Origin of the sequence: Micromonospora sp. LOL_013 (genome assembly GCF_048060315.1) — a bacterium.
In the GTDB taxonomy this organism is placed as follows: Bacteria; Actinomycetota; Actinomycetes; order Mycobacteriales; family Micromonosporaceae; genus Micromonospora_E.
The window spans coordinates 57,672-112,782 of record NZ_JBHMIQ010000013.1 but is presented as its reverse complement, the minus strand read 5'-3'; the positions used below and the strand labels follow the sequence as shown (position 1 = coordinate 112,782).

Below are 55,111 nucleotides of genomic sequence, written 5' to 3'. Positions count from 1 at the left end.
CGACCTGCCGGCGCGGCTCGACCCGGACGACTGCGCCCAGGCGGTCGGGATCTTCGCCAACGCGCTCGCGGAGCGGGCGGGTGACGGCTCGATGCTGGTGGTGCTCACCCGGTCCGGTTCGAGCGCGGTCGGCGACCCGGACCGGCTCTGGTTCCACACCGCGTACCACGTGTGCGGGCAGGCCGGCGTGCGGCTGCTCGGCGTACACCTGGTGACGCCGACCGACCAGCGGCGCATCCTGCTCGACGACGCGCTGTAGTCCTGGCCCGACCCGCCTGCTGCAGCCGGTGTCTCTCAGTCCAGGAGTGTCAAAGATTGTCGCCATCGTCGCGGCGATGGTGGTACGGATCGTGGTGGAGATGGCGGCACCCAGCGAGACGTACCAGATCGACGTCCGCGACAAGGACATCAACCGCCGGGGCGACTACGTCGCCGGGCTGATCCTCTCGACCGGGATGGTACTGCCGCTCGGGCTGACCCTGGCCGAGCTCGACCTCTTCTGGATCGCCAACGCCATCTACGCGGTGTTCATGGTGTCGATGTCGGTCGGCGCGATCGTCAAGATCGTCGCGTATCGCCGGGGGTGGTGACAGGTGGGCAGACCGACCAGGGTGACCAATTCGATCCGGGCCGCCCTACGGTTCGCCAACGGTGAGATGACCCAGGCCGAGCTGGCCAAACGGCTCGGCGTGCCCCGACAGACCGTCATCGCCATCGAGCAGGGGAAGCACTCGCCGTCGTTACGATCTGAGCGCCGCAGGCCCTGCCCGGCCCGGCGGACCGGTCCCAGATACTCGGCGACCATCCAGCGGAACGACTCAGCGAAGCTGACTACCCGTGGGCCCTGACCAACTCAATGTGGTCCACTGTCACGCACTCCCGGTTAGCCGATGCTCTTGGCCACCTGTGCGATCAGGTCGGCTGACTCGGCTGGCGACAAAGCGGCCGCACAGTGGCGGCTGACCGCGCTCCTGCCCCGGGCCGTCGCAACCGTCGAGTCAATCCAGGTCGAACTCGCCGTCCTGGGCGCCGGCGACGAACGCGTCCCACTCGGCCTGGGTGAAGACCAGGATCGGACCGTCCGGCTCGGCCGAGTTGCGCATCCCGATCAGGTCGTCGACGAACGCGATCTCGACTGCGCCCTCGGACGCGTCGCCCTCGGCCCGCTGCCACACCGCCCGCGACAGGTCGAAATCGCCCTTGGGGTGCTGCGCCATCGTCGACTCCTTCGATACTGGAAACACATACTGGGGAACACACGCGGGACCTGTCGGGCGGTACACGCCCGGTTACCGGCACAGGTTAACGCCCGCCGCCCCGGGCGGGTGCGGCAGGATGGTCTGATGCCGAGCCTGACCCGCGTCGAGGCGGCCGAGCGCGCCGAGGCGATCACCGTCGAGTCGTACACGATCGACCTCGACCTGACCATCGGTGACACCGAGTTCGGTTCGACCAGCGTGATCGAGTTCCGGGCCGCGCCGGGAGCCGCGACGTTCGTCGAGGTCGCCCCGGCGAAACTGACCCGGGTACGGCTCAACGACGTCGACCTGGATCCGGCGGGCCTCGACGACAACCGGGTGCCGCTGACCGGGCTCGCCGGGCGTAACACGCTGACCGTCGAGGCGCGGATGGCGTACTCCAACTCTGGGCAGGGGCTGCACCGCTTCGTCGACCCGGCCGACGGTGAGACGTACCTGTATGCCATGTCGTTCCTGGACGACGCGCCGCGCATCTTCGCCTGCTTCGACCAGCCAGACCTGAAGGCACCCGTACGGCTACGGGTCACCGCGCCGCCGCAGTGGACGGTGGCCGGCAACGGCCAGCCGGTCGGCGCGCCGGTGGACGGGCGCTGGGAGTTCGCGCCAACGGTGCCGCTGGCGACGTACCTCGTGACCCTGATCGCCGGGCCGTACCACGCCCGCCACGCCGAGCACGACGGCGTCCCGCTGGCGCTGTACTGCCGGCGTTCGCTCGGCCCGCACCTGGACGTCGATGCCGAGGAGATCTTCACGATCACCCGGCAGTGCCTGGACCGGTTCCACGAGCTGTTCGACGTGCGGTATCCGTTCGGCGGCTACGGTCAGGCGTTCGTGCCCGAGTTCAACGCCGGCGCGATGGAGAACCCGGGCCTGGTGACCTTCCGCGACGACCACATCTTCCGATCGGCGGTCACCGACAGCGAACGCGAGCGGCGGGCCACCACCATCGCTCACGAGATGGCCCACATGTGGTTCGGCGACCTGGTCACCATGCGGTGGTGGGACGACCTGTGGCTGAACGAGTCGTTCGCCGAGTACCTCGGGGTGCGGGTGACCGCCGAGGCGACCCGGTTCACCGACGCCTGGACGACTTTCGGCATCCTCTACAAATCCTGGGGGTACGCCGCGGACCAGCGCCCGTCGACCCATCCGGTGGCGCCGGAGGAGGTCGCCGACGCCGAGCGGGCGTTGCTCAACTTCGACGGCATCTCGTACGCCAAGGGCGCGTCGGTGCTGCGCCAGTTGGTGGCCTGGCTGGGCGACGAGCCGTTGCTGGCCGGGCTGCGGGCGCATTTCGCCGCCCACCGGTTCGGCAACGCCACGCTGGCCGACCTGCTCGACGCGTTGACTGCGGCGAGCGGCCGGGACCTGTCCGGCTGGGCGGAACGGTGGCTGCGGCAGGCGCAGGTGAACACGATCCGGGCCGAGACGGTCGTCGACGAGGCCGGTCGATACCGGGAGGTCGCCCTGATCCAGACCGCACCGCAGCGCCATCCGGTGCTGCGTCCGCACCGGATCGGGCTGGGGTTGTTCGACGCCGAGGCGACCGGGGACCGGCGAGTGTCGGTGCGGCGGCGCTGGCTGGCGGTGGACCTGGCCCCGGACGTCGACGGCGGGCGGACCCTGGTGCCGGCGCTGGTCGGTGAGCCGGCGGCCGACCTGCTGCTGGTCAACGACGGTGACCTTACGTACGCCAAGGCACGGTTCGACCCGGCGTCGGCGGCCGCGCTGCCGGCGATGCTGCCCGGAATGACCGAACCGCTGGCCCGGGCGGTGTCGTGGACCGCGACCCTGGACGCGGTACGTGACGCGCAGCAGCCGGTCGCCGACCTGGCGGCGCTGATCGAGCTGGCCCTGCCGACCGAGACCGTGGTGGTGGTCATCGGGGACGTGCTGCGGCTGAGCCGGTCGGTGATCGACCGGTACGCGCATCCGGTGGACCGTCCGGTGCTGCGATCCCGGCTCGGTGCCGCCTGCGCCCGGCTGCTGGCCGTGGCCGGGCCCGGAACGTCGGTCCAGTTGGCCGCTGCCCGGGGGGCGATCACCGCCAGCGGGGACGTGGACTGGTTGCGCGGGTGGTTGACGGGGCGGGTGGTGCCGGCCGGGTTGGCGGTCGACGCCGACCTGCGCTGGCTGCTGCTCTACCGGCTGGCAGCGTGCGGCGGTGTCGGCGTGACCGAGATCGACGACGAGGCCGGCCGGGACCGCAGCGCGGCCGGTGAGCAGTGGGCCGCGAAGTGCCGTGCGGCGGTGCCGGACCCGGCCGCCAAGGAGCGTGCCTGGCAGACGATCGTGACCGATACCAGGCTGTCCAACCGTCTCGTCGAGGCGTACGCGGAAGGGTTCTGGCAGCCGGAACAGACCGAGCTGACGGCGCCGTACGTCGACCGGTACTTCGCCGATCTGCCGGCGGCGACCCGGCGCCGTACGGCGTGGCTCGCCGACCGGGTGGCGGAATCGGCCTTTCCACAGTTCGCGGTGAGCGAGCGGACCCGGGCGGCGGCGACCGCGATGCTGGCCCGCGACGATCTCACCGCCGGGCTGCGCCGGGTGGTAACCGACGCCACCGACGAACTGGACCGGGCGTTGGCCGCCCGACGTCGGTACGCAGCCGGTGCCGGTGCAGGACCCGCGTAGGCGGGGATCGCCGTAGGCGCAAAGCGGGAGCAGCCCCCCGAAAGTGTTGCCTACGCCACGCGACAGCCCGGGTGGGTGGATCATCGGCATACGATTCGTCGATGGACGATGGCATCCGTCGGGTCGGCATCATGGGCGGCACCTTCGATCCGATCCACCAGGGTCACCTGGTCGCGGCGAGCGAGGTGGCCGAGCGTTTCGCGCTCGACGAGGTGGTATTCGTGCCGACCGGGGATCCGTGGGAGAAGGCCGGGCTGACCGTCACTCCGGCCGAGGACCGGTATCTGATGACCGTGATCGCGACCGCGTCGAACCCGACGTTCCAGGTGAGCCGGGCGGACATCGACCGGCCCGGCCCGACGTACACCGTCGACACGTTGCGCGACCTGCACTCGGTGTACGGGCCGAAGGCGCAGCTGTTCTTCATCACCGGCGCGGACGCCCTGGAGAAGATCCTGTCCTGGAAGGACACAGATACGATGTTCGAGCTGGCCCACTTCATCGGGGTGACCCGGCCTGGGTTCGAGTTGTCCGCCGAACACCTGCCGGCCGACACGGTGTCCCTGGTCGAGGTGCCGGCGATGGCGATCTCGTCGACCGAGTGCCGGGCGCGGGTGGCTGCCGGCAAACCGCTGTGGTACCTCGTGCCGGACGGGGTGGTGCAGTACATCGCCAAACGTCGGCTGTATGAGACGGAATCTTCGGGGGGATGACTCCTCGGTGTCATAATTTGGGTGTTATATCCGCATTTCCTGGCTGGTCGAGTGTGAGAGGCTAGAGCAGCGAAGCTGTCTAGCTGAAGGAGTGTTGTCGAGGTGATCCGATGAGCGCCTCAGAGCGCGCGCGGGAGCTGGCCCTGACGGCCGCCCAGGCCGCCGCCGACAAGAAGGCGCAGGACATCGTCGTCATCGACGTGGCCGACCGGATGGCGATCACCGACGCCTTCGTGCTCGCCTCGGCGCCCAACGAGCGCCAGGTGCTGGCCGTCGTCGATGCCATCGAGGAGAGCCTGGTCCGGCTGCCGGACAAGGCCAAGCCGATCCGGCGTGAAGGCGACCGTGCCGGCCGGTGGGTGCTGCTCGACTTCAACGACATCGTGGTACACGTCCAGCACACCGAGGAACGCGAGTTCTACGCCCTCGACCGGCTCTGGAAGGACTGTCCGGTCATCCCGTTCGTCGACCGCGACCTGGTCGAGGCCGAAGCCGGGGCCACCGAGTGACCCGATTGATCGTCTGGCGGCACGGCAACACCGACTGGAACGCCGGCGACCGGGTGCAGGGCCAGACCGACACCGCGCTCAACGACCTCGGCCGGACCCAAGCCGCCGCCGCCGCGCCGCTGATCGCGGCGCTACGACCGAACGCGATCGTCGCCAGCGACCTGCAGCGGGCCGCCGACACCGCAGCGGCCCTGGCGGCACTCACCGGCCTTCCGATCCGATCCGATCCCCGGTTGCGGGAGCGGCAGTACGGGCTCTGGCAGGGGCTCACCATGCCGACCATCGCGGAACGGTTCCCCGCCGAGCACGCCCGCTGGCGAGCCGGCGATCCGTCGCCCGGCTGTGCCGTGGAGAGCCTCGACGACCTTGGTAAACGGGTCGGGGAGGCGTTGCAGGACGCGGCTGACGCGGCGCCGGGCGGGACCGTGGTGGTCGCCACCCACGGCGGTGCGGCCCGGCAGGGCTGTGGCCATCTGCTCGGCTGGGGGGTCGCGGTGCTGCGTACCGTCGCGCCGCTGCAGAACTGCCACTGGACCGAGCTGCGGTACGACGAGTCGCGTGGCTGGCAACTGCGGGCACACAACGTCGGGGTGAGCAGCACCCGGGACCTCCCCGCCCCGGTCTGACCCGGCAGCCGGTCCGACCCCACCGGTGGCCTGACCCGGCACGATTACCGACGATCAGCTAGCGTGCCGGCATGTCCGTCGCGGTCGTGACCGACTCCACCGCCTACCTGCCGGCCGATCTGGCGCAGCGGCACCACCTCACGGTGGTGCCGCTGACCGTGCTGGTCGACGGCGTCGAACGTCGGGAAGGCCTCGATCTGACCCCGACGGAGGTGGCCCACGCGTTGACCGTGCGGCGGTCGACGGTCAGCACCTCGCGACCCGCGCCCGAGCAGTTCGCCGAGACGTACCGGCGACTGCTGGGTGCCGGTAGCTCCGGGGTCGTGTCGGTGCACCTGTCGGCCGGGCTGTCTGGCACGGTCGCGGCCGCCGAACTGGCCGCCCGGCAGACCGGCCCGGACCGGGTCGCGGTGGTGGACAGCGGCTCGACCGGCATGGGGCTGGGCTTCCCGGCGCTCGCTGCGGCGACGGTGGCGGCCACCGGGGGTGACCTGGCCGAGGTCAGCGCCGCCGCGACCGCCGCAGCGGCGCGCACCCGAACCTTCTTCTACGTCGACACGTTGGAGCATCTGCGGCGCGGCGGTCGGATCACGGCAGCGTCCGCGCTGCTCGGTACGGCGCTGGCGGTCAAGCCGATCCTGCGGGTGCAGGACGGCCACATCGTGCTGCGCGACAAGGTACGCACCGCCGCCCGTGCCCTGGCCAAGCTGGTCGACCTCGCCTGTCTCGCGGCCGGCGACGCGTCGCGGGTCGATGTCGCCGTACACCATCTCGACGATCCAGACCGGGCCGCCGCCCTGTGTGCGGAACTGACCTCCCGGCTGGGTGACCGGCTGCAGGACGTGCACGTGGCGCAGATCGGGGCGGTGGTGACGGCACACGCCGGCCCCGGTCTGCTCTCGGTCGTGGTGCACCGGCGGGCGGGCTTCTGACCGCCGGCCCATAGCAAGATCCGGGTCCGGTACGGGGCATTGTCCACAACGCGCCGGTCATCCACAGACCGGCCCGCAGCTCGGTCCGCCGTCCTGGCCGGCGGCATAGCTTCTGCACGTGACCGACGACGACACCGTCCAGCGGCGGCTGGCCCTGCTGACCCACGCCGGTGGCGGCCTACGGGCGCCGGTAGACCACGACCGGCCGACCGGCCACGACCACGGGGAGCCGACCGGCCGCAGCGGTCCGGCCGACCGCGACCGCGGAGATCCGGTCGGATCGGGCGACCCACTCGACCTCGACGGCCCGGCCTTCTCCGGGGCGGCCGCCCGGCTGCCCGCCTTCGACCCTGGCCGGCGGGGAGTACGGGCACTCGCCGCCGTGGCTGTCGTGGTGGTCGCCGTCGCCGCGCTGCTCGCCTGGCGGGCTCGACCCCGGGTCGAGCCGGTGCCGTCCGCCGACGGCGTCCCGGCCCAGACCGCCCCGGTGCCGGCCGCGGCCGGTGGGCCGAGTCCTGAGGGCCGTCCCGCTGCGGCTGGACCCGGGACGACCGGTACCGGTGGACCGACACAGCTGATCGTCGCGGTGACCGGTCGGGTCCACCGGCCAGGTCTGGTGACCCTGCCGGCAGGTTCCCGGGTGGCCGATGCCCTGGAAGCGGCCGGTGGTGCACTGCCCGACACCGACGTCGCCTGGCTCAATCTGGCCCGCCCGGTTCAGGACGGCGAGCTCGTCGTGGTCGGGGTCACCCCGCCGCCGGGAGCCGTGACCGGGCCTGCCCCTGCCGCCGGCCAGCCGGGCGGGACCGGCAAGGTCGACCTGAACGCCGCCAGCCAGCAGCAGTTGGAGGCGCTGCCGGGGGTTGGCCCGGTGCTCGCCCAGCGAATCATCGATCATCGCGAGCGGGTAGGCGGGTTTGCGTCCGTCAACGACCTGCGCAAGGTCAGCGGTATCGGCGACGCGCGATTCGACCAACTGCGTGACCTGGTGACGGTGTGAAGGCATCCGGCGACAACCGGGTCGGGCCGCCGGATCTGCGGCTGGCCGGATTCGCGGTGGCCTGCTGGCTGGCCGCCTTCGCTGTGGTGTGCGGCACGGCTGTACTGGCGGTGGCACTGGTCATCGGTGGCGTGACGCTGGTCGGCCTGCTCGGCGTCTACCTGACCAGGGGTACGGGCACCGGCCGCAGCCGGGCGGCCCGGCGGCCCGGCAACGACTCCGACCTGCCCCGGCTGACCAGGTGGATGCACGCGTACGGCTGGCTGGCCATGGCGGTGGTGCTCGGGGTCGTCTGTGGTGCCGCCGCTGCCGGCGCACGGGTGGCGGCGCGTGACGCCGGGCCGCTCGCGGCACTGGTTGACGACCGTGCGGCGGTCACTGCGGAGCTGGTGATCCGCGATGATCCTCGACGGGTCAGGTCAGCGGTGGCGGGACCGCCGCTGTGGCTGGTGCCGGTCCGGCTGGCTGGCCTGTCCGGCTCGCCGGCCGTCCGGCCCGACCACGGCGTCGCGGGTCGGCTGGTCGGTCCGGTGCGGTTGCTCGTCCTCGGCACCAGCAATGCCTGGGACGGGCTGCTGCCCGGGCAGCGGGTGCGGGTCGCCGGCCGGTTGGCGCCACCACGCGGTGGTGATCTGACTGCAGCCGTGCTGTCCACCGGGGAGGATCCGACGCCGGTCGGGTCCTCGATCTGGACGCAGCGGGCGGCCGGTGTTTTGCGGTCGGGCCTGCAGCGCGCCTGCGAGCCGTTGCCAGACCAGCCCGGTGGCCTGTTGCCCGGTCTCGTCGTCGGCGACACCAGCCGGCTGGATCCTGCGGTGGAGGAGGACTTCCGGGCGACCGGGCTGACCCATCTCGTCGCGGTGAGTGGTTCCAACGTCGCGGTCGTCGTCGGTTTCGTCCTGCTCGGGATGCGCTGGTGTCGGGCTGGTCCCGGCCTGACTGCGGTCGCGTGCGCCGTGGCGCTGGTCGGCTTCGTGATCCTGGCCCGTCCCTCGCCCAGTGTGGTACGGGCCGGGGTGATGGGTGCAGTCGGGCTGCTCGCGCTGGCGACCGGACGTCGGCGGGCGGCGTTGCCCGCGCTCGGCGCGACCGTGGCCGTCCTGGTCGTGGTCGATCCGGAGCTGGCCTCGGACGCGGGGTTCGCCCTGTCTGTATTGGCGACCGGTGGTCTGCTGCTGTTCGCACCCGGCTGGCGGGACGCGATGGTGGTTCGTGGCGTTCCCGCTCCGCTGGCGGACGCGTTGGCGATCCCGGCGGCGGCGCAGCTGGCCTGCACCCCGGTCGTCGCCGGCCTGTCCGGGCTGATCAGCCTGGTCGCGGTCCCCGCCAACCTGCTCGTGGTGCCAGCGATCGCCCCGGCGACGGTGCTCGGGGTGGCGACAGCCGTCGTCTCACCGGTCTGGCCGGGCGGTGCCGAGCTGCTCGCCTGGCTCAGTCACTGGCCAGCCTGGTGGCTGGTGACGGTGGCCCGATACGGGGCGCGGGTTCCCGGGGGGTCGCTGCCGTGGCCGGACGGGGCGTTCGGTGCGCTGTCCCTCGCCGCGTTGACGGTCGTCGTGCTGGTCCTGGCCCGCCACGGGATGGCCCGTCGAGTGCTGGCGGTGGTGGCGGTCGGAGCCGTGGTCGGGGCGCTGCCGGTGCGGCTCGCCGCGTCGGGCTGGCCACCGGATGGCTGGGTGGTCGCGGTCTGTGCGGTGGGCCAGGGGGACGTGGTGGTGCTACCCGCCGGTTCCCGGTCCGCTGTGGTCGTCGACGCCGGCCCGGACCCGGCTGCGGCCGACCGGTGCCTGCGTCGTCTCGGCATCAGCCGAGTGCCGCTGTTGGTGATCAGTCATTTCCACGCCGACCATGTAGCTGGCGTCGACGGTGTCCTGCGGCACCGTCTGGTCTCGGCGGTGGCGACTACCGGGTGGCCGGAGCCGGCTGCCGGCCGGGACGCGGTGCAGTTGGCGGCGGCGGCCCGAGGCGTCGCGGTCGGACCGGTTTCGCCTGGCTGGAGCTACCGTCGCGGCCCGGTCGAGCTGACGGTGCTCGGCCCCACCGAGCCGTTCATCGGGACCAGGTCCGATCCGAACAACAACTCCCTGATGCTGCTGGCCGTCGTGGATGGTGTACGGATCCTGTTGACCGGTGACGCCGAGCACGAATCGCAGGAAGCGCTACTGGACCGGTTCGGGGCGGCCGGACTGCGGGCGGACGTGCTCAAAGTAGCCCACCACGGGTCGGCCTTCCAGGATGTCGGCTTCCTGGACGCAGTGGCACCCAGGGTTGCGGTGGTGCCGGTCGGTGCCGACAACCGGTACGGACATCCGGATCCGGGAGTGCTCGCCCGGTTGTCGGCGCGGGGAGCGCGGGTGCTGCGGACCGATGTCGACGGTGATCTCGCGGTGGTATGGCGTGACGGCGGGCTCGCGGTCTCCCACCGGAGAGCTGACGCCAACGCCCGTAGCGGCTGATCCGGGTGGGACGGAACACCACAGTCAACTGGGATGTTCCGGTGTCGTTCGTAACAGCTCGCCGACAAATGTCCCTATTATCGGAGGGTGATCGAACGACTACTCAGCGAAAAATTGGGGGTTGATCTCGGTGCTACGACCCGTGCGACTATGGCGGGCGTGAAAATTGCCGCCCCGCCCGCCGTGGTACTCGTGCTCGGTGACGAGGAACTTCTGGTCACTCGGGCTGTGACGGAAGCCGTCCAGGCTGCCCGGTCCACCGATCCCGACGCCGACGTCCGGGAGTACGAGGCGGGCGCGGTCAGCGCCGGCGAGGTCGCCGAGATGCTCAGCCCGTCCCTGTTCGGCGGTCGGCGACTGCTCGTCCTGCGCAGCGGCCAGGATGCCCGAAAGGACCTGACCGCCGCGTTGCTCGGATACGCGAGGCAACCCGATCCGGACGTGACGCTGCTGGTCACCCACGCGGGCGGTGCCAAGGGGAAGGCCTTCGCCGACGGGCTGCGGTCGGCCGGGGCGACCGTGGTGCCGGCGGCCAAGCTCAAGGGGCACCGGGAACGGGTCGCCTTCGTCCGCGACGAGTTCCGGCGCGCCGGCGGCAGGTGCACCGACGACGCCGCCGAGGCGTTACTCGCCGCGGTCGGCAACGACCTGCGGGAGCTGTCTGCGGCCTGCACCCAACTGCTGGCCGACACGGGCGGCCGGGTCGACGCGGCGACCGTGGCCCGGTACTACCGGGGTCGTGCCGAAGTGAGCGGATTCACCGTGGCCGACGCGGCGATCATCGGCGACGTGCCGGGAGCCCTGGAAGCACTGCGGTGGGCCCTGCACGTCGGAGTAGATCCGGTGCCGATCGCCGACGCGCTCGCCGACGGCATCCGTACCGTGGCCCGGGTCGCATCCGCCGGTCGGGGGAGCCCGTACCAGCTGGCGAGCAGTCTCGGCATGCCCGCGTGGAAGATCGAGCGTGCGCAACGGCAGAGCCGGGGCTGGAGTGCGGGAGGCCTGGTCGATGCCATGCACGCGGCGGCGCGGTGCAATGCCGATGTCAAGGGCGGGTCGGACGACCGGGACTACGCGCTGGAGCGGGCCGTTGTCGCGGTCGCGCAGGCCCGTCGCAGCGGTGGTGATCAGCGGTGAGCGGTCGCGACCATCGGGAGCCGCGTGACCATCAGAACCCGGCCGACGAGCAGGATGCCGTCGAGGACGAGTTGCCGCCGCTCTACGCCCGGGCGCTGCGGCTCCGGTACGTGCAGCCCAGCGGGTTGACCTGTCTGGCCTTCTTTGAGGGCAGCTTCGTACTGGGCGGGCTGCTCGCCCTGGCGGAACTGATCCCCTGGTGGGGCATGCTGGTCCTGCCGGTCGCGGTGGCCGTCATGGTGAAAATCAACGATCTGGTCGCCGGTGCGGTCGAGCGGTCGGCGGAGCTGGTCCCCGAGCGGGAACGGGAGATGTTCCGCCGCGAGGTGGTCCCGGCGGTCGGGCAGCCCGTACGGTCGTTTACCGGGATCCGGACCGGCCCGGCGTTTCCGGCCGGCAGCGCCGTCCCCGGCATCCAGACCGGCTCCGGTGTCCAGATTGGTCCCGGTATCCGGATCAGGCGGATCGGCGGTGCCCACGTCGAGGCGACCGCAGCGACGGCTACCGCGTCAGCGGCGACCTGTGCGGCCCTCGCGGCGCCGACGGTACTCCTGCAGACCGTCCCGCCCAGCCCTACGGCCGCGACCGCTGCTGCGCTTGCCGCGCCGACAGTGCTGCTGGACGTGGTCCACACCGGTCAGCTCAGCGAGCACCAACCACCGGTACCCGAGTGACGTAAACCAGTTGGGTCGGGACTGGCGCAGCTCCGCTGGGTCGGATGGGTCGGAGCCAGCTGGTGGCATCGGTCTCCCGAAACGGACCAGCCGACCTCGCGGGTCGGCTGATCCGCGAGGTCGGCTGGTCGGTGGGAACGGGATCGTCAGGAGCCGATCGACTGCAGGCGCTTGGCGATCGCGGACTTGCGGTTCGCCGCCTGGTTCTTGTGAATCACGCCTTTGCTGACGGCCTTGTCGAGCTTGCGGCTGGCCTCCCGCATCAGCGCGGCAGCCTGCTCGGTGTCGCCGTTCGCGTTGGCCTCGTTGAACTTGCGGACGGCGGTCTTCAGCGCCGACTTGACCGACTTGTTCCGCAGCCGACGCTTCTCGTTCTGCCGGTTGCGCTTGATTTGGGACTTGATGTTCGCCACGCGACAGCCTCGCCCTGCTCATCCGAAATCGAAACGACCAAAATGACAATCCGCCTGTGGCGTACGCGGCCGCCCGAGTCATCCCGGTGACCGGGTCCGGCGCAGTGGCCGGTCCGGACAGATATCGGGAGTCCGGCGGATAGCCGGGCCCGACAACCGGGATGCATGCTGGCGGCGCGTGTCGCCACGCGCGAAGGGCAAGGCTACCAGCTCACCGGTGCGCCGGCCAAAACGGGCCGGGCCAACCGCGCCGGGCGGCCAGCCAGGCCAGCGCCGTCTCCCCGCTGAACCGCTGGTGGGCGCGGACGTGCGGGGAGGCGCCGGTGGGCCCGGCGGACGCCTGGGTCAGCCAGTAGCCGGAGAGCGCCGCCAGCGCCGCGTCCAGCCCGCCGGGCGGCGCGTCGACCGCAGTCGGGTGCCGGGCGAACAGCGTGTCCGCGTCGAGACCACTGGCGAATGCGGTGACCAGCAGGCTCGTCGTGTCGAACCAGGCGGGACCGTGACACACCCAGGTCCAGTCGCAGATCCACGCCATCCCGGTCCGGTCGATCAGCAGGTTGTCGAGGCGCAGGTCGCCGTGGATGACCGCGTCGTCGGACACCAGGCGGGGAAGGTCCGCCTCCAGCGACGCCAGCTCTGGCAGGTGCCGCCGGAGCAGCCCATCGGTGTCGGTGTCGGTGTCGAACACCGGCATGGCTTCCCGGCCGGCGGCTATCTCCTGCCACCAGGCCAGGTCGGCGCTGGCCAGGTCGGCCAGCCGGGGCAGACCGATATTGACCAGTCCGGCCGGCGGCCGGCGCAGGGCGTGGGCCGCGCCAGCCCAACTGGTCAGGGCCGCGTCGAGCTCGGTCGGAGCCCAGGGAAGCGCCGGCATCCGGCCGTCGACCGAGTCGAGACAGAGTACGAAGTAGCCGGCGGTGGTGAGTGTCCACCGCGGCCTGGCCGCCGCTACCTGGGCCGGCAGTTCCCCCGTCAGCGCCGCCTCGCGGGCGTACCAGTCGCTGAGGTGTCGCTGCTCAACCAACGACGCGGCCTTGACGAACACCCGCTCGCCGGCGGAGGTGGTCAGGGTCGCGGCGAAGCCCCGGGTGAAGCCGCCGCCGGCGCTGGTCGCCCAGGTCACCGGGCTGCCGAGCCGACCGCAGATCGCCGCGCGCAGATCGGGTGGAAGGTCCGCCCAGGCGGGTCGAACCGATGTCGCGTCATACCGGATAGCGGGCAACCGCACTGTAGCCACCCCTCCATCCTGCCGCGTCGCCGCCACGAACCCCGGCAGCGGCACCCGGCCGGCATCCGGCGTTGGCAGCCGCGCTAGGTGGTGGCCCAGTGGTGGGCATGGGCACCCCGACGATCGGGGCGTGGGAACATAGGTTGCGGCCGGCGACGCCGGCTGAGACGACGGACTCCAGCCCAGCAGAACGGACCACCGTGCCTCCGACGCCCGATTCCGGCGTGAACGCCCCCGGTGCCACCGAACCCGGCAGCATCCGGAACTTCTGCATCATCGCGCACATCGACCACGGCAAGTCGACCCTCGCCGACCGGATGCTCCAGCTCACCGAGGTGGTCGACCCGCGCCAGATGCGGGCCCAGTACCTGGACCGGATGGACATCGAACGGGAACGCGGCATCACGATCAAGAGCCAGGCGGTACGGATGCCCTGGACGATCCGAGCCGGTGAACGCCAGGGCGAGTCGGCCGTGCTCAACATGATCGATACCCCGGGGCACGTCGACTTCACCTACGAGGTGTCCCGCTCACTCGCCGCGTGCGAGGGCGCGGTGCTGCTGGTCGACGCGGCGCAGGGGATCGAAGCCCAGACGCTGGCCAATCTCTACCTGGCGCTGGAGAACGACCTGCACATCATCCCGGTGCTCAACAAGATCGACCTGCCGGCGGCGCAGCCAGAGAAGTACGCCGAGGAGCTGGCGCATCTGATCGGCGGCGATCCGGCCGACTGCATCCGGGTCTCCGGCAAGACCGGCGAAGGTGTTTCGTACCTGCTCGATGAGATCGTCCGCCAGTTCACCCCGCCGGTCGGTGACGCGGCGGCACCGGCGCGGGCCATGATCTTCGACTCGGTGTACGACGTCTACCGGGGGGTGGTGACCTACGTCCGGGTGATTGACGGGCGGATCGAGGCCCGCGACCGGATCAAAATGATGTCCACCGGCGCGACCCACGAGCTGCTGGAGATCGGGGTGATCTCACCCGAGATGATCAAGGCGACCGGGCTCGGTGTCGGCGAGGTCGGTTACCTGATCACCGGGGTGAAGGACGTCCGGCAGTCCCGGGTGGGGGACACCGTCACCATCAACGGCCGGCCGGCGGCCGAGCCGCTCGGCGGCTACAAGGATCCCCGGCCGATGGTGTACTCCGGGCTGTATCCGATCGACGGTTCCGACTACCCGGCGCTGCGCGAGGCGCTGGACAAACTGAAGCTCAACGACGCGGCGTTGACCTACGAGCCGGAAACGTCCGGCGCGCTCGGCTTCGGGTTCCGCTGCGGCTTCCTCGGACTGCTGCACCTGGAGATCATCCGGGAGCGGCTGGAGCGGGAGTTCAACCTCGACCTGATCTCGACCGCCCCGAACGTGGTCTACCGGGTGGTGATGGAGGACGGCGAGACGGCCACCGTCACCAACCCGAGCGAATACCCGACCGGCAAGATCGCCGAGGTGCACGAGCCGGTGGTCCGGGCCACCGTACTGACCCCGAACGACTACGTCGGCGCGGTGATGGAGCTGTGTCAGGGGCGGCGCGGCTCGTTGCAGGGCATGGACTACCTCTCCGCCGACCGGGTCGAGCTGCGCTACACGCTGCCGCTCGCCGAGATCATCTTCGACTTCTTCGACCAGTTGAAGAGCCGCACCAAGGGCTACGCCTCGCTCGATTACGAGCCCTCCGGCGAGCAGCCGTCGGACCTGGTCAAGGTGGATATCCTGCTGCACGGTGAGCCGGTGGACGCGTTCAGCGCGATCGTGCACAAGGACAAGGCGTACAGCTACGGCACGACGATCGCCGCCAAGCTGCGCAACCTCATCCCGCGCCAGCAGTTCGAGGTGCCGATCCAGGCGGCGATCGGCAGTCGGGTGATCGCCCGGGAGACGATCCGGGCGATCCGCAAGGACGTGCTGGCCAAGTGCTATGGCGGCGATATCAGCCGCAAGCGCAAGCTGCTGGAGAAGCAGAAAGAGGGCAAGAAGCGGATGAAGATGGTCGGCCGGGTGGAGGTGCCGCAGGAAGCGTTCATCGCGGCCTTGTCCACCTCGGACGGCGGTGGCTCGGACGGGAAGTCCGGTGGCAAGCGGTGATCCCCCGTGGGTACGGACCGAGCGCGGCGTACTGCCCACGGTGCGGGGCCGGGCTTCCCGGTCCGCCGCCGGTGCGCTGCGGTGGCTGCCGCTACCAGCTGTTCCAGAATTCCCGGCCGACCGTGAACGTGGTGGTGACCAACCCGGCCCGGACCCGGTTCCTGGCCATCCGGCGGGCCAAGCCGCCCCGGGCCGGTCAGTGGGAAACTCCTGGCGGGTTCTGCGACGGGGCGGAACACCCCCGGTCGGCAGCGCTGCGCGAGTGCCGGGAGGAGTTGGGCGTCGAGGTCGAGCTCGGTGCGCTGGTCGGTCTCTACCTGGGTGAGTACGAGTTCCAGGACGAGACGTTGAGCGTGCTGGAGTGCTTCTTCCTGGCCACCCTTGCCGGCGACCGGGTCCGACTCGACTCGGCCGAGGCCACCGAGTGCGGTTGGTTCGCCCTCGCCGAGCCGCCGCCGTTGGCCTTCGCGACCATGGACGCGGCGGTACGGGACGTGGCGGCATCCTTCAGACGTTGACGCGGTTGATCGTCGGCGGAGGTGAATCGGTTTGGTTGTCGCGATGGCCGGGAACTTAGCGGTCACCAAGGACAACACGACATCTCCGACAAGGAGGATAAAAAATGACCGTAATGGGCATCATCACCGCTCTCATCGTCGGCCTCATCATCGGTGCGCTCGGCCGCCTGGTCGTGCCGGGCAAGCAGAACATCCCGATCTGGCTGACCATGCTGATCGGCGTCGGCGCCGCCCTGCTGGGCACCGTCATCGCCCGTGCCGGCGGCTTCGCCAGCACCGCCGGCTTCGACTGGCGGGAGTTCTTCGTGCAGGTGATTCTGGCTGCGGTCGGTGTGGCGCTGGTCGTCGGGGTCGGTGGCCGGCGCAGCATGAGCCGGTACTGACTGGCCGGGTCGACTGGCCGAGCGGTCGGGCCGACGGACTGGCCGCGCGATCGACAGCTGACGGCACCGGGTCCGTCGTCGGCGCCCGCCCCGCCTGTGCGGGGATGGGCGCCGACGACGGACCCGGTTTGCCGCAGATCAGCGCAGCCAGGGGATGCTGCGGTCGAGCAGCCCACGCTCCTTGAGTTCCTTACGGAGCGGGATCTCGTCGTCGATGTAGCCGTCCCAGTTGATGCCCCAGTAGTTGGCGGTGTGGGTGCCTTCGCCGAGCAGTTGTCGCTGCACCGGCGTCCGGTTCGCCCACCACTGGCCGTCCTTGTCGACATGCAACTCGTCCAGCGGGCGGATCCAGCGGTACGTGTACCCGATGAACAGCATCTTGCGGGTGATCGTGGACAGGTTGGTCGACCGGGAGTGCCACTGCCGGCGGTCGAAGATGAACGCGTCGCCCGGGTTCGCGGTGATCTCGACCGTGCCTTCGGGATCCGGGTTGTGCACGGTGAGGTCCGTCGGGCGGGGCAGCGAGTTGCGCAGGTGGCTGCCGGGGATCACCTTGGTGGCGCCGCGGCCGGTCTCCGACAGGTCGGACAGGACGTAGGCCACCTTCAGCGAGAACATCGGCCGGGGCAGGTTCGGGTCCATCGTCTCCGGGTCGGAGTTCTGCCGGTAGCCGTCCTGGTGCCACCCCCAGTACGGCTTCTCCGGCTCCAGCGCCGGTGGGGTGACGTCGAGGTGGTTGTGGTGGGTGTAGATGTTCCAGCCGGCCAGCCCCCACATGTAGGGGAACGCGATCGGATGGGTGAGCAGGTCGCCGAAGAGTTCGTCGCGGTCCAGGAAGCCCAGCAGGTGCAGGGTGCCGTCGGCGGTGGTCCTGCCGGCGGCCTTTTCCTCGGCGTACACCCGGTCGACCGTGGCCTCGAGTGCCGCCCGGTGGTCCTCGGTCAGCACGTTGCGCAGCAGGAGGAAGCCCTGCTCGTGGAACTCCTTGAGGTCGATGTCGCTGATCGCTTCGTAACCGGTCCGCCCGCCGTAATCGAACACAGCTTTCCCGTCCTGTCGGTGGTGCGCCCTTTTTCGGGCCTGGCGGATGCCGATCCTAGCCCGCCTCTCGGCCGGCCCGCCCGGACCGATTGTCAGCAATTCGCGGACCGCGTGGTCGGCCACAGCCGACTGCACGTGAGGTGTCGGGACATGCACTTTCGGTACAGGTTCACCGCGCAAAATGTCCGGATTGCACAATTTGCCGTATATTGCGCTAGCAGTCGGTCAAGATATGCAACCAGGGGACCGGTTGTCGACGTCAGGCGAAGACCTCCACCATCACCCGCCCGGTCTCGATGTCCCCGCCGGAAATCGACGACCAACTGCCGCCTATCGCAGTCCATTCCTGATCGCCGAACGTGACCCTTTTGACGCCATGATCAGTGGCATGGGATACGAGCCAGTGTGCATATCGCCACCCGACCTGCGTGTTCTCCACCGGGACGCTCAGCGATGGCGTGTTGGACGCCGGTAGCAGTGACTCCAGGCCGCCCCAGTCCAGCCGCAGTCCGTCGGTGAGCGCCGCCGTCGCCTCGGCGCCCCGCATCACCGGATCCCGGGTCACCGTGCAGGCAACCGCGCCGGTGGCCTCGCCGAGCAGCGCCACGGTGAGCACCTGCGACTCGTCAGTCCACTTCTCGTACGCCTCGGGGAAGGCCGACCGCTGGACGGCCTGCGCGGCGTCGGTGACCCGCATGTCCTGCCAACCCCGGACCCGTTCCAGGCCGGCGTAGAACGCGTTCGTCGCGAACCTGGTGTCGCGGATCTGCTCGACCGTGCCCCACCCCTGGCTGGGCCGCTGCTGGAACAACCCGACCGAATCCCGGTCGCCGCCGGTCAGGTTGCGCAGCTTGGACTCCTGGAACCCGGTCGCTAGCGCCACCACCACGGCACGGGGCGGCAGCCCCCGCTGCACCCCGATCGCCGCGATCGTCGCGGCATTCGCCATCTGCTCCGGATCGAGCGACACCCGACGCAGTTGGCTGTCGCCAGCCCCGGGCATGGAGTCGGGCAGCTTGACCGTGCAGCCCCGCCAGCCACCGGGCAACGCGAAATCGCCGATCCACCGGCCCAGGCCGACCCCGCCCAACAGGGCGATTGCCGCCAGCACGGCGACCAGCACCAGCACCGTCCGAGCCCGCACCGTCACCCCCACGCGTGTTGCTGGGACCTTTGGTACACCAGGGACGGTTGTGTCGTCCAGCGGGAGCGGGTCCCGCACTTGTCGTACGCCGGCCCTTACGCCGTACGCCTCGACCCCTTACGCCGGAGATACCCCGTTTCGGGGCGACTATCCATGGTCACCGCCCCGGCAGCCAGCTCGGGTCGCGTTTGTCGCGGAACGCCCGTACGCCCTCGCGGCCCTCTTCGGAGAGGAAGTATCCGGTGGAAAGCTCACGCAGTTCGGCCGTATCGGCCCGGATTTCCGCCGCCGGGGTGCGGCGGAGCAGCTGCTTGGTGCCGGCCAGGGCGTCCGGGGCGCCCCGGACCAGTGCAGCGCAGCTCGCCGTCACCGCGGGGTCCAACTCCCCGGCCGGTACGGCGGCGCTGACCAGACCGATCTGCGCCGCCCGGGCACCGTCGAACAGCTCACCGGTGAGGTACAGCTGCGCCGCTGCCCGCGGCTGCAGCCGGCGCAGCACAGTGGCGGAGATCACAGCCGGGACCACTCCGAGTCGTACCTCGGTGAAGGCGAAGGTGGCCGCCGCGTCGCAGATCGCGATGTCGGCCGCGGCGATCAGCCCCAGCCCGCCGGCCCGCGCCGGGCCGCCGACCCGGGCCACCACCGGCTTGGGGCACTCCCAGAGCGCCGCCAGTACGTCGCCGAGCATCCCGACCGGTACCCGCCGGGTCGCGTACGCCTCGGCGGTCTCCTTCAGATCGGCGCCGGAGCAGAAGACCGGACCGGTGTGGCTCAGCACCACCACCCGGACCTGCGGGTCGGCGACCGCCTCGGCCAGGCCGGCGAGTAGTTCGGTCATCAACGGGGTGGACAGCGCGTTGCGGTTGCCCGGGCTGTCCAGGGTCAGGGTGGCGATCCCGGCGGCGGTGGCCGTACGGATCAGTGGCTGCGCGGACCTGGTGGGTCGGGGCTCATCCATGCCGGCACACTAGTCCCATGCCGAAAGCACCACCCGCCGGTACGCCGGTGCCCGCCGACGGGGCGCTGCCGCCGTCCGCGCTCGCCCGCAGCGGCCGGCGCGGCTTCGGGGTCTATCTGCACGTGCCGTTCTGCGCCACCCGCTGCGGCTACTGCGACTTCAACACGTACACGCCCGCCGAACTCGGCGGCAGCGCGCCGATCGGCGAGTACCTGGACGCCGTGCTGGCCGAGCTGGAACTGGCCGCGAAGGTCCTGGCCGCCCGCCCGCCACAGCAGGTGGACACGGTCTTCGTCGGCGGCGGCACGCCGAGCCTGCTGCCGGCCGACGCGCTGGCCCGGCTGCTCGACGCGATCGACGCCACCTGGGGGCTGGCCGCCGACGCGGAGGTCACCACCGAGGCCAACCCGGAGTCGGTGACCCCGGCGTCGCTGCGGGCGCTGCGGGCCGCCGGCTACACCAGGGTGTCGCTCGGCATGCAGTCGACCGCGGCGGCGGTGCTCGCCGTGCTGGACCGCCGGCACGCGCCCGGGCGCGCGGTCACCGCCGCCCGGGAGGCCCGGGACGCCGGATTCGAGCATGTCAATCTCGACCTGATTTACGGTACGCCGGGGGAGAGCGCGGCGGACTTCGACGAGTCGCTGGCGGCGGCGGTGGCGGCCGGGGTGGACCACGTCAGCGCGTACGCGCTGATCGTCGAGGACGGCACCCGGTTGGCGGCCCGGATGCGGCGCGGCGAACTGCCGTATCCCGACGACGACGTCGCCGCCGACCGCTACCTCGCCGCCGAATCGGCCCTGTCCGGCGCCGGATTCGACTGGTACGAGGTGTCGAACTGGGCCCGCTCGGCCGCCGGCCGGTGCCGGCACAACCTGTTGTACTGGACCGGCGGCGACTGGTGGGGGCTCGGGCCGGGGGCGCACAGCCACGTCGGCGGGGTCCGCTGGTGGAACGTGCGGCATCCCCGGTCGTACGCCGAGCGGCTGGCCGCCGGCCGGTCGCCCGGCCACGGCCGGGAACTGCTCACCGGCACCGAGCAGCAGGTCGAAGAGGTGATGCTGGGGTTGCGTCTGGCCAGTGGGCTGCCGCTGACGCGACTGGCCCCGGCCGGCCGGGTCGCGGCCCGCCGGGCCGGCGACGACGGGTTGCTCGACCCCGGCGCACTCGCCGCCGGGCAGGCGGTGCTGACCCTGCGCGGTCGGCTGCTGGCCGACGCGGTCGTGCGGGACCTGCTGCCGTGAAACCGCTGCTGGGCGACTCTCCGTGGGATGGCCCGTTGTCACCACCGTGACGCCCCCGGAGCCGGTTACGGATCCGGGGGCGAGCGGCGTCACTTGATGAAATTGGCGGACATCGGGTACTTGTACAGCGTCCCCTCGTTGGCCTTCACGCCCGCGATGATCCCGAAGATGATCTGGATCGCGAACACCACCAGGCTGGGGATGAACAGCAGGCACCAGCTGATGAAGAGCAGCACGAAGGCGATCGCCGACCAGAGGATCTGGAAGTTGAGCGCGGCCAGCGCGTGCGCCCGTACGGCCGGTGACTGCTGACCCTTGACCAGGTAGGCGATCAGCGGGCCGACGAAGCCGAGCGGCCCGAAGCTGATGAACGCGCCCAGGGCGCCACCGAAGTGGGCGATCAGCGCCCAGGTCTTGTCGTCGTTGGTGGCGTAACCGGACGGGGGTTGACCTCCGTACGCCGGACCGCCAGGCGGAAAACCGCCGGGCGGGGGGTATCCGCCGGGGGGCGGGCTCGCGCCGCCGGGCTGCGGGGGGTATCCGGGAGAGGAGGCCTCGCCCGGCATCGAGTAGGACGCTGGAGGTGGCGGCGGGGAGTTGGGGTCCTGCGGCATGCCGCCGGGACCGTTCTCCCCTGGTGGGCGAGGTGGTTCAGTCATGCCCGACACGGTAGGGGGAGGGATCAAGCCGCGCCAGTTAGCCCCGCCGACGATTTTCCCGTCCGGGCAGGCCGTCTCCGCTGGTCGGTCGGCTTGTGTGGGGCCCGCCGGCCGGCTTCTCTGGCCCGCCGGCCGGCTTGCGGAGCCCCGCCGGCCGACCGATCCGACCCGGGTGAGTGCGCTTGGTGACATATCGCCCGGTACGCCCCCGCCCGGCGAACTGATCATCGCCGGCCCGGCCCGATCGACGTATGCTGGCACTCACAGCCGGCGAGTGCCAGCAGGGGCGTCGTTGGTCCGGCCACCCACCGGCCGCCGCGACGGCCGGGACCGTAGCCTCGGACCGGTCCGACCGGTGACCGGTCCGACCGGTGCCGGCGAAGGAGGTGCAGATGGGTCTCGACGACCGCAAACTCGACGTGCTCCGGGCGATCGTCGAGGACTACGTCGCCACCCAGGAGCCGGTCGGCAGCAAGGCGCTGGTCGAGCGGCACCAGCTTGGAGTGTCACCGGCGACCGTCCGCAACGACATGGCGGTGCTGGAGGAGGAGGGCTACATTCGGCAGCCGCACACCAGCGCCGGGCGGGTCCCGACCGACCGTGGCTACCGGTTGTTCGTCGACCGGCTGTCCCGGGTGAAACCGCTCAGCCCGGCCGAGCGCAGGGCGATCGAACGCTTCCTCGTCGGCGCCGTCGACCTCGACGACGTCGTGCACCGCACCGTCCGGCTGCTCGCCCAGCTCACCCGCCAGGTCGCGGTGGTGCAGTACCCGAGCCTGTCCCGGTCGTCGGTCCGGCACCTGGAGCTGGTGCCGATCTCGACCACTCGGCTGATGCTGGTCCTGATCGTCGACACCGGCCGGGTCGAGCAGCGACTGGTGGAGCTGCCGGCCCCGATCAGTGCCGACGACGTGACCGACCTGCGTCGGCTGGCCAACGAGAAGCTCGACGGCTGTCGGCTCTCCGACACTCCGCCGTTGGTCCAGGCGTTGGTCGACGAGGTGCCAGCGGACCTGCGACCGGCGATGACCACGCTTTCGACGGTCCTGCTGGAGACGCTGGTCGAGCGGCACGAGGAACGCCTCGCCCTGGCCGGGACCGCTAACCTGGCCAGAGGGGGACTACTCGACTTCCAGGGCTCCCTGCGTCCGATACTGGAGGCACTGGAGGAGGAGGTCGTCCTGCTCAAGCTGATCGGCGAGGTGGAGCCGAGCACCCTGCGGGTCCGCATCGGCGACGAGAACGAGGTTGACAACCTGCGGGCCGCATCCGTGGTCAGCACCGGTTACGGTCCGGGCACCGTTATGGTCGGTGGCCTCGGCGTGCTGGGGCCCACCCGGATGGACTACCCCGGCACCATCGCCACGGTTCGCGCCGTGGCACGCTACGTCGGCGATCTGCTGGCGCAGAACTGACCGGCGGGCAGGATCAAAACGACCCGGCGAACTGCACATGCGAGACTGACACATGAGGACACCAGACGCAGTGGCCAAGGACTACTACGGGATTCTCGGCGTGAGCCGGGACGCCTCCGCTGACGACATCAAGCGGGCCTACCGCAAGTTGGCCCGGCAGTACCATCCGGACGTCAATCCGGATCCGGTGGCGGCTGACAAGTTCAAGGACATCAACGCCGCGTACGAGGTGCTCTCCGACGACCAGAAGCGGCAGATCGTCGATCTCGGTGGCGACCCGTTGGCACCCGGCGGCGCGCCCGGCGGCGGCCCCGGCGGGGCCGGGCCCTTCGTCGGCTTCCAGGACATCATGGACGCCTTCTTCGGGGCGGCGGCCGGCTCCCGTGGGCCGAGGTCGCGGACCCGCCCAGGCGCCGACGCGATCCTGCGCCTGGAGCTCGATCTGACCGACACCGCGTTCGGCGTGGAAGCGCCGATCACCGTCGACACGGCGGTGATCTGCACCACATGCTCCGGCGCGGGCACCGCAGCCGGCACCCACCTGGCGACCTGCGAGGCGTGCGGCGGGCGCGGCGAGGTCCAGTCCGTGCAACGGACCTTCCTCGGCCAGGTGGTCTCGTCTCGGCCCTGCGTCGCCTGCCAGGGCTACGGCACCGTCATCCCGCACCCCTGCACCACCTGTTCCGGCGACGGCCGGGTGCGGACCCGACGTTCGCTGACCGTCAAGATCCCCGCCGGGGTGGAGGACGGGATGCGGATCCGGCTGGCCCAGCAGGGCGAGGTCGGGCCGGGCGGGGGCACGGCCGGTGACCTGTACGTCGAGATCCACGAGCAGCCGCACGACGTCTACTCCCGCAAGGGCGACGACCTGCACTGCCGGGTCACCGTGCCGATGACCGCCGCGGCGCTCGGCACCCGGCTGACCATCCGGACCCTGGACAGCGACGAGCCGGTGGACGTCAAGCCGGGCACCCAGCCGGGTGCCACGCTGCGGCTGCGCGGGCGCGGCGTGCCGCATCTGCGCGGCACCGGCCGCGGTGACCTCTACGTGCACCTCGACGTGCGTACCCCGACCAAGCTCGACGCCGAGCAGGAGCGGACGCTGCGGGAGTTCGCCAAGGCCCGGGGCGAGGAGGTCGCCGAGCTGACCAAGCAGGGCGGATTCTTCTCCCGCATGCGCGACGCGTTCAACGGCCACGGCTGACCCGCCGTCCGGCCAGCGAGCAGCAGCGGAGGACCGATCCGACGTGAGCGCCCCGCTGTTTCTCGTCGACCGCCTGCCGACCGGGCCGACCCACACCCTCGACGGGCCGGAGGGCCACCACGCCGCCACGGTGGTCCGCCTGCGTCTCGGCGAGCGGCTGCGGCTCGCCGACGGGCGCGGCGGCGTCGCCGACGCGGTGGTCGAGGCTGTCGGCCGGCACCAGCTCGACCTGCGGATCCTCGACACCGGGCAGGTCAGCGCCGCCGACCCCCGGCTGGTGGTGGCGCAGGGCATTGCCAAGGGCGACCGGGGTGAGCTGGCGGTGCAGGCGATGACCGAGGTCGGGGTCGACGAGATCGTCCCGTGGGCGGCCGCCCGATCGGTGACCCGCTGGCGCGACGACCGTGGTGCCCGCGCCCGGCGACGATGGGTCGACACCGCGCGGGAGGCCACCAAACAGGCCCGCCGGCCGTGGCTGCCGACGATCGGCGGCTCCGACCAGCAGCCGGCCGAGCCCACCGACGCGGTCGCCGCCCGGTGCACGGCGTCCGCCGCCGGCTTCGTCCTGCACGAGTCGGCGCAGCAGCGGCTGGCCGTCGCCGACCTGCCGACCACCGGGTCGGTGCTGCTGGTGGTGGGGCCGGAAGGCGGGATCGACGACGCCGAGCTGGCCACCTTCGTTGACGCCGGGGCCCGGCCGGTGCGGCTCGGCCCGGCGGTGCTGCGGACGTCGACCGCCGGTGTCGCGGCACTCGCCCTGCTCTCCGGTCGGCTGGGGCGCTGGTAGCGCGGCGGTGGACCGGCCGGACCCGATCACCGCTACCATCCGTCGGGTGAGCGACAACTGTGTCTTCTGCCGGATCGCCGCCGGGGAACTGCCGACCACCCTGCTGTACGACGGGGCCAACACGGTCGCGTTCCGGGACCTCCACCCGCAGGCACCGACCCACGTGCTGGTGATACCGAAGCAGCACCACCCCGACGTCGCCGCCCTGGCCGCCGCAGACCCCGCCGTCGCGGGCGAGCTGCTGGCCACGGCGGCCGCGGTGGCGCAGGCCGAAGGGCTCGCTGCGGACGGCTTCCGGTTGATCTTCAACACCGGCCGGTACGCCGGTCAGGAGGTGTTCCACGTGCACGCCCACGTGCTCGGTGGGGCACCGCTCGGTCCGCTGCTGTCCCGGTGACGACCGGCGGAAATGGAGCCGCTGCGCCGGGCGTTGAGCGGATACGATGGCAGCAAGTCCGCCCGCCGCGGCCGACCGGGTCGGGGCGCTGAAATGGAAGCAGGTGCGAAAGGCCGTCAGGCCGACCCATGACCGGCACTCCACCTCCCGGGCAGGCCCGGGTGCAGACCAGGATCACCGTCCCGGACCCGCAGATCATGGTCAACCTGCTCGGCGCAGGCGACGAGATCCTGCGGCTGGTCGAGCAGTCCCTCGCCAGCGACGTCCACGTACGCGGCAACGAGATCACCATCACCGGTGTGCCGTCGGACAACGCGGTGGCCGAGCGGTTGTTCAGTGAGCTGCTCGAGCTCATCGCCAAGGGCGAGACGCTGACCACCGACGCGGTCCGGCGTACCGTCGGCATGCTGGCGCAGGGCGGCAGCGAACGCCCCGCCGACGTGCTCACCCTCAACATCCTCTCCCGGCGCGGGCGGACCATCCGGCCCAAGACCCTGGGCCAGAAGCGGTACGTGGATGCGATCGACGCGCACACCATCGTCTTCGGCATCGGCCCCGCCGGCACCGGCAAGACCTACCTCGCGATGGCCAAGGCGGTGCAGGCACTGCAGGCCAAGCAGGTCAACCGGATCATCCTGACCCGGCCGGCGGTCGAGGCCGGTGAGCGGCTCGGCTTCCTGCCCGGCACGCTCTACGAGAAGATCGACCCCTACCTGCGTCCGCTCTACGACGCGCTGCACGACATGCTCGACCCCGACTCCATCCCGAAGCTGATGGCGGCCGGGACCATCGAGGTCGCGCCGCTGGCCTACATGCGGGGTCGGACCCTCAACGACGCCTTCATCATCCTCGACGAGGCGCAGAACACCACGGCCGAGCAGATGAAGATGTTTTTGACCCGGCTCGGCTTCGGTTCCCGGATCGTGGTCACCGGCGACATCACCCAGGTCGACCTGCCCGGTGGCACCTCCAGCGGGCTGCGTACCGTGCGGGACATCCTCACCGGCCTGGACGATGTGCACTTCGCGCAGCTGTCCAGCACCGACGTGGTGCGCCACCGGCTGGTCAGCGACATCGTCGACGCGTACGCCCGGTGGGACGCCGACCGCGAGGCACAGCAGAATCAGGGCGTCCACGCGGTCCAGGGCCGGACCGCCCACGGCGGCCGGGCGAACCGGCGTCGATAGAGCTTCGGGAGAGATACGTGTCCATCGAGATCGCCAACGAGTCCGGAATCGACGTCGACACCGACGCGGTGCTCGCCGTCGCCCGTCACGCGCTGGACGAGATGGGCGTCAACCCGCTCGCGGAGCTGTCGGTGCTGCTGGTCGACCAGGACTACATGGCCGAGCTCAACCACCGCTGGATGGGCGGCGACGGGCCGACCGACGTACTCGCCTTCCCGATGGACGAGGGCAGCGTCGACCACGGTCCGGGCGAGTCGAGCCCGGACGAGCCGGGGCTGCTCGGCGACATCGTGCTCTGCCCGGAGGTGGCCGCCAAGCAGGCGGCCACCGCCGGGCACGCCGCCGCCGACGAGCTCCACCTGCTCACCGTGCACGGGGTGCTGCACCTGCTCGGCTACGACCACGCCGAGCCGGACGAGGAACGTGAGATGTTCGAGTTGCAGGCTCGCCTGCTCTACAGCTGGAAGGAAGCCCGGGCCACGTGAACTCTGGCCATACCACCGGCACCCCGCTGGCCGCCGCTGCGGCAGCCACCGGGCTGCCGGACCTGCAACTGTTGGTCATCGCCGCCGGTCTGGTGGTGCTGGCCGGAATCATCGCGATGACCGAGGCGGCGTTGGTCGTCGTCTCCCCGGCCCGGGCCGCCGAGTTGGCCCGCGACGGTAGTCGGTCCGCCCGGGCACTGCAGATCGTCGCCGCGGACGCGGTCCGGCACGTCAATCTGCTGCTGCTGCTCCGCCTGCTCTGCGAGCTGACCGCCACCACCCTGGTCGCGCTGGTCGCCGTGGACACTTTCGGTGCCGGCTGGACGGCGGCGCTGGTCACCGCCGGGGCGATGACCGTGGTCAGCTTCGTGGTGGTCGGGGTCGGCCCGCGTACGATCGGCCGCCAGCACGCCTTCGTCGTGGCGCGGGCGACCGCGCCGCTGGTGCGCGGTCTGGGCCGCGCCCTGAACCCGCTGGCCTCCCTGCTGATCCTGATCGGTAACGCGGTGACCCCGGGCAAGGGCTTCCGGGAGGGCCCCTTCGCCACCCAGATCGAGCTGCGGGAGCTGGTCGACCTGGCCGAGCAGCGCGGCGTCGTGGAGCACGGCGAGCGCCAGATGATCCACTCGGTGTTCGCGCTCGGCGACACCATCGCCCGCGAGGTGATGGTGCCGCGGACCGAGATGGTGTGGATCGAACGGCACAAGACGTTGCGTCAGGCGCTGGCGCTGTTCCTGCGGTCCGGCTTCTCCCGGATTCCGGTGATCGGCGGGAACGTCGACGACGTGGTGGGCATCATCTACCTCAAGGACGTGGTGCGTCGGGCCCACTCGGTCGGGCCGGGCAGCGACGAGGTCCCAGTGATCGAACTGATGCGTCCGGCGACGTTCGTGCCGGAGTCCAAGCCGGTGGACGACCTGCTCTCCGAGATGCAGGCCGCCCGCACCCACCTGGTGATCGTGGTCGACGAGTACGGTGGCACCGGGGGACTGGTCACCATCGAGGACATCCTGGAGGAGATCGTCGGTGAGATCACCGACGAGTACGATGTCGAGCGGCCACCGGTCGAACGACTCGACGACGATCGGGTCCGGGTGACCGCCCGGTTGCCGGTCGAGGACCTCGGCGAGCTGTTCGACGTGGAGATCTCCGACGACGAGGTCGAGACGGTCGGCGGGTTGATGGCCCACGTGCTCGGCCGGGTGCCGATCCCGGGTGCGGAGGTCACCGTCGCCGGCCTCTGGCTGGTCGCCGAGGGCACCACTGGGCGGCGCAACCGGGTGGACACCGTCCTGGTACGCCGGACCGTCGACCAGTCGACCGGCGACCGGCCGGCCGGGCCGTCGGCCGAGCGCACCGCCGGTGGCAGAGACCACCGTCATGCCAGAGCAGAGGAAAGGCAGCACGCAGATGCCTGAGTCGCCGTCGGCCGCGCCGGCCGGGTCGGAGCCGGAGCAGCAGATCAGCGCCGAGGACAGCAAGCTGGTCGTGCTGGCCCGCAGTGCCCGGGCCCGGATCGGCGCGGCCGAGGGCGCCGCCGTACGGGACCAGGATGGTCGCACCTACGCCGGGGCGAACGTCGCGTTGCCGTCGTTGACGCTGACCGCGTTGCAGCTGGCGGTCGCGTCGGCCGTCGCGTCCGGCGCCACCCGGCTGGAGGCCGCCGCCGTGGTTACCGAAGCATCCACCTTGGATGGTGCCGGCCACGCGGTGGTGCGGGACCTGGCCACCGACGCGCCGGTCCACGTCGCGGCCCCGGACGGCAAACTGCTCGGCACGGTACGCCAGTGAGCCGGCACGGGTCAGCTCCGCCGGAGACCTTCCGGGCGGGCTTCGCCTGTTTCGTCGGCCGCCCGAACGCCGGAAAGTCGACCCTGACCAACGCGATCGTCGGGCAGAAGATCGCGATCACCTCCAGCAAGCCGCAGACCACCCGGCACGTGATCCGGGGCGTACTGCACCAGCCGCAGTCGCAACTTGTCCTGGTCGACACCCCGGGGCTGCACCGGCCGCGGACGCTGCTCGGCGAACGCCTCAACGACCTGGTCCGCCAGACCTGGAGCGAGGTCGACGTGATCGGGCTGTGCATCCCGGCCAACGAGCCGGTCGGCCGGGGCGACCGGTTCATCACCGCAGAGATCGCCGAGCTCAAAGCAACGGTGCTGGCGGTGGTCACCAAGACCGACCTGGTCGACCGGCGCCGGCTCGCCGAACAGTTGCTCGCGGTCAGCGAGCTGGGCGACTTCGCCGACGTGGTGCCGGTCAGCGCCGCCACCGGCCACCAGGTGCAGACCCTGGTCGAGGTGATGACCGGCCACCTGCCCGAATCTCCCCGGCTCTACCCGGACGACATGCTCACCGACGAGCCCGAGCAGGTGCTGATCGGCGAGCTGATCCGGGAAGCCGCGCTGGATGGCGTACGGGACGAGCTGCCACACTCGATCGCGGTGATCGTCGAGGAGATCCTCCCGGAGGATTCGCTGATTCGGATATATGCCGACATCTACGTCGAGCGGCCGAGTCAGAAGGCGATTGTCATCGGCGCCGGCGGCAGCCGGCTGCGTGACGTCGGCACCCGCTCCCGCCGGGAGATCGAGGAGCTGCTCGGCAGCCGGGTCTACCTCGATCTGCACGTGCGGGTCGCCAAGGACTGGCAGCGTGACCCCCGGCAGCTGCGCAAACTGGGCTTCTGACCTGGCATCTGCGCGACGCTACTCTGGTCCGGGCCGGTTGCGGTCGATGACGATGCTCCCGCTGCCGGTCCGCGCGTCGATAAGATGCTCGCCGTCCGGATCGTCCGGCACTCGTACGTCGGCCGATCCGGATCCGGTCTCGGTCCGGATCCGGAAGCTACCCGCGGGCACGGTGACGTGCACCGACCCACTGGACGCCTCGGCACGCACCGGACCCGGGTCACCGAGGGTGAGTGCCACCTTTCCGGAGCCGGTGGTCGCGACCACCCCGTCGCCGCTGAGATCGCGGCCATCGATCGAGCCGGAACCGGTGTGCAGCTCCGCCGGACCGGACAGCCGGTACGCGGTGATGCCGCCGGAACCGGTCCGCGCGTCCACCCGACCAGTAGCTCGGTCGATGGTGATACTCCCCGATCCGACCCGCACCGACACGTCCGACACGTCAAACAGCATCAGCTGGCCGGAGCCGTTCTCACCCTCGACCGAGACGCCCGGAGGCGCGACGATCTCGTACGACACGTCGCACCGCCAGCCGCACGACGTGTCCAGCTCGAGCACCGTCCCGTCGATCCGGTAGGTCCGACCCGGCTCGGAACGCTGGTAGCGGACGACCCGCTGAATCTCGACCGTGTCACCGGGCCGGGTCCGCACCAGCACGTCGCCGTCGCCGGATTCCACGATCCGCACCGCGGTGATCGGAACCGTCTCGGTGTCGTGGAAGTCCAGCTGGTGCCAGTCAAGCGGTGTGCACGCGGCCGAGGCGACGGCCAGCAGCGCGACGGTCGACGCGGCGGCGAACGCGGTGCTCGTGGTACGGGTGGGAGTCATACCGGTGACGCTACGAGCGCCAACGGCAGAACACATCCGGCACGGCCACGGATCTGTCCCGGATCGCGACCCTGAGTCCATATCAGGGCCGGCCGCCGGCACACCCGGTCGGCACGGGACAATGACCGGGTGCCCGGATACCGCCGCCAGCTCTACCGCGACGACGCGGTGGTGCTGCGCGTACAGAAGCTGGGCGAATCCGACCGGATCATCACCCTGCTGACCCGCCGGCACGGCCGGCTGCGGGCGGTGGCCCGGGGGGTACGCCGGACCACCTCCCGGTTCGGCGCCCGGCTGGAGCCGTTCGGCCACGTCGACCTGCAGATCGCCGGGAACCCCGACGGGCCCGGTAGCTCACTGCACACGGTCAGCCAGGTCGAAGGGCTGCACCTGTACGGCAAACGGTTCCTGGCCGACTATCCGCGCTACACGGCGGCCAGCGCGATCGTCGAAACCGCCGAGCGCCTCACCCCGGTGGAACGGGAGCCGTCGCTGCGGCTGTTCCAGCTCACCCTCGGCGCGCTGCGGGCCCTCGCCGACGGCGAACACGCCGGCACCCTGGTGCTCGACGCGTACCTGCTGCGCGGGATGGCCCTCGCCGGCTGGGCGCCAGCGCTGCGCGACTGCGCGGTGTGCGGCACCCAGGGCCGGCACCGGGCGTTCTCCGTACCGGCCGGGGGGTGTGTCTGCCCGGACTGCCGACCACCCGGCGCGGCCCATCCGGCGCCGGCCACCATCGACCTGATGGCCGCCCTGGCCACCGGCGACTGGCAGGTGGCGGACACCTCGGAGCCGGCCACCCGCCGGGAGTGCAGCGGGCTGGTGGCGGCGCACCTGCAGTGGCATCTGGAACGCGGGTTACGCTCGCTGCCGTTGGTCGACCGTTCCCCAGGAGATTGATCATGACCAAGGGCAGGGGCCTGCGCCCGCCGGTGGCACCCACTGCGCACCCGTCCGGTGCCCGGCCACCGGCGTTGCCGAAGCAGGCGCTGCCCGACCACGTGGCGATCGTGATGGACGGCAACGGCCGGTGGGCCAAGGACCGTGGGCTGCCCCGCACCAAGGGGCACGAGCAGGGAGAGTTCTCGCTGTTCGACACCGTCGAAGGCGCGATCGAGCTGGGCATTCCGTACCTGTCGGCGTACGCGTTCTCGACGGAGAACTGGCGCCGCTCGCCGGACGAGGTCCGCTTCCTGATGGGCTTCAACCGCGACGTCATCCGCCGCCGCCGCGACCAGCTGGTCGACCTCGGGGTACGGGTGGTGTGGTCGGGCCGGGCCGGCCGGCTGTGGAAGAGCGTGATCTCCGAGCTGCAGACCGCCGAGCAGATGTCCCGCCACAACAGCACGCTCACCCTGCAGTTCTGCGTCAACTACGGCGGCCAGGCGGAGATCGCCGACGCGGCGGCGGCGATCGCCCGGGACGTCGCGGCCGGCAAGGTCGATCCGGCCCGGGTCAACGAGAAGATGCTGGCCCGCTACCTCTACCACCCGGAAGTGCCCGAGGTGGACCTGTTCCTGCGGCCGTCCGGCGAGCAGCGGACGTCGAACTTCATGCTCTGGCAGTCGGCCTACGCCGAGCTGGTCTTTCTGGACACCCTCTGGCCCGACTTCGACCGGCGGCACCTGTGGTACGCCTGCGAGCTGTACGCCCAGCGGGACCGCCGCTTCGGTGGTGCCCTGCCCAACCCGGTCGCCCCGCAGGGCTGAGCCACCGAGCCGTCCCGGCGCCGCCGCCGGACTGTCTGGAAAACCGGGTGCGCCGCGGGACCGCACCGGTTAGCGTGATTGTCATGCGCTTCTGACGCCCTTTCGCAGTGCCGCGACCGCTCGGCGGTCGCCGTCGATCCGTGCCGTGCGGGGTTTCCGCCGCCGGTCGGCACTGCGGGCGTCACTGAGTCCCGGCTGCCCGGTCCCGCTGTTGTGGACTGTCGTCGGTGTCTGCGGCGCCCGCCTCCCGCATCTCACCCGTCACCGCCGCGGGTTCGCGTGGCGGTTCGTAGCCAGGAGGTCTTCTCACATGGCGCAACGACCAGAACAAGACACGACGACGCCCCGGTTCACCGTGCCCGACGACGCCCCGGGTGAACTCGCGCTGCCCGAGGTCACTCTGTCCGAGATCGATCTGCCCGAGGTCGCGCTGCCTGAGGACGCGCTGCCCGCCGAGGGTCGGCGCGCTGCCCGCGCTGCCCGCGCCGTCGCGCCGGGCTCCGGCCCGCAGGCCAGGAGCGTCCGCCCGGACCGGCTCGCCGGTCGCGGTCAGCGCGCCGCCAAGGGCCGCAACTACCAGTTCCGGCGCAGCTGACCGACGCCGAGGTGAACAGTGACTCACCACCTTCCGATCCCTTGATCTTGCTGCTAGCTTCTTGCCATAGCTTTGCAAGAGCAAGGGATCGGCATGTGGGGGTGAGGCGATGGCGGCGGCCACCCTGTCGGCAGCCCGCAGCGACCTGCTCGGCGTCGCCGCACAGCGCCGCCGGACCGGGATCTGGCTGGTTGTCCTGACCGTCGGGCTGGTGGCCACCGCCGTGGTGGCGGTCGGCTCCGGCGGGATCGGGATCGCCCCGACGACCGTCGCCGCCATCATCGGCCACCAACTCGTCGGACTGCCCGGTGAGGCGACCTGGAGCCTGCCGGAGCAGGCCATCGTCTGGCAGGTCCGGCTGCCCCGGGTGCTGCTGGGCATGCTCGTCGGCGCCGGGCTGGCCGTGTGCGGAGTCGCGCTGCAGGCGATGGTCCGCAATGTGCTCGCCGACCCGTACCTGCTGGGCATCAACTCCGGAGCGTCCAGCGGCGCGGCGGCGGCGATCCTGTTCGGGGCCGGCGCCGGCTTCGGCCAGTACGCCCTGTCCACCAGCGCATTCCTCGGCGCCCTCGCCGCGTCGCTGCTGGTCTTCCTGATCGCTCGCAGCGGCGGCCGGGTCACCTCGATCCGATTGCTGCTGTCCGGCGTCGCCGTCGGCTACGCGCTGTACGCCACCACCAGTTTCCTGATCTTCGCCTCCGGGTCGGCCGAGGGCGCCCGGTCGGTGATGTTCTGGCTGCTCGGGTCGCTGGGGCTGGCCCGGTGGGACGCGCTGCTGGCGGTAGCCGCCGTCGTGCTGGTCGGGATGACCGGGTACCTGACCATCGTCGGCCGGCGACTGGACGTACTCGCCATCGGCGACGAGACCGCGCAGACCCTCGGCGTGTCGCCGGACCGGTTCCGACTGCGCCTGCTGGTACTGGTCTCATTGAGCGTCGGCGTGCTGGTCTCCGCCGCCGGCAGCATCGGCTTCGTCGGCCTAGTCGTGCCCCACCTGGCCCGGCGGCTGGTCGGCGCACCACACGTACGGGTGGTGCCGGTGGCCGCGCTGCTCGGCGCGATCCTGCTGGTCTGGGCCGACGTGCTCGCCCGGGTCCTGCTGGCTCCCCAGGAGATCCCGATCGGGATCATCACCGCGCTGCTGGGCGCACCTTTCCTGCTGGTTCTGATCCGCCGCCTGCACGCCACCTCTGCCTGACCAGCTGCGACCTTCGAGGAGCAATGATGGCGACCGCCCGTACCGCCGTCGCGGCGATCTCCGCCGCCGCGCTGCTCGCCGCCGGTTGCGGCGAAGCCGGTGCCGGCCCTACCCCGGCCGCGGCCGACGGCTACCCGGTGACCATCACCAACTGCCGCGTCAACGTCACCTTCAACGCCGCGCCGGAACGGGTCGTGCTGCTCAAGAGCGCTGCCGTGCCGTACCTGCACGCGCTCGGCGTGCTGGACCGGGTCACCGCCCGGGCCGGGCAGTACCCGGCGGAGTACTACGACGAGGCGACCCTCGCCGAGCTGGACCGGATTCCGCTGCTGACCGACAAGACCGACACCAGCGGCCACCTGCAGATCTCCAAGGAAGTGGTGATCAGCCAACAGCCGGACCTGGTGCTCGGCGAGGTGGACAACCTGTCCCGGGACACGCTGTCGGCGGTGGACATCCCGCTGCTGGAGGAGCCGGCGATGTGCCCGGGAAGCACGACGGTGCCGACCTTCGACGACATCTACGCCCAGATGCGGACCTACGGCGAGGTGTTCGACCGGGCCGACGAGGCGGCAGCGGCGGTCGCCGCGCTGGAAGAGCGGATGGCACAGGTGCAGGCCCAGGCCGGGGCGGGCACCGGCCGTACGGCTGCGGTGCTGTACCCGACCGTCGGCGGCGGTGTCACCTACGCGTACGGCACCGCCAGCATGGCGCACCCTCAGCTGGAGGCGGCCGGCTTGCGCAACGTCTTCGACGACGTACCCGAACGGGTCTTCGAAGTCACCGTGGAGGAACTGCTCGGCCGCGACCCCGACGTGCTGATCCTGCTGTACAGCGACGGCGACCCGGCCGCCGTCGAACAGGGCCTGACCGGGCTGCCCGGGGCGGAGAACCTGGCCGCCGTGCGCAACGGCGACGTGCTGACCCAGCTGTTCAACTTCACCGAGCCGCCGACCCCACTGTCCATCGATGGACTCGAACGGATCGTGCAGCACTTCCAGGCCGAGTCGTGATCACCGCGACCGAGGTCTCCTGGCGCTACGGCGCCAACCCGGTGATCGACGGGGTCAGTGTGACCGCCCGGCCGGGCCGGGTCCTCGGGCTGATCGGCCCGAACGGCAGCGGCAAGACCACCCTGCTCCGGCTGCTCCACGGTGCCCTGCGCAGCGGCGGCGCCGGGCGCAGTAGCGGTCCTGGTCGGAGCGGTGAGGCCGGGCGGGTCGTGGTGGACGGCGACGAGCTGACCGGCCTGCCGTCGCGGGAGGTCGCCCGCCGGCTGGCCGTGGTGGTGCAGGAGACCGGCGGCACCGACACCGCGTTGACCGTGGCCGAGCTGGTGCTGCTGGGCCGGGGCCCGCACCTGTCGACGTTCCAGCGGACCAGCCGGGCCGACCATGAGATCGTGGCCCGCTGCCTGGCCCGGGTCGGTGCCGCCCACCTGGGTGCCCGCGCGTTCGCCGGGCTGTCCGGCGGCGAACGCCAACGGGTGCTGATCGCCCGCGCTCTCGCCCAGCAGGCCACCCATCTGCTGCTCGACGAGCCGACCAACCATCTGGACATCCGCTACCAGCACGAGGTCCTGCAACTGGTGCGGGATCTCGGCACCTGCTCCATCGTCGTACTGCACGACCTGAACCTGGCCGCCCGATACTGCGACGACCTGGTGCTGCTCGGCGAGGGTCGGGTGGCGGCCGCCGGCAGCACGGACGAGGTGCTCGACCCGGCGGTGCTCGAACCGGTCTACGGGATCGGCATCCGGCGGCTGGACCTCGACGGAGCCATCCACCTGCTGTTCCGCCCGCACGAGGTGACCGAGGAGAGGACTGCGGCATGACGGCCGTACAGGATCGGATCAACGCGTACTGGACCGGCCGGGCCCCCGGCTACGACGCGTACGTGCAGCGCCCTGAGCGGTTCGCCGCCGACCAGCAGGCCTGGTCGCAGGTCTGGGCGGCGGCGCTGCCGCCGGCCCCGCTGGACGTGCTCGACGTCGGCACCGGCACCGGGCAGGCGGCCATCGTGCTGGCCGGCCTCGGCCACCGAGTGACCGGCATCGACCTGTCCGAGGGGATGCTGGAGCGGGCCCAGCACCACGCCGCCGCGATGCCCGACGGCCCAGTCATCGCGTACGGCGACGCCGTGTCCCCGGGCTTCCCGGCGGCCAGCTTCGACGCGGTGACCAGCCGCTACCTGATGTGGACGCTGCGGGAGCCGCAGGTCGCCGTGGCCAACTGGGTACGCCTGCTGCGCCCCGGCGGCACCGTCGCCGTGGTCGACAGCACCTGGTTCCCCGACGGGCTGGACAACGCCTCGGAGAACTTCGCCGACCACTACGACGACGCGGTCCGGTCGGCGCTGCCGCTGGCCACCGCGAAGTCGATCGACCAGACCGTGGCGGTGCTGGAAGGAGCCGGTCTGCGTGATGTCACGGCCGTACCGCTGACCTCGATCTACGAACTCGATCAACGGTTCGGCGTGGCACCCGATCATGAGCTCAAGCTGCAGTACATCGTCACCGGCCGTCGCTGACGGTCGCGAGCCGAGTGGGGTGACGGGGTCAGCGGAGTCCGTCCCCTCATCCGGCCTGTTCCAAAGGGAAGCAACTCGACGGTTGATCCTTATCCGACCTCTGCACTAACACGCTCGCGGACGTTGCGCGTGATGCGAACGCGGCCATTAGTACGATCGACCCCGTCGGCTACCCCGGGAAGCCTGGCCTCCGCTCCGGATAGCGGCAGCGCCGTCGCAGAACAAATTCAGTCAACTGCCGACCTGTGCCGATGTTTTCGTGTGCTCGGGGACCGTGTCCGAAATGTCGGGCGGTCTGACCTGGGCAAACGGGGGGCCTGGAGGGCAACCTTCGGTTGATCATGATCTTGGTAGTGGCTCAGATGATCTCTATGAGGCTGGTTTTCGCAGCTCGGGGCAGTTTGGGATCTTTCCGCCAACTTCCCCTGGATCCTGGGCGTGTCGGAGGTTGCCGCAATCGACATTTCACCCCAACTCCGGCACCTAATCTTGCGTACATCGATGCGTTGTCTGTCCTCAACGGATGCTGCTGGCTCGGCGTGGCTGTCTCACTTGACTCCGCCTACCTAACGACAGGTCGATGTGGAAATTGTCGCGTACCCGGTCGTCTCCGGCAAGGGGGAGTAGTTGTCCGTTGTGCGCATGCAGCGGTTCGCCAAGCGGAGTTCGCCGTGGCCAACTCCACTACCTCGGTGGAGGTCTGGTAAGTGTCGCGGGAGGGCGGTGAGATCAGGCTTTGTCTGGTCCGGGCAGGAGGTATCTGGCCTTGCGCAGGTGGGCGGCTTTGATCATCTCGGTGACTTCGATCGATTCGCCGGCCCGGGTAGTGGGTTCGCTTCGACGGCGATCGGCTGGTTGGCGGTGACGAACACGCCCGACCCCGGACTCGCCACGGACGAATCCTTGCTTTCTGAGGATGGCGAGTGCGCGTTAAGTGGTGAGGTTGGAGACGCCGTCCCGCTGGCAGAGTTGGGCGGTGGAGGGCACCTTGTCGCCGGGTGTGAACTCGCCGGTGAGGATCTGTCGGCGGAGATCGGCTGCGATCTGGCGTTGGCGGTCGCGTACGTCGTTGGCGGCGGCGTGGTCGGGTTCGTTGGTCATGCGGGTGAGACCTGCATTTGGTAGGTGTGGCCGGTGGAGCGGCTGGTCACGGTGCGCATGACGGCGTACTCGACGGGTTGGCCGGTGGCGGCGCGGCTGATGCGGGTGAGGACGAGGAGTGGTTCGTCGGCGGGGATGTCGAGGAGTTCCTGTTCGTGGTCGGTCGGCCGTCGTGCGGTGACGTGTTCGCTGACCTGGTGGGGCGCGAGTCCGAGGTTGGTAAGGACCCGTACTGCGCCGCCTTTGATCTTGCGGTTGTCGGCGAGTGGGGTGCCGGCGGCGACGGACTCCGGGTAGTAGGAGTCGGCGAGTTCGACGGGTCGGTCGTCTTCGAGGATGAGTCGGCGGCGGACGACGGCTCGTCCGGTGTCGGCGAGACCGAACGCGCGTCCGACCTGTGCGTCAGCGTCAACGGTCTCGACGCCGAGAAGCTGTTGGGTGCCGACGCGTCCCCGGGCGGCGGCCTCGGCAGACCACGCGTCGTGCTGCTGTGCAACGAGGTACGGGTCTGAGCTGCTGGTCCAGCCTGGGTCGGTCATGGGGCCGGTGCTGGTGCGTGGGCTGCTTCCCACAGGTGTTCGACGTGGTTTGCGTACTGGTCGAAGAGGCCACCGGGGCTGCGTCGGCGGATGTGCAGGGTGGGGGAGGCGTGTCCGAGTTGGTCGGCGAGGTGGGTGCTGACCAGTGCTTCGTCGTCGAAGATCCAGACGGACAGGCTGATGTGGCGGTCGGTGTGGCGTACCTGTGGGGTGGGTTCGATCTTGGCGAGTTCGGCGGTGGTGATGTCGATGCGGGTGGAGATCGACAGGGCGGCATCTTCGATGCGTTCGCGGTCGCGGGTGACGGGTGAGTCCTTGTGGCCGAGAAGGAAGCGCAGGTCGAGGCCGGATACGGCCTTGCTCCGCAGGGTGGGTGTGATGCCGGGGACTTCGGTCCAGAGGAAGTACGAGGTGTAGCCGGCGCACCAGATGCGGGACGTGGCGCGGTGGAGCAGGTCGTTCCAGAGTTCCCGGGGGACGGCTGAGCGTGTCGGCCATGCGGCGCGGATCTCCCGGTCGTATCCGCGTTTGACCAAGCCGGACCAGATCACGTCTTCATCTTCTCTCAGCACCTGGGCTACCTGCGAGCGGTGGCGGGGGTGAGGAACGCGACCGCCGAGCCACCGGGCGACGGTCTTCGGGTCGACGCCCACCTTGCCGGCCAGGGTCGCGGGTGTCATGCCGGTTCGGCTCATCGCCACGTGCAGCGCTGTGTTCATGGTTGATCACTCCCGGGACGTTTGTGAACGTCCCTAGGCTACCTGACGCAGGGGTCCCGGCATCCCCTCCACACAGGAAGAGTCCACAAAAGATCCTTCAAACGCCCCCGACCCGCGATGGAGAGAGCCGTGAACAGGAACCAGGTTCCCGACAACAGGTATCAACGGACCCGACAACCCACGGTCGACGCGGGTCCGACGCCGAACCGGCCGCCGTTGCCGCGCCGAACGCCGGGGCACACGGACATCGGGCGCGACCCACGGTTCCGGCTGCTGGCCGCGCGTGCAGTGGCACCCGCGCCGAATGCCGAGCGTCCGGCTGTCGACGCCGAACGGGCGGTGCTGGACGAGGTGGCGGCGGCGATGCGGAACCGGCCGGGAGTCGACGTGTTGGACCGTGCGCGGGCGACGGTCACCGAGCACATGCCGAGTCGGTTGGCCGAATGCCGGGTGTGTGACGTGGCGGCGTTCTGCCCGCCGTTCATCAGCGCGTTGGCCGTGCTGGACCGCTGGGATCAGGTCAAGGCGCGTCGGGTGCGGGCGGTGTTGCAGTACGCCGGGCTCTGGCCGGACGGGTACGTCCACGACGGGCGGGACGACTGATGGCCGACGGTGAACTCCTGCGGGTCGGTGACACCCTGCATCTCGGTAAGGCCGACTGGGTGTTCGGCGACCGGTCGATGACGGTCCGGGTCTCCGACATCCGGTACGGCCTCGACGACGCCGATTCCCCGGTGGTCGGCATCCTCGCCACGATCACCTCGGCCGGGCGGGACGGGCGGATGGCCGCGATCGGCGTCTACAAGAGTGCCCTGACCCGCTCCGGCGTGGTGCAACGCCGGCAGCCACTCAACGGCGTCGACCATCCCCACTCGTAGAGAAGTCAAAGAGGATCATGGATATATGCGCGTTGACGAGCGCCGCGTTGCTCGGTTTCCTCGCCGGGCTGTTCTCGTTCCGAGTCAAGAGCCGCTGGTGCCCCCGGTGCGGCGAGATGACCACCACACCACCGCCCGCGAGGTGACGCTGACACACCTTATTTTCGCGTTTCAAGGTGCGTCAGCGTCACCTCGCGGCTCCGGCAGCGGGAGGCCGTTGAGCATGAGACTGCCTCCGGCGCTGGCCACAGGATGTGACCAGCGCCGGAGGCTGGACAGGTGAGGCTAAACAGGTGAGGCTAAACAGGTGAGGCGTACGGTCAGTGTTTATCGGCGCAGCACGGGGTCGGGTCGGGCAACTCGAACGGCCCGATCCGCCCCGGCCCGACCGCAGTGGTGATCAACGTCAGTACCCCGTTGATCCACTGCGGCCGGACGAAGTCCCGGGTCACCAGCGGAGTGTCCTCATCCGGCTGCGCGCCGCCGAGCATGATGACCTGCTCGATCGCGCTGAGTTCGAGCAGCTCCGCGACGGTGAGTGTGCCGACCAGGCGGTCGACCCCGGGGTAGCGCACCGCCCGCCCGGACCGGCCGGCCCGGTGCTCGGCGGCGGCGAGCTCCGCCGCCGGGACCAGATCGGCCGGGGTGGCGGGCAGGTCGCGCAGCCCGTCGGGGGCGGCCAGACTGATCGCCACGTGCGGCCTCGGCGTCCGCACCAGATGGGTGCAGGCGACGAGGTCGGGCAGGTCGGCCACGCCGACGACGTCGTGCAGCCAGTGTTCGGCAGCGGCGTCGTCGGCATGCCCGAGGCTCACCCCAGTAATGATCATGGCGGTGGCGGTCAGGATGGCAGGACCCAGATCGGGTTGCCGTAGAACCACAGGTCCAGCCACGGGTCGGCGTCGCCGAGCACGTCCATCGCCGGGCCGTGCGGGTCGACCGCCGCACCCATCAGACCGGGCGCGCTGCGGTTACCGTCGGTGCCGCGCACCCGGACGTACATCGGCCGGTCCACCCGGCCCAGCGGGTAGCTGAACGACACCCGCTTGCGGCCCGGCTGCACCTCGAACGAGGCGGCCACCCGGGTGGTCGGGGCGGTGAAGGTGTCCTGGTCGGTGACCGGTCCGGTGACGTCGCCGACGATCAGGTCCACCCGGGCCAGCTTCGGCACGAACTGCGCCCAGTTCGGCACGGTGGCCAGATCGATGTCCAGGGTCACCACGACCGACGTACCACTCTTGATCTTCAGCGTGCCGCCGAGCGTGGCACCGGCACCCGGCCGCTGGTCGTTGAGCCGGCGGACCCGCATGTCCAGGCCCCGGATCAGACCGCCGTGGTCCACCCAGACCCGGCCGGCCCGGATGGCGTCCATCACCGCGCGGTAGCCGAACGCCTGCGCGCCGACGTGGGTACGGCTGTACTGTCCCGGCCAGAAGTCACCGGCGGTGGTGATCAGCGGCCCGTACACCGGGTCGTTGTACTTGCCGTTGGCGTTGAAGTCGCTGTCCGGACCGCGCATCGACGTACCCAGGTAGTTGATGTGCGAGTCGGAGTTGGCGCTGATCCACCACGGCTTGCCCTCGGCGAGCAGGCTGTCCCACAGCCCGCCCACGGTGGAGGTCATCCAGTCGAACCCGCCCCAGGTGCGGTAGCTCTCCAACGGGTAGCCGGGGAACGACGCCGCCGACGGGCTGCCCTCGTAGTAGCCGCGACCGCGACCCGGGCCGTTCGGCGCCGGCAGGCTGGACGCCTGGTGACCCGGGGCGCCCTCCATGCCGACCGCCACGGTCGGGTCGGCGTCGCGCCAGGCCCGCACCTCGTGCGGCGAGTCGACGCCCCGCCGGGACGGGTGGTTGGCCAGGAACAGCGCACCACCGATCCGGCGTCGGCGGACCTCGTCACCGAGGAACTTGATGCCGGCGATGGCGAGCGCCTCGTTCTCCGGGCTCGGGCTGCTGGTGCCGTTGACCGAACCGTCGTAGTCGGTCTCGAACTGCTTGAGTACGGCGACCTCGTTCGGCCCCGGCTGGACGAAGACCGTGCCGTGCTCGGCGGACGGGATGTTCCACTCCAGGCCCTGGTAGATCAGCAGGTCCTTGATTTCCTTGCGGGTTTCGACGATGTCCGGGTTGACCTTCTCCACCCCGATGCGGGAGTGGGTAGCGTTGCCGTGGTCGGTGATGACGATCCAGTCCAGACCGTACGCGCGGGCGTGCTTGGCCTGGTCGACCACCCGGTACATGGCGTCCGAGCTGTACTGGGTGTGGATGTGGTGGTCGCCGGCCAGCCAGACGAACTCACCGTCGTTGGCCTGGCCGCCGCCGGTGCCGCCGCCGGCGTGGTCGTTGGCCGGTGCGGCGTGCGCGGCGTGTCCGCCGGCCAGCACCGACGACGCGGCTGCGCCGGCTCCGAGCAGCCCGGCGTTCCGCAGGAAGGTACGCCGGGACGCCTCGGTCGGCGACAGTTCGGCGTCCGGCACCGACAGGTCGAGCGGTGCCGGTACGTCGGCACCGCTCGCTGCGTGGTCGTGGTGGTGATGATGGTGGTGGTGTCCCATCCCTGTTCCGCCTCCCAGATCAACTTTGTCGCGGTCAATCTCGTGGAGGTGGGGAAACAGCAGGCGACGTACTGCCGTCGTTGCGGCGCACGTGCCGTGAAGGTGTTGCCATATGTGCATCTGTGACACCTGGCGTGACCTGCTGATCTTTCTGCCGGGGAGTGGCCGGGCCGGGCTCAGCCGATCACCGGGCGGAAGACCCCGGCGGCGAAACTGACCGCCAGCGACCCTCCGGCGGCGACTGCGGCACCGACAACCAGAGCGGCGTCGGCCGCCCCGAACCGTTGCCGCCGGGCACTGGTCCGGGGGATGCCGGCGTCGAATCCCCGGGCGTCCATCGCGGTGGCCAGCCGGGTGCCCCGGCGGATCGCCAGCACCAGCAGCCCGAAGGCGGTCGTCGCGAACAACCGGAGCCGACGCACCGGGTTGCGACCCGCGTCGATGCCCCGGGCCCGGCGGGCCATCGCCAGCAACTGCCACTCGGCGGCCAGCATCGGCACCAGCCGGAACGCGGCGAGCGCCCCGATCGCGAACCGGGGCGGGGCCTTGACGTTCTGCACCAGGGCGTCGGCCAGGTCGGTCGGGTCGGTGGTGGCGAAGACCAGCACACCGGGCAGCGCCACGGCCAGCAGGCGCAACGCCAGCCCGAGTGCGGTGACCAGCACGCCGCTGGTCACCAGCACCGGCCCGGCGGCGAGCAGCACCGGGCCGGTCCGTTCGGCGGCGAACAACGTCAGGGTGACCAGCACACCGGCGGCGCTCAGCAGCAGCGGCGCCATCCGGCGCAGCAGGGCCCGGTAGCCGAGCCCGAACAGCGGGACCACGGCGAGCTCGACGGCGATCGCGACGGCCGGCGCCACCGGGTCCAGAGTGGCCAGCAGCAGCACCGAGAAGACCAGCGCGGCGGCGAGCTTCGCTACCGGGTTGCGGCGGGCCAGCGGCGCCGTCCTGGTGCCGTCCGGTTCGCCGATCACCGGGTCAGCCGCCGGCCCGCTCACAGAATCAACCGCCGGCCGGCTCATAGGGTCAACCGCCGGTCGGCGAGGGCGGCGACGAGGTCGACGTCGTGGGTCACCGTCACGATCCCGTGCCCGGCGTCGCGCAGCTCACCGAGCAGCGTGACCAGTTCGAGCCAGGTACGCCGGTCCTGGCCGAACGTCGGCTCGTCGAGCACCAGCAGGCGGGGCGCGGTGGCCAGGGCGGTCGCCACACTCAGCCGCCGCGCCTCACCACCGGAGAGGGTGTACGGGTTGGCAGCCGCCAACCGGTCCAGCCGCAGCCGCTGCAGCAACTCGTCGACCACCCTGGCGACGGTCGACTCCGCCAGCCCGCAGCGGCGCGGGCCGAGAGCCAGCTCGTCGGCCACCGTGGTGGCGACGAACTGGTGCTCCGGGTTCTGGAACACGTTGCCGATCCGGCGGACCAGCTCCGGTGCCCGCCACCGGTGCGGGGCCGGGCCGACCCGGCCGTCGCCGGTCAACGCGGCGGTGGCCTGGACCGTTCCGTCGGTGGCTGCGACCAGCCCGCCGAGCAGCAGGGCCAGCGTGGTCTTGCCGGCACCGTTGGGCCCCAGCACGGCCAGCGCCTCGCCGGCGCGTAGCGGCACCTCGTCGGCGAGCGGGGCGAGCCGGGGCACCAGCCCGACCCGGTCGGCGATCAGCAGCGGCTCACCGGCCCGGGCAGGGAAACCACCGCGCTGCGGCAGCGGCTGATCGGGCACCCAGACACCGTCGGCGGCCAGTTGCCCGCCGTACCGGTCGAAGACCTCGTCCGGCTCGCCGTCAGCCCGCACCCCGCCCCCGGCGGACAGCACCACCACCCGGTCGACCAGCGGCAGCGCCTGCGCCACCCGGTGCTCGACGATCACCAGTGTGGTGTCCCGGTCCCCGTCGAGCGCCCCGGCGACGGCGTTGCGGACCAGGTCGGCGCCGGCCGGGTCCAGGTTGGCGGTCGGTTCGTCCAGCAGCAGCAGACCCGGCCGCAGGGCGAGCGCCCCGGCCAGGGCCAGTCGCTGCTGCTCGCCGCCGGACAACGCGACCGTCGGCCGGTCCCGGCCGTACCGGAAGCCGACCCGGGCCAGCGCGGCGTCCACCCGCGGCCAGATCTGCTCGGCCGGCACCCCCCGGTTCTCCAGACCGAACGCCACGTCGTCGCCGCTGCGCGCCATCACCAGCTGGGTCTGCGGATCCTGGAAGACAATGCCGACCCGCTCGCGGGCCTTGCGCGGGTCGAGCCCGTCGACGGTGACGGTGCCGGCCTGCTCGCCCGAGTCAGCCGGCAGCACCCCGGCGATCGCCGCCAGCAGCGTGCTCTTGCCGGCCCCCGACGGCCCGAGCAGCAGGACCCGTTCACCGGCGTCAACGCTCAGGTCGACGTCACGGACCGCCCAGGCCCGGCGGCCGGCGTGTCGCCAGCCGAACCCGCGCAGCTCCAGCCGGCTCACGACCCGCACGGTCGCGGCCGGGTCACACCGTGGTGCGGTCGCGGCCGGAGGGGAACCGGTCGAGCACCCCGGTGCGGGCCAGGGCCCGGGTCAGCGCCACGCTGCCGGCACCGGCCAGCACGATCGCGCTGACCACGGTGACGATGAAGATCGGAATCCGGAAACTGACCAGGTCGTACGGCGCGTAGTAGCGGATCTGGTCGAAGATCGCCGCGCCGAGCCCGGCGGCCGCACCGGCGGCCAGCGCCACCGGCAGCCGGAACGAGCGGTACGCCACCGCCAGGAACACCAGCTCGGCACCGACCCCCTGGGCCAGCCCCTGCACGATCACCACGGCGCCCCACTGGCTGCCCAACGCCGCCGAGACGACCGCGGCGACCAGCTCGCAGAACAGCGCGGCCCCCGGCTTGCGGATCACCAGTGCGCCGAGCACGGCCGGCACCAGCCATACCCCGTACAGCACCGCCTGAGCGGGCGGGAAGAAGGTGAACGCGGCCTCGGTAGCGGCCCAGATCAACCCCCACAGCCAGAAGACCACCCCGAACGCGACGGCGATCACCGAGGCGACCACGATGTCGACGGTCCGCCAGCTGCGGTCGGCGGGCAAAGATTGCTGCGTCATACGTCGCTCCAACTCCCTGCGCTGGCATTACCCAGATCAGGTTCGAGGGTCTGCGGGACTCCCCGCACTCTCAGCGCTGTGTGCGCTCCCCTGTGGGACATCAGGTTGTGCCACCGACGCTAGCACCGGCGGCACCGCACCGACAGTGGGCGCGTCCCGGTGTGGTGGCGGGCACCCCTGCGCGGGTTATCGTGAACTGCCCGCCTTCACACCAGCGAGGGGACCAGCCCGCCGTGACCGCTGCCGATCGCACCGCGACGCGTCGGACGCGCCCAGGCGACGACATCGACTGGGCCGCACCGGCCGACGACGACCTGCCCGGGTCCGGCGGCGGCGCCGGACCGCCCGGCGGCCCGCGTCCGCCCCGACGCCGGCTGTTCGGTGACCGGGTCGGCTCAGTGGAGGTGCTCGCCTTCCTGCTGATCGGGCTGGTGATCTTCCGCGAGCCGTTGGCCAACCTGATCTCCGACCCCCGGCTGCAGACCTGGACCACGGTCTTCGTGTCGGTGATGGTTCAGGCGATGCCGTTCCTGGTCTTCGGGGTGGGGCTCTCTGCGGTGATCGCAGTCTTCGTACCCAGGTCGTTCTGGGCGAAGGCGTTGCCGAAACACCCGGCGCTGGCGGTGCCGGTGGCCAGCGCCGCCGGGGTGGTGCTGCCCGGCTGCGAGTGCGGTTCGGTGCCGATCGCCGGGTCGCTGATCCGTCGGGGCGTCGCGCCGGCTGCCGCGCTGGCCTTCCTGCTCGCCGCTCCGGCGATCAACCCGATCGTGCTGGTGGCCACGGCGGTTGCCTTCCCGAACAACCCCGAGATGGTCGTCGGTCGAGGTGTCGCCAGCCTGCTCGTCGCGGTCGTGATGGGCTGGCTGTGGCTGCGGCTGGGTCGCACCGATTGGATTCGCCTGCCGCGCCGGCCCGACCTGGACGACCTGTCCCGGGCGCGGGCGTTCTGGGCGGCGGTCCGGCACGACATCATGCACGCCGGCGGTTTCCTGGTCATCGGCGCGATGGCCGCCGCCAGCATCAACGTGCTGGTGCCGGAGCGCTGGCTGCAGACCCTCGCAGACAACCCGGTGCTGTCCATTCTGGCGCTCGCCGTACTCGCCGTGCTGTTGTCGATCTGCTCGGAGGCGGACGCCTTCGTCGCGGCCTCGCTGTCGCAGTTCTCGCTCACCTCACGGCTGGTCTTCCTGGTCGTCGGCCCGATGGTCGACCTGAAACTTGTCTCGATGCAGGCCGGCACGTTCGGGCGCAGATTCGCGTACCGGTTCGCTCCGGCGACATTCCTGATCGCCATCGTGGTGGCGGTCGCGGTGGGGACGGTGCTGTTGTGAACAAACAGGCTCAAGGCGTGGTGCTGCTGCTCCTCGGCGGCGCGGTGGTACGGGCCAGCGTCACCGACATGTACCTGCGGTACGTCAAGGAGGCGCTGCAACCGTTCCTGATCGCCGCCGGCCTGCTGCTGATCGTCGCAGCGGTCATGACGCTCTGGCACGACCTGCGGCGTCGGTCGACACCGGCCCCTGCCGTCGGCGTACATGCCGGGCACGGCCACGCCGTCGACGACGGGCACGGTTGCTCCGCCGACGACGGCCACGGCCACGCCCATCACGAGCCGAGGGTGGGCTGGCTGCTGATCCTGCCGGTGCTCGGGCTGCTACTGGTCGCCCCGCCGGCGCTGGGTTCGTACGCCGTCGCGCAGGCCGGCACCGCGTTGAGCAGCGAGCAGGCATCGTCGGATTATCCGCCGCTGCCGGACGGCGATCCGGCCGAGATCAGCGTGCTCGACTACGCCTCCCGGGCGATCTTCGACGAGGGCCGGTCGCTGGACGGGCGCGACGTACGGCTCACCGGCTTCGTCACCGACGGCCCGGACGGTGAGCCGATGCTGGCCCGGATCGTGCTCTCCTGCTGTGCCGCCGACGGCCGGCCGATCAAGGTCGGGATGGACGGCAGCGCCCCGACCGGGCTGCCGGCGGACACCTGGATCGCGGTGGTCGGCCGGTACAGCGACCGGATCGGCACCGACCCGGTGAACGGGGCCAGCATCCCCTATCTGGCGGTCGAGTCGTGGCAGCAGATCGACGCCCCCCGGCAGCAGTACGAGTAGAGGTTTCCCGCCGTGGCGTCCGGGGCACGTTGCTGACCGCCAGTTGAGCGTGGGCGGTCCGGCAGGAGGACGAGCGGACGTGGACCGGGAGACTGAGAAGGAACGCTGGCAGCGCAACTTTTCCGATCTGCTACAGGAGCTGAGGGTCGCCCAGACCGGGGTGCAGATCCTCTTCGCGTTCCTGCTGACCCTGCCGTTCAGCAGCGGGTTCCCCGACACGAACGGGTTTCAACGGGACGTGTACGTGGTGGCGCTGCTGGCGGCGGCGGCCGCCGCAGCGTTGATCATTTCGCCGGTGGCGTTCCACCGGGCGCTCTTCCGGCGTGGCCGTAAGCCGGAGCAGGTCCGGTTCGCCCACCGGATGGCCAGCGGGGGTCTCAGCCTGATGCTGGTCGCCATGGTCAGCTCGGTGCTGCTGGTCACCGACTTCATCCTGTCCCGACCGGTCGCGTTCGTGCTCAGCGGTCTCACCGGGGTATGGTTCCTGATCTTCTGGGTCGCCCTGCCCTTCGTACACCGTGGTTGGCTGGACGGCGACGAGGATGAGGACGAGGACGGTGGTGCCGACGGTGGTGCGGGTGGCGACCGTGGTGCGGGTGGCGGCCGGTCAGCGCCGGCCACGTAGGCCCAACGCCCGCAGCTCCAGTTCCGCCAACGCCTCGGTGGCCGCCGATGGTGCCGAGCGGGCGGGTGGCCAGCGCCAGGGCCAGCTCGCCGACCCGGTCCTGCAGCCAGCTGGCGGCGCGGATCCACAGGTAGACCCGAAACGACGACGATCAGGTCGGTGGCGAGTTGCCGGGCGGCGCGCGGAAACGGTCGGCGTAGATCTGCATGCGCACAGCGTGCCGTACGAGGACCGGAATCGCGCGGGCGCGGTCACGTCGTAGGGGTACGCCGGGCGGCGCATTTCGGGCAGGTCCCGAAGATCTCCATGGTGTGGCTGACCCCGACGTAGCCGTGCTGGGCCGCGATCCGTTCCGCCCAGTTTTCCACCGCCGGCCCGGCCACCTCGACCGCGCTTCCGCACGAGCGACAGACCAGATGGTGGTGGTGGCCCTGGCTGCACCGCCGGTACAGGTGCTCGCCGCCGGGCGGGCGCATCACGTCGACCTCGCCGGAGTCGGCCAGCCCTTGCAACGTCCGGTAGACCGTGGTCAGACCGACCCGGTCGCCCCGCTGGCGCAGCATGGCGTGCAGCTCCTGGGCGCTGTGGAAGCCGGCGAGCTCGTCGAGGATGGCGCTGACCGCGCTGCGTTGCCGGGTGTTGCGCACCGTCGAGGGCTCCGCGGTGCCGGGTGTGGTGTCTCCAGTCCTCATTCAGGGCCTCCGGGACGTGTTCTGCCCGGGCCAGTGCCGGCGGCTGCTCACCGGACCTCCCGGGCATGACTGACAGCGTCCGCTACGATGTGCGCGACGTGTTCGTCGACCAGCGCGTAAGCGATCTCCCGGCCACGCCGGGAGCCGTGCACCACGCCCGCGCCCCGCAGCACCCGCAGATGCTGGGACACCAGCGGCTGCGGCGCGCCGAGCTTCTGCACGAGTTCGTGGACACATCGCTCACCCTGGGCGAGCTCGGTCACGATGGCCACCCGCAGCGGGGCAGAGAGTGCGCGCAGCAACTCGCTGGCGCTCTCGTACCCGTCGTAGCCGTTGGCCATCGTCACCCCGCAACGGTAACCAATACCGGAGCCGGATCGGCAGGCAGGCGGCTCAGCGGTGCTCGTCGCCGGGTCTGTACCAGGTCAGACGGGACGATCCGGGACCATCTCGGCGGGACAGTCCAGGACCACCTCGGGCGGTTCGACCTCGCGGGGCTGCCGGCGGTGGACGGCCAGCGTGCCGGCCCGGCGGCGCAGCCGCCGCCACGTCCCGGCGCCGACGGCGGTGGCCGCGAAGGCAGCGATCGCCAGGATCACGATGGTCGCGCCCATCGCGGTGTCGGCGGTGCCGGCCAGCCACACCCCGCAGCCGGCGGAGGCCGTACCGATGATCATCGCCATCGCCATGGTGCTGCGGAAGCCCCGAGTGATCTGCTGGGCGGTCGCCACCGGGACCACCATCAGCGCGCTGACCAGCAGCAGGCCGACCGCCCGCATGGCGATGGTGACGGTCACCGCGGTGGTCACCGCGATCAGCAGGTTGAGGGTGCGCACCGGCAGGCCGGAGACCCGGGCGTACTCCTCGTCGTGGCAGATGGCGAACAGCGCCGGCCGCAGCAGCAGCATCGCGGTCAGCACGACCGCGGCGAGCACCACGATCACCCACAGGTCCTCGACGGAGGCGGTGGTGAGCGAGCCGAAGAGGTACGCCATCAGGTTGGCGTTGCTGCGGTCTCCGGCCAGCCCGACCAGCATCACCCCACCGGCGATGCCGCCGTAGAAGAGCAGCGCCAGCGCCATGTCACCGGAGGTACGCCCGCGTTCGCGCAGCAGCTCGATGGCGACCGCCCCGACCGCGGCAGCGATCACGGCGGTGAGCACCGGGGACCGGTCCAGCAGCAGACCGACGCCGACGCCGGTCAGCGCCACGTGGCCGACGCCGTCGCCGATCAACGACATCCGACGCTGCACCAGGTAGATGCCGAGGGCCGGGGCGGCCAGGCCGATGACCAGGGCCCCGATCAGTGCCCGGATCATGAACTCGTACTGGAAGATGCTCATGCGCTCCACATCCGGGACGGTTCCACCGAAGCATGCGGATGGACGTGGTCGTGTCCCGGGTCCGCGTGGTGGCCGGCCGGCGCGGGCACCGGGCCGTCGTGCACCACCTCGCCGTGGTGCAGCACCACGGCCCGGTCGATCAGCGGTTGCAGCGGACCGAGCTCGTGGGCGACGAGGAGCACCGTACCGTTGCCGGCCACGAACGCGCCGAGCGCCCGGGCGAACGCCTCCTGGCTGGCCGCGTCGACCCCGGCGGTGGGTTCGTCGAGCACCAGCAGCTCCGGTTCGCCGGCCAGCGCGCGGGCGATCAGCGTGCGTTGCTGCTGCCCGCCGGAGAGCGTGGCCACCGGATCCCGGGACCGGTCGGCGAGGCCGACGGCGGTCAGCGCCGCGGCGACAGCGGTGCGGTCGGCGGCGCCGGGCGGCCGCAGTACGCCGCGGCGGGCCAGTCGGCCGGAGGCGACCACCTCGCCCACGGTGGCCGGTACGCCGCTGCCGGCACCGAGCCGTTGTGGGACGTAGCCGATCCGGTGCCACTGCCGGAACCGTCCGGCCGGCACCCCGAACAGGTGCACCGAGCCGCCGCGCAGCGGCACCAGCCCGAGCGCGGCGCGGATCAGGGTCGACTTGCCGGAGCCGTTGGCGCCCAGCAGCGCGACGACCTCACCGCTGGTCACGGTGAGGTCGACGGAGCGAAGTACGGTGCGGTTGTCGTAGCCGACCGCTCCGCGCGATACCTGGACGACGCTGGTGGTCACGAACACCCCAGGGCGTCGGTCAGATTGTTCAGATTGTCGTGCATCACCGAAAAATAGTCCCCGTCGGCGTCCGGCTGCAGTCCCTCGATCGGATCGAGCACCGCAGTCTCGGCGCCGGTCTCGTCAGCGATGGTCTCGGCGACGCTCGGGCTGACCAGGGTCTCGAAGAAGATCGTCGTCGCCTGGTGCTCCCGGGCCTCCTCGATCACCTCTGCGAGGCGCTGCGGGGTCGGCTCGTCCTCCGGGCTCAACCCGGTGATTGCGATCTGGTCGAGCTGGTAGCGGACGGTCAGGTAGCCGAAGGCGGCGTGGCTGGTGATGATTTCCCGGCGCTCGCAGTCGGCCAGCCGCTCGGTGTACTCGGCGTCCAGGGTTTCCAACTCGGTGCGCAGCGCGGCGGCGCGGGCGGTGAAGTCGTCGGCGTGGTCCGGGTCGACGGCGGCGAGACGCTCGGCCAGCGCGTCACCGACGGTGGCGAACCGGGTGGGGTCCAGCCACAGGTGCGGGTCCTTCGCGCCGGTCTCGTCGGCGTGGTCGTCCGCCTCGTTCTCGGCGTGCTCGTCTTCGTCGGCGTGCTCGTCTTCGTCGGCGTGGTCGTCCTCGCCGTCGTGGTCGTGGCTGTGCCCACCGTCCGTGGCGTCCAGCAGCGGCTCGACCTCCACCACATCGAAGGCGTGGTCGCCAGCCTCCTGCTCCACCGCGTCATCGACGGCGGGCTGAAAGCCACTCAGGTAGACGACCAGGTCGGCGTCGCTGACCTCGCCGACCTGCCGAGGGCTGAGCTCCAGGTCGTGCGGCTCCGCTCCGGGGGGCGCGAGACCGGTCACCGTGACGGCGTCGCCGCCGATCCGTTCGGCCAGGAACTGCAAGGGGTAGAAGGCGGCGACCACGTCGACCGTGGTGTCGTCGGCGGACCCGTCGCCGCCGTCCTGGGCACAGGCGGCGGTGCCGCCCAGGGCCAGCAGGGCACCTGCGGTGGTGGCGACGGTACGGCGGAAGAGGTGGCTGTGCATCAGGCAACTGTCCGTGGCGACGATAATGATTGTCAAAAACGCATGGTTGCATGATTCGCTGCAGCCTGCGGCGAGCGGGCTGAACCGGCTAGAACACCTTGGCGAGGGCGACCGCCACCAGCAGGGTGAGCGCTACCAGGCGAAACATGCGCCCGGCCGCCGGCACCGCCGGCCAGCTGCGACGCAGCAACCAGACCAGCCCGGCGGCCAGCACCAGCAGCGCTGTCGCGCCGACGACGCCCGGCGCGAAGAGCCCGACCAGGACGAGCACCAGGGCGGCGAGGAACGCCCCGGTCGGGCTGATCCGCCCGGGGCGCACCGGCGGCGACGGTTGCGTAGGCTGCATCCGACCGACTCTAGTCAGGAGGGGACGCGACGTGCTGGTGGTCAACCGGTTCACCGTGCCGGAGGCGGACACGCCCGGCTTCGTCGATCGCGCCCGGGCCGCGCTGCGAGCCCTGGCCGGTCGCCCGGGGTACCGGCGCGGCGCACTGACCCGGGCGCTGGAGGACCCGCACCGCTGGTGCCTGGTCACCGAATGGGAGTCGGTGGGCACCTACCGGCGGGCGCTCGGCTCCTTCGAGGTGAAGGTGGACGCGACGCCGCTGCTCGCCGAATCGCTCGACGAGCCGTCCGCGTACGAGGAGCTGGTCACCGCCGGGCCTGGAGAAGAACCCGCAGCCCACAGCAGTGACCGGGCGGCGGAGCCGGGACGGTGAGCCGGCGGGCACTACCCTTTGCCTCATGACCGATCCCGGACCGGCGCAGCCGCGCCCGCCGTCCGCCGTGCCCGACGAGGCGTCCCCGTGGCAGGCACCCTCGCCGTGGGCGCCGCCGGACCGCCAGCCGCCGCCGCAGCCTGCTGCGACCGGACAGTCTGAGGCCGCACCGGACGACACGCCGGCTGCCGGCCCGGCAACCCCGGTGCCCGGCCCGGTGACCTCGGCTGCCAACCCGGTGACTCCGGTGCCCGGTCCGACCTACCCGGTGCCGGCTGGTCCAGGAGTCGCGCCGCCGTTCGCCGCTCCGCCGGCCGAAGGCCGTACCGCGCGGGTCTGGATCGGGCTGGGCGTCGCGGCGCTCGCGCTGCTGCTGTGCTGTGGCGGTGGCACCGTCGCGTTGGTCGGACTCATCGTCACTGGCGCCGAAGCGATCGACGAACAGGCCCGGATCGCGGTCGGCGACTACTTCGAGGCGGTGAGCCAGCAGGACTTCGACGCTGCGTACGCCATGCTCTGCGCCGAGGCGCAGCGCCGCGAGTCGGCCAGTGAATTCGCCCGACGACTCGCCACGGAGCCGGAGATCACCGGCTACGAGGTCGGTCAGGTCTCGGTCACCAGCCGGATCGTCGTACCGGTGGAGGTCGACTACGCCCGAGGCGGCGGCGACACCCTGCGAGTGTCGCTCAACCAGGACACCGGCACCGGTGAGCTAGAGGTCTGCGGCGTCGAGGGGTAGCCTCCGAACATCTGCCAGATCAGCCCGTCCGCACATCCCCGCCGGCCGCCAGCCGGTGTAGGAGCAGCGCATGCCAGCCGACCGCATCGACGCCGTGGCCAGTCTCGCCCACCGGCGTGGTTTCGCGTTCCCGTCTGGTGAGGTCTACGGTGGCCAGCCGGTCGCCTGGGACTACGGGCCACTCGGTGTGGAGCTCAAGGAGCATGTCCGCCGGCAGTGGTGGCGCACGGTGGTGCAGCACCGCGACGATGTCGTCGGCCTCGACGCGGCGGTCATCCAGGCGAGGCCGGTGTTCACCGCGTCCGGCCTGCTCGACACCTACACCCAGACCCGGGTCCGGTGCCGGGCCTGCGACCTCACCCAACCGCTGGACCGGATCGTCGAGGCGTCCACCGTACGCCGGGAACAGCCGGCTGCCGCACTCGCCGAGCTCGCCTGTCCGAGCTGCGGCAGCCGGGGCAGCCTCACCGACCCGCAGCAGGTCAGCGGGCTGCTCGAGGTCTCACCGGACCGTCCGGGGCCACCACCGGACCGGTACTACCTGCGGCCGGAGGCGGCACCGGGCACCTTCGTGAACTTCGCCAACGTAATGATCGCCGCCCGCAAGAAGCCGCCGTTCGGCATCGCCCAGGTCGGCCGGATCTTCCGCAACGTCGTCGGTCCCGGCGAGTTCCTGCTGCGCAGCCACGAGCGGGAGCGGATGGAGCTGGAGTACTTCGTCGAGCCCGGAAGCGACGACGACTGGCTGGGGTACTGGGCGCAGCAGCGGTGGGACTGGTACGTCGACCTGGGTCTCGCGCCACAGCAGTTGCGCCGTACCGAGGTGCCCCTCGCCGGCCTGCCGCAGCACGCCAAGCGGATCGTCGAGATCGAATTCCGGCTCGGTGGCGCCTATCAGGAATTCGTGGTGCTGGAAGGGATCACGAACCGTGCCGACTACGATCTGACCGCGCATGCCAAGCATTCCGGTGCCGACCTTTCCTATTTCGACCAGGACCGGGGCGAGCGGTGGGTGCCGTACGCGATCGAGCCGGCGGCGGACCTCACCGCGACGGTCTTCGCTCTGCTGCTGGCGGCGTACGACGAGGACGAGGCACCGAACACCAAGGGCGGCGTCGACAAGCGGACCGTACTCCGTCTCGACCCGCGGATCGCCCCGGTCAAGGTCGCGGTGCTGCCGCTGTCGCGCAACGCCGACCTCTCGCCGAAGGCACGTGACCTTGGCGCCGCGCTGCGCCGCCGCTGGATGGTCGAGTTCGACGATTCGCAGGCCATCGGTCGCCGCTACCGGCGGCAGGACGAGATCGGTACGCCGTACTGCGTCACGGTCGACTTCGAGACGCTGACCGACGACGCGGTGACCGTGCGGGACCGGGACACCATGGCGCAGCAGCGGGTGTCGCTGGACCAGGTCGAGCGGTACCTGCTGGAGCGGTTGCCGACCGGCTGACCACCGGGCCCGGGCCCGGTGCCGGGTGGGCCCGTGGAATCCTGGACGGCGTGTCTGTCACCGTGTCCCGGCCGGCCGGCGGGTCCGCGCCGGTCCTCCCGCCGCTGCCGCTCGGCCGTCACCAGGTGTGGCCACCGGTGGTCCTGGCGCCGATGGCCGGGATC

The 55,111-nt window shown here is 71.1% G+C and carries 63 protein-coding genes and 1 riboswitch (2 of these 64 only partly in view); of the genes, 41 read left to right on the top strand and 22 right to left on the bottom strand.

Going from position 1 to position 55,111, the window contains the following annotated elements:
• From ACFHWS_RS11095 to ACFHWS_RS11085, 3 genes are all read left to right on the top strand, one after another.
• Positions 1-259 carry the 3' portion of a hypothetical protein gene (locus ACFHWS_RS11095; protein ID WP_416554345.1) on the top strand. It extends 146 nt beyond the left edge of the window, so only the last 259 of its 405 coding nucleotides appear in the window; its start codon lies off the left edge, out of view; its stop codon occupies positions 257-259.
• A gap of 28 nt (positions 260-287) precedes the next feature.
• Positions 288-590, top strand: a complete 303-nt coding sequence (locus ACFHWS_RS11090) for a hypothetical protein (RefSeq protein ID WP_416568125.1) — start codon at positions 288-290, stop codon at positions 588-590.
• Between the two features lie 66 nt (positions 591-656).
• Positions 657-848: a helix-turn-helix transcriptional regulator gene (locus ACFHWS_RS11085; protein WP_416554561.1), complete on the top strand. Its 192-nt coding sequence runs from the start codon at positions 657-659 to the stop codon at positions 846-848.
• A 150-nt stretch (positions 849-998) separates the two neighbouring features.
• Here ACFHWS_RS11085 and ACFHWS_RS11080 read toward each other — a convergent pair whose 3' ends face one another.
• Complete coding sequence (locus ACFHWS_RS11080; RefSeq protein ID WP_278170686.1) at positions 999-1,217, bottom strand: DUF397 domain-containing protein; 219 nt, start codon at positions 1,215-1,217, stop codon at positions 999-1,001.
• 126 nt (positions 1,218-1,343) lie between these two features.
• Between ACFHWS_RS11080 and pepN the strand changes: the two genes are divergently transcribed.
• The 9 genes from pepN (at position 1,344) to ACFHWS_RS11035 (ending at position 11,943) form a co-directional block, all read left to right on the top strand.
• On the top strand, positions 1,344-3,896 hold the full coding sequence (gene pepN / locus ACFHWS_RS11075; RefSeq protein ID WP_416568124.1) for an aminopeptidase N: 2,553 nt from the start codon (positions 1,344-1,346) through the stop codon (positions 3,894-3,896).
• Between the two features lie 101 nt (positions 3,897-3,997).
• Positions 3,998-4,609 (top strand): nicotinate-nucleotide adenylyltransferase, encoded by a 612-nt coding sequence (gene nadD / locus ACFHWS_RS11070; RefSeq protein ID WP_416554351.1) that lies wholly within the window; start codon positions 3,998-4,000, stop codon positions 4,607-4,609.
• Positions 4,610-4,719: 110 nt separating this feature from the next.
• Positions 4,720-5,118, top strand: a complete 399-nt coding sequence (rsfS, locus tag ACFHWS_RS11065; protein WP_123602988.1) for a ribosome silencing factor — start codon at positions 4,720-4,722, stop codon at positions 5,116-5,118.
• Positions 5,115-5,744: a histidine phosphatase family protein gene (locus tag ACFHWS_RS11060; protein ID WP_416554353.1), complete on the top strand. Its 630-nt coding sequence runs from the start codon at positions 5,115-5,117 to the stop codon at positions 5,742-5,744. Before rsfS ends, ACFHWS_RS11060 begins: the two co-directional genes overlap by 4 nt.
• A 71-nt stretch (positions 5,745-5,815) precedes the next feature.
• Positions 5,816-6,676: a DegV family protein gene (locus ACFHWS_RS11055; protein ID WP_416554355.1), complete on the top strand. Its 861-nt coding sequence runs from the start codon at positions 5,816-5,818 to the stop codon at positions 6,674-6,676.
• A 334-nt stretch (positions 6,677-7,010) separates the two neighbouring features.
• A complete protein-coding gene (locus ACFHWS_RS11050) occupies positions 7,011-7,676 on the top strand; it encodes a helix-hairpin-helix domain-containing protein (RefSeq protein ID WP_416568129.1) in 666 nt (221 codons plus the stop codon).
• Positions 7,673-10,132, top strand: coding sequence for a ComEC/Rec2 family competence protein (locus tag ACFHWS_RS11045; protein ID WP_416568123.1), 2,460 nt, complete (start codon positions 7,673-7,675; stop codon positions 10,130-10,132). The genes ACFHWS_RS11050 and ACFHWS_RS11045 overlap by 4 nt, the downstream gene beginning before the upstream one ends.
• Positions 10,133-10,282: 150 nt before the next feature.
• A complete protein-coding gene (gene holA, locus ACFHWS_RS11040; protein WP_416554359.1) occupies positions 10,283-11,269 on the top strand; it encodes a DNA polymerase III subunit delta in 987 nt (328 codons plus the stop codon).
• Positions 11,266-11,943: a hypothetical protein gene (locus ACFHWS_RS11035; RefSeq protein WP_416554360.1), complete on the top strand. Its 678-nt coding sequence runs from the start codon at positions 11,266-11,268 to the stop codon at positions 11,941-11,943. The genes holA and ACFHWS_RS11035 overlap by 4 nt, the downstream gene beginning before the upstream one ends.
• Positions 11,944-12,089: 146 nt before the next feature.
• On the opposite strand, the gene rpsT is transcribed toward ACFHWS_RS11035, so the two are convergent.
• Together rpsT and ACFHWS_RS11025 are read right to left on the bottom strand one after the other, a co-directional pair.
• Positions 12,090-12,356 carry a 30S ribosomal protein S20 gene (gene rpsT, locus ACFHWS_RS11030; RefSeq protein ID WP_278170679.1) on the bottom strand — a complete coding sequence of 89 codons (267 nt, stop codon included), beginning with the start codon at positions 12,354-12,356 and terminating at the stop codon, positions 12,090-12,092.
• A 211-nt stretch (positions 12,357-12,567) separates the two neighbouring features.
• The gene (locus ACFHWS_RS11025) at positions 12,568-13,584 is read right to left on the bottom strand and encodes a phosphotransferase (RefSeq protein WP_416568122.1); all 1,017 of its coding nucleotides are present in this window, start codon (positions 13,582-13,584) and stop codon (positions 12,568-12,570) included.
• A 200-nt stretch (positions 13,585-13,784) separates the two neighbouring features.
• Between ACFHWS_RS11025 and lepA the strand changes: the two genes are divergently transcribed.
• The 3 genes from lepA to ACFHWS_RS11010 all read left to right on the top strand — a co-directional run bounded on the left by lepA (position 13,785) and on the right by ACFHWS_RS11010 (position 16,572).
• A complete protein-coding gene (gene lepA, locus ACFHWS_RS11020) occupies positions 13,785-15,671 on the top strand; it encodes a translation elongation factor 4 (RefSeq protein ID WP_416554364.1) in 1,887 nt (628 codons plus the stop codon).
• Positions 15,668-16,189 carry an NUDIX hydrolase gene (locus ACFHWS_RS11015; protein WP_416568121.1) on the top strand — a complete coding sequence of 174 codons (522 nt, stop codon included), beginning with the start codon at positions 15,668-15,670 and terminating at the stop codon, positions 16,187-16,189. Before lepA ends, ACFHWS_RS11015 begins: the two co-directional genes overlap by 4 nt.
• 104 nt (positions 16,190-16,293) lie before the next feature.
• Entirely contained in the window at positions 16,294-16,572 is a 279-nt protein-coding gene (locus tag ACFHWS_RS11010) for a GlsB/YeaQ/YmgE family stress response membrane protein (protein WP_278170675.1), read from the top strand.
• 138 nt (positions 16,573-16,710) lie between these two features.
• Here the strand turns inward: ACFHWS_RS11010 and ACFHWS_RS11005 are convergent, their stop codons facing one another.
• The 3 genes from ACFHWS_RS11005 to ACFHWS_RS10995 all read right to left on the bottom strand — a co-directional run bounded on the left by ACFHWS_RS11005 (position 16,711) and on the right by ACFHWS_RS10995 (position 19,715).
• Positions 16,711-17,613, bottom strand: coding sequence for a phytanoyl-CoA dioxygenase family protein (locus ACFHWS_RS11005; RefSeq protein WP_416554368.1), 903 nt, complete (start codon positions 17,611-17,613; stop codon positions 16,711-16,713).
• A 259-nt stretch (positions 17,614-17,872) separates the two neighbouring features.
• On the bottom strand, positions 17,873-18,763 hold the full coding sequence (locus ACFHWS_RS11000; RefSeq protein WP_416554565.1) for a hypothetical protein: 891 nt from the start codon (positions 18,761-18,763) through the stop codon (positions 17,873-17,875).
• A 151-nt stretch (positions 18,764-18,914) separates the two neighbouring features.
• Entirely contained in the window at positions 18,915-19,715 is an 801-nt protein-coding gene (locus ACFHWS_RS10995) for an enoyl-CoA hydratase-related protein (protein WP_416554370.1), read from the bottom strand.
• 17 nt (positions 19,716-19,732) lie between these two features.
• On the opposite strand from ACFHWS_RS10995, the gene hemW reads away from it, so the two are divergent.
• A complete protein-coding gene (hemW, locus tag ACFHWS_RS10990) occupies positions 19,733-20,956 on the top strand; it encodes a radical SAM family heme chaperone HemW (RefSeq protein WP_416568120.1) in 1,224 nt (407 codons plus the stop codon).
• 89 nt (positions 20,957-21,045) lie between these two features.
• Here hemW and ACFHWS_RS10985 read toward each other — a convergent pair whose 3' ends face one another.
• On the bottom strand, positions 21,046-21,615 hold the full coding sequence (locus ACFHWS_RS10985; RefSeq protein WP_416568119.1) for a DUF4870 domain-containing protein: 570 nt from the start codon (positions 21,613-21,615) through the stop codon (positions 21,046-21,048).
• A gap of 392 nt (positions 21,616-22,007) precedes the next feature.
• On the opposite strand from ACFHWS_RS10985, the gene hrcA reads away from it, so the two are divergent.
• The 9 genes from hrcA to era all read left to right on the top strand — a co-directional run bounded on the left by hrcA (position 22,008) and on the right by era (position 29,783).
• The gene (gene hrcA / locus ACFHWS_RS10980) at positions 22,008-23,030 is read left to right on the top strand and encodes a heat-inducible transcriptional repressor HrcA (RefSeq protein WP_416554376.1); all 1,023 of its coding nucleotides are present in this window, start codon (positions 22,008-22,010) and stop codon (positions 23,028-23,030) included.
• A gap of 70 nt (positions 23,031-23,100) precedes the next feature.
• Positions 23,101-24,234, top strand: coding sequence for a molecular chaperone DnaJ (gene dnaJ / locus ACFHWS_RS10975; RefSeq protein WP_416554567.1), 1,134 nt, complete (start codon positions 23,101-23,103; stop codon positions 24,232-24,234).
• Positions 24,235-24,277: 43 nt separating this feature from the next.
• Positions 24,278-25,021 (top strand): 16S rRNA (uracil(1498)-N(3))-methyltransferase, encoded by a 744-nt coding sequence (locus ACFHWS_RS10970; protein WP_416554377.1) that lies wholly within the window; start codon positions 24,278-24,280, stop codon positions 25,019-25,021.
• 46 nt (positions 25,022-25,067) lie between these two features.
• Positions 25,068-25,418: an HIT domain-containing protein gene (locus tag ACFHWS_RS10965; RefSeq protein ID WP_416554379.1), complete on the top strand. Its 351-nt coding sequence runs from the start codon at positions 25,068-25,070 to the stop codon at positions 25,416-25,418.
• A 128-nt stretch (positions 25,419-25,546) separates the two neighbouring features.
• The gene (locus ACFHWS_RS10960; protein ID WP_278170666.1) at positions 25,547-26,605 is read left to right on the top strand and encodes a PhoH family protein; all 1,059 of its coding nucleotides are present in this window, start codon (positions 25,547-25,549) and stop codon (positions 26,603-26,605) included.
• A 17-nt stretch (positions 26,606-26,622) separates the two neighbouring features.
• Complete coding sequence (gene ybeY / locus ACFHWS_RS10955) at positions 26,623-27,090, top strand: rRNA maturation RNase YbeY (protein ID WP_416554381.1); 468 nt, start codon at positions 26,623-26,625, stop codon at positions 27,088-27,090.
• Positions 27,087-28,508 carry a hemolysin family protein gene (locus ACFHWS_RS10950; RefSeq protein ID WP_416554383.1) on the top strand — a complete coding sequence of 474 codons (1,422 nt, stop codon included), beginning with the start codon at positions 27,087-27,089 and terminating at the stop codon, positions 28,506-28,508. Before ybeY ends, ACFHWS_RS10950 begins: the two co-directional genes overlap by 4 nt.
• The gene (locus ACFHWS_RS10945) at positions 28,501-28,881 is read left to right on the top strand and encodes a cytidine deaminase (protein ID WP_416554385.1); all 381 of its coding nucleotides are present in this window, start codon (positions 28,501-28,503) and stop codon (positions 28,879-28,881) included. The genes ACFHWS_RS10950 and ACFHWS_RS10945 overlap by 8 nt, the downstream gene beginning before the upstream one ends.
• Entirely contained in the window at positions 28,878-29,783 is a 906-nt protein-coding gene (era, locus tag ACFHWS_RS10940; protein WP_416554387.1) for a GTPase Era, read from the top strand. Before ACFHWS_RS10945 ends, era begins: the two co-directional genes overlap by 4 nt.
• A gap of 18 nt (positions 29,784-29,801) precedes the next feature.
• On the opposite strand, the gene ACFHWS_RS10935 is transcribed toward era, so the two are convergent.
• Positions 29,802-30,611, bottom strand: coding sequence for a DUF4097 family beta strand repeat-containing protein (locus ACFHWS_RS10935; protein WP_416554389.1), 810 nt, complete (start codon positions 30,609-30,611; stop codon positions 29,802-29,804).
• A gap of 129 nt (positions 30,612-30,740) precedes the next feature.
• Here ACFHWS_RS10935 and recO point away from each other — a divergent pair, with 129 nt between their 5' ends.
• The 7 genes from recO to ACFHWS_RS10900 all read left to right on the top strand — a co-directional run bounded on the left by recO (position 30,741) and on the right by ACFHWS_RS10900 (position 36,642).
• A complete protein-coding gene (recO, locus tag ACFHWS_RS10930; RefSeq protein WP_416554391.1) occupies positions 30,741-31,511 on the top strand; it encodes a DNA repair protein RecO in 771 nt (256 codons plus the stop codon).
• Between the two features lie 2 nt (positions 31,512-31,513).
• A complete protein-coding gene (locus ACFHWS_RS10925) occupies positions 31,514-32,320 on the top strand; it encodes an isoprenyl transferase (RefSeq protein WP_416554393.1) in 807 nt (268 codons plus the stop codon).
• Positions 32,321-32,630: 310 nt separating this feature from the next.
• On the top strand, positions 32,631-32,915 hold the full coding sequence (locus ACFHWS_RS10920) for a hypothetical protein (RefSeq protein WP_416554395.1): 285 nt from the start codon (positions 32,631-32,633) through the stop codon (positions 32,913-32,915).
• Positions 32,916-33,024: 109 nt separating this feature from the next.
• Positions 33,025-34,113, top strand: a complete 1,089-nt coding sequence (locus tag ACFHWS_RS10915; RefSeq protein WP_416554397.1) for a FecCD family ABC transporter permease — start codon at positions 33,025-33,027, stop codon at positions 34,111-34,113.
• 23 nt (positions 34,114-34,136) lie between these two features.
• Positions 34,137-35,126, top strand: coding sequence for an ABC transporter substrate-binding protein (locus ACFHWS_RS10910; RefSeq protein WP_416568118.1), 990 nt, complete (start codon positions 34,137-34,139; stop codon positions 35,124-35,126).
• The gene (locus ACFHWS_RS10905) at positions 35,123-35,947 is read left to right on the top strand and encodes an ABC transporter ATP-binding protein (protein ID WP_416554401.1); all 825 of its coding nucleotides are present in this window, start codon (positions 35,123-35,125) and stop codon (positions 35,945-35,947) included. Before ACFHWS_RS10910 ends, ACFHWS_RS10905 begins: the two co-directional genes overlap by 4 nt.
• Positions 35,944-36,642, top strand: coding sequence for a class I SAM-dependent methyltransferase (locus tag ACFHWS_RS10900; RefSeq protein ID WP_416554403.1), 699 nt, complete (start codon positions 35,944-35,946; stop codon positions 36,640-36,642). Before ACFHWS_RS10905 ends, ACFHWS_RS10900 begins: the two co-directional genes overlap by 4 nt.
• A 930-nt stretch (positions 36,643-37,572) precedes the next feature.
• Here ACFHWS_RS10900 and ACFHWS_RS10895 read toward each other — a convergent pair.
• The 3 genes from ACFHWS_RS10895 to ACFHWS_RS10885 are packed head-to-tail and all read right to left on the bottom strand — an operon-like array spanning position 37,573 to position 39,001.
• Positions 37,573-37,743 (bottom strand): GntR family transcriptional regulator, encoded by a 171-nt coding sequence (locus tag ACFHWS_RS10895; protein WP_416554405.1) that lies wholly within the window; start codon positions 37,741-37,743, stop codon positions 37,573-37,575.
• Entirely contained in the window at positions 37,740-38,282 is a 543-nt protein-coding gene (locus ACFHWS_RS10890; protein WP_416554407.1) for a GntR family transcriptional regulator, read from the bottom strand. Before ACFHWS_RS10890 ends, ACFHWS_RS10895 begins: the two co-directional genes overlap by 4 nt.
• Entirely contained in the window at positions 38,279-39,001 is a 723-nt protein-coding gene (locus tag ACFHWS_RS10885) for an XRE family transcriptional regulator (protein WP_416554409.1), read from the bottom strand. The genes ACFHWS_RS10890 and ACFHWS_RS10885 overlap by 4 nt, the downstream gene beginning before the upstream one ends.
• 129 nt (positions 39,002-39,130) lie before the next feature.
• On the opposite strand from ACFHWS_RS10885, the gene ACFHWS_RS10880 reads away from it, so the two are divergent.
• Together ACFHWS_RS10880 and ACFHWS_RS10875 are read left to right on the top strand one after the other, a co-directional pair.
• On the top strand, positions 39,131-39,604 hold the full coding sequence (locus ACFHWS_RS10880; protein ID WP_416554410.1) for a hypothetical protein: 474 nt from the start codon (positions 39,131-39,133) through the stop codon (positions 39,602-39,604).
• Positions 39,604-39,879, top strand: a complete 276-nt coding sequence (locus ACFHWS_RS10875; protein WP_282231762.1) for a hypothetical protein — start codon at positions 39,604-39,606, stop codon at positions 39,877-39,879. The genes ACFHWS_RS10880 and ACFHWS_RS10875 overlap by 1 nt, the downstream gene beginning before the upstream one ends.
• A gap of 320 nt (positions 39,880-40,199) precedes the next feature.
• Here ACFHWS_RS10875 and ACFHWS_RS10870 read toward each other — a convergent pair whose 3' ends face one another.
• The 5 genes from ACFHWS_RS10870 to ACFHWS_RS10850 all read right to left on the bottom strand — a co-directional run bounded on the left by ACFHWS_RS10870 (position 40,200) and on the right by ACFHWS_RS10850 (position 45,501).
• Positions 40,200-40,694, bottom strand: coding sequence for a hypothetical protein (locus ACFHWS_RS10870; protein ID WP_416554412.1), 495 nt, complete (start codon positions 40,692-40,694; stop codon positions 40,200-40,202).
• Between the two features lie 26 nt (positions 40,695-40,720).
• A complete protein-coding gene (locus ACFHWS_RS10865; protein WP_416554414.1) occupies positions 40,721-42,436 on the bottom strand; it encodes a PHP domain-containing protein in 1,716 nt (571 codons plus the stop codon).
• A gap of 176 nt (positions 42,437-42,612) precedes the next feature.
• Positions 42,613-43,410, bottom strand: a complete 798-nt coding sequence (locus tag ACFHWS_RS10860; RefSeq protein ID WP_416554569.1) for an energy-coupling factor transporter transmembrane component T family protein — start codon at positions 43,408-43,410, stop codon at positions 42,613-42,615.
• 44 nt (positions 43,411-43,454) lie between these two features.
• Complete coding sequence (locus tag ACFHWS_RS10855; protein WP_416554416.1) at positions 43,455-44,879, bottom strand: ABC transporter ATP-binding protein; 1,425 nt, start codon at positions 44,877-44,879, stop codon at positions 43,455-43,457.
• 22 nt (positions 44,880-44,901) lie between these two features.
• On the bottom strand, positions 44,902-45,501 hold the full coding sequence (locus tag ACFHWS_RS10850) for an ECF transporter S component (protein WP_416568117.1): 600 nt from the start codon (positions 45,499-45,501) through the stop codon (positions 44,902-44,904).
• Positions 45,498-45,603: riboswitch (TPP riboswitch) on the bottom strand. (Overlaps the previous gene by 4 nt.)
• A gap of 212 nt (positions 45,604-45,815) precedes the next feature.
• Between ACFHWS_RS10850 and ACFHWS_RS10845 the strand changes: the two genes are divergently transcribed.
• From ACFHWS_RS10845 to ACFHWS_RS10835, 3 genes are all read left to right on the top strand, one after another.
• Positions 45,816-46,832, top strand: coding sequence for a permease (locus ACFHWS_RS10845; protein WP_416554570.1), 1,017 nt, complete (start codon positions 45,816-45,818; stop codon positions 46,830-46,832).
• Complete coding sequence (locus tag ACFHWS_RS10840) at positions 46,829-47,608, top strand: TIGR03943 family putative permease subunit (RefSeq protein ID WP_416554420.1); 780 nt, start codon at positions 46,829-46,831, stop codon at positions 47,606-47,608. The genes ACFHWS_RS10845 and ACFHWS_RS10840 overlap by 4 nt, the downstream gene beginning before the upstream one ends.
• Before the next feature lie 79 nt (positions 47,609-47,687).
• Positions 47,688-48,233 (top strand): DUF6328 family protein, encoded by a 546-nt coding sequence (locus ACFHWS_RS10835; RefSeq protein ID WP_416554422.1) that lies wholly within the window; start codon positions 47,688-47,690, stop codon positions 48,231-48,233.
• 251 nt (positions 48,234-48,484) lie between these two features.
• On the opposite strand, the gene ACFHWS_RS10830 is transcribed toward ACFHWS_RS10835, so the two are convergent.
• From ACFHWS_RS10830 to ACFHWS_RS10805, 6 genes are all read right to left on the bottom strand, one after another.
• Positions 48,485-48,925 carry a Fur family transcriptional regulator gene (locus tag ACFHWS_RS10830; protein WP_416554424.1) on the bottom strand — a complete coding sequence of 147 codons (441 nt, stop codon included), beginning with the start codon at positions 48,923-48,925 and terminating at the stop codon, positions 48,485-48,487.
• 47 nt (positions 48,926-48,972) lie between these two features.
• Complete coding sequence (locus ACFHWS_RS10825) at positions 48,973-49,266, bottom strand: ArsR/SmtB family transcription factor (protein WP_370461550.1); 294 nt, start codon at positions 49,264-49,266, stop codon at positions 48,973-48,975.
• Positions 49,267-49,350: 84 nt separating this feature from the next.
• Complete coding sequence (locus ACFHWS_RS10820) at positions 49,351-50,268, bottom strand: metal ABC transporter permease (protein ID WP_416554426.1); 918 nt, start codon at positions 50,266-50,268, stop codon at positions 49,351-49,353.
• The gene (locus ACFHWS_RS10815; RefSeq protein ID WP_416554428.1) at positions 50,265-51,026 is read right to left on the bottom strand and encodes a metal ABC transporter ATP-binding protein; all 762 of its coding nucleotides are present in this window, start codon (positions 51,024-51,026) and stop codon (positions 50,265-50,267) included. The genes ACFHWS_RS10820 and ACFHWS_RS10815 overlap by 4 nt, the downstream gene beginning before the upstream one ends.
• On the bottom strand, positions 51,023-52,039 hold the full coding sequence (locus tag ACFHWS_RS10810) for a metal ABC transporter substrate-binding protein (RefSeq protein WP_416554430.1): 1,017 nt from the start codon (positions 52,037-52,039) through the stop codon (positions 51,023-51,025). Before ACFHWS_RS10810 ends, ACFHWS_RS10815 begins: the two co-directional genes overlap by 4 nt.
• 88 nt (positions 52,040-52,127) lie before the next feature.
• Positions 52,128-52,385, bottom strand: a complete 258-nt coding sequence (locus ACFHWS_RS10805; protein WP_416554432.1) for a DUF6703 family protein — start codon at positions 52,383-52,385, stop codon at positions 52,128-52,130.
• Between the two features lie 31 nt (positions 52,386-52,416).
• Between ACFHWS_RS10805 and ACFHWS_RS10800 the strand changes: the two genes are divergently transcribed.
• The 4 genes from ACFHWS_RS10800 to dusB all read left to right on the top strand — a co-directional run.
• The gene (locus tag ACFHWS_RS10800) at positions 52,417-52,758 is read left to right on the top strand and encodes an antibiotic biosynthesis monooxygenase family protein (RefSeq protein WP_416554434.1); all 342 of its coding nucleotides are present in this window, start codon (positions 52,417-52,419) and stop codon (positions 52,756-52,758) included.
• Positions 52,759-53,005: 247 nt separating this feature from the next.
• Positions 53,006-53,497, top strand: a complete 492-nt coding sequence (locus tag ACFHWS_RS10795; RefSeq protein WP_416554572.1) for a hypothetical protein — start codon at positions 53,006-53,008, stop codon at positions 53,495-53,497.
• Positions 53,498-53,567: 70 nt separating this feature from the next.
• Positions 53,568-54,947 carry a glycine--tRNA ligase gene (locus tag ACFHWS_RS10790; RefSeq protein WP_416568116.1) on the top strand — a complete coding sequence of 460 codons (1,380 nt, stop codon included), beginning with the start codon at positions 53,568-53,570 and terminating at the stop codon, positions 54,945-54,947.
• A gap of 50 nt (positions 54,948-54,997) precedes the next feature.
• Positions 54,998-55,111, top strand: partial view of a tRNA dihydrouridine synthase DusB gene (gene dusB, locus ACFHWS_RS10785; RefSeq protein WP_416554438.1) — the 5' end (the start) only. The gene runs 1,080 nt beyond the window's last position; only the first 114 of its 1,194 coding nucleotides appear in the window; its start codon is at positions 54,998-55,000; its stop codon lies off the right edge, out of view.

Bases quoted from the DNA above. Each gene is read 5' to 3' on its own strand.
- ACFHWS_RS10920 (WP_416554395.1), top strand. From the start codon at position 32,631: ATGGCGCAACGACCAGAACAAGACACGACGACGCCCCGGTTCACCGTG.
- ACFHWS_RS10865 (WP_416554414.1), bottom strand. From the start codon at position 42,436: ATGGGACACCACCACCATCATCACCACCACGACCACGCAGCGAGCGGT.
- ACFHWS_RS10945 (WP_416554385.1), top strand. From the start codon at position 28,501: ATGCCTGAGTCGCCGTCGGCCGCGCCGGCCGGGTCGGAGCCGGAGCAG.
- hemW (WP_416568120.1), top strand. From the start codon at position 19,733: ATGCCGAAAGCACCACCCGCCGGTACGCCGGTGCCCGCCGACGGGGCG.
- ACFHWS_RS11085 (WP_416554561.1), top strand. From the start codon at position 657: ATGACCCAGGCCGAGCTGGCCAAACGGCTCGGCGTGCCCCGACAGACC.
- ACFHWS_RS10995 (WP_416554370.1), bottom strand. From the start codon at position 19,715: ATGGATGAGCCCCGACCCACCAGGTCCGCGCAGCCACTGATCCGTACG.
- ACFHWS_RS10790 (WP_416568116.1), top strand. From the start codon at position 53,568: ATGCCAGCCGACCGCATCGACGCCGTGGCCAGTCTCGCCCACCGGCGT.
- holA (WP_416554359.1), top strand. From the start codon at position 10,283: ATGGCGGGCGTGAAAATTGCCGCCCCGCCCGCCGTGGTACTCGTGCTC.
- ACFHWS_RS10935 (WP_416554389.1), bottom strand. From the start codon at position 30,611: ATGACTCCCACCCGTACCACGAGCACCGCGTTCGCCGCCGCGTCGACC.
- ACFHWS_RS10825 (WP_370461550.1), bottom strand. From the start codon at position 49,266: ATGGCCAACGGCTACGACGGGTACGAGAGCGCCAGCGAGTTGCTGCGC.
- ACFHWS_RS10885 (WP_416554409.1), bottom strand. From the start codon at position 39,001: ATGAACACAGCGCTGCACGTGGCGATGAGCCGAACCGGCATGACACCC.
- ACFHWS_RS11055 (WP_416554355.1), top strand. From the start codon at position 5,816: ATGTCCGTCGCGGTCGTGACCGACTCCACCGCCTACCTGCCGGCCGAT.
- ACFHWS_RS10895 (WP_416554405.1), bottom strand. From the start codon at position 37,743: ATGACCAACGAACCCGACCACGCCGCCGCCAACGACGTACGCGACCGC.
- ACFHWS_RS10960 (WP_278170666.1), top strand. From the start codon at position 25,547: ATGACCGGCACTCCACCTCCCGGGCAGGCCCGGGTGCAGACCAGGATC.
- ACFHWS_RS11010 (WP_278170675.1), top strand. From the start codon at position 16,294: ATGACCGTAATGGGCATCATCACCGCTCTCATCGTCGGCCTCATCATC.
- ACFHWS_RS10810 (WP_416554430.1), bottom strand. From the start codon at position 52,039: ATGCACAGCCACCTCTTCCGCCGTACCGTCGCCACCACCGCAGGTGCC.
- ACFHWS_RS10985 (WP_416568119.1), bottom strand. From the start codon at position 21,615: ATGACTGAACCACCTCGCCCACCAGGGGAGAACGGTCCCGGCGGCATG.
- ACFHWS_RS10915 (WP_416554397.1), top strand. From the start codon at position 33,025: ATGGCGGCGGCCACCCTGTCGGCAGCCCGCAGCGACCTGCTCGGCGTC.
- ACFHWS_RS10875 (WP_282231762.1), top strand. From the start codon at position 39,604: ATGGCCGACGGTGAACTCCTGCGGGTCGGTGACACCCTGCATCTCGGT.
- ACFHWS_RS10805 (WP_416554432.1), bottom strand. From the start codon at position 52,385: ATGCAGCCTACGCAACCGTCGCCGCCGGTGCGCCCCGGGCGGATCAGC.
- ACFHWS_RS11080 (WP_278170686.1), bottom strand. From the start codon at position 1,217: ATGGCGCAGCACCCCAAGGGCGATTTCGACCTGTCGCGGGCGGTGTGG.
- rsfS (WP_123602988.1), top strand. From the start codon at position 4,720: ATGAGCGCCTCAGAGCGCGCGCGGGAGCTGGCCCTGACGGCCGCCCAG.
- pepN (WP_416568124.1), top strand. From the start codon at position 1,344: ATGCCGAGCCTGACCCGCGTCGAGGCGGCCGAGCGCGCCGAGGCGATC.
- nadD (WP_416554351.1), top strand. From the start codon at position 3,998: ATGGACGATGGCATCCGTCGGGTCGGCATCATGGGCGGCACCTTCGAT.
- ACFHWS_RS10850 (WP_416568117.1), bottom strand. From the start codon at position 45,501: ATGACGCAGCAATCTTTGCCCGCCGACCGCAGCTGGCGGACCGTCGAC.
- ACFHWS_RS10820 (WP_416554426.1), bottom strand. From the start codon at position 50,268: ATGAGCATCTTCCAGTACGAGTTCATGATCCGGGCACTGATCGGGGCC.
- ACFHWS_RS10900 (WP_416554403.1), top strand. From the start codon at position 35,944: ATGACGGCCGTACAGGATCGGATCAACGCGTACTGGACCGGCCGGGCC.
- ACFHWS_RS10830 (WP_416554424.1), bottom strand. From the start codon at position 48,925: ATGAGGACTGGAGACACCACACCCGGCACCGCGGAGCCCTCGACGGTG.
- ACFHWS_RS10925 (WP_416554393.1), top strand. From the start codon at position 31,514: ATGACCAAGGGCAGGGGCCTGCGCCCGCCGGTGGCACCCACTGCGCAC.
- ACFHWS_RS10910 (WP_416568118.1), top strand. From the start codon at position 34,137: ATGATGGCGACCGCCCGTACCGCCGTCGCGGCGATCTCCGCCGCCGCG.
- hrcA (WP_416554376.1), top strand. From the start codon at position 22,008: ATGGGTCTCGACGACCGCAAACTCGACGTGCTCCGGGCGATCGTCGAG.
- ACFHWS_RS10890 (WP_416554407.1), bottom strand. From the start codon at position 38,282: ATGACCGACCCAGGCTGGACCAGCAGCTCAGACCCGTACCTCGTTGCA.